52 protein-coding genes and 2 pseudogenes (1 of these 54 only partly in view) are annotated in these 55,002 nt (G+C 69.9%); 23 read left to right on the top strand and 31 right to left on the bottom strand.

What is annotated here, in order from left to right; genetic code table 11:
* From ABD357_RS27315 to ABD357_RS27355, 9 genes and pseudogenes are all read right to left on the bottom strand, one after another.
* A pseudogene (locus ABD357_RS27315) lies at nt 1–140 on the bottom strand (sulfate adenylyltransferase subunit CysD); the annotation flags it as partial.
* Nucleotides 137–721: an adenylyl-sulfate kinase gene (gene cysC, locus ABD357_RS27320; protein WP_344393665.1), complete on the bottom strand. Its 585-nt coding sequence runs from the start codon at nt 719–721 to the stop codon at nt 137–139. The pseudogene ABD357_RS27315 and the gene cysC, both read right to left, overlap by 4 nt.
* 2 nt (nt 722–723) lie before the next feature.
* A complete protein-coding gene (locus ABD357_RS27325) occupies nt 724–1,449 on the bottom strand; it encodes a phosphoadenylyl-sulfate reductase (protein WP_344393666.1) in 726 nt (241 codons plus the stop codon).
* On the bottom strand, nt 1,446–1,625 hold the full coding sequence (locus tag ABD357_RS27330; protein ID WP_344393667.1) for a hypothetical protein: 180 nt from the start codon (nt 1,623–1,625) through the stop codon (nt 1,446–1,448). Before ABD357_RS27330 ends, ABD357_RS27325 begins: the two co-directional genes overlap by 4 nt.
* Before the next feature lie 109 nt (nt 1,626–1,734).
* Nucleotides 1,735–3,432: a nitrite/sulfite reductase gene (locus tag ABD357_RS27335; RefSeq protein WP_344393668.1), complete on the bottom strand. Its 1,698-nt coding sequence runs from the start codon at nt 3,430–3,432 to the stop codon at nt 1,735–1,737.
* A gap of 156 nt (nt 3,433–3,588) precedes the next feature.
* Nucleotides 3,589–3,672, bottom strand: a complete 84-nt coding sequence (locus ABD357_RS27340; RefSeq protein WP_309486338.1) for a putative leader peptide — start codon at nt 3,670–3,672, stop codon at nt 3,589–3,591.
* A 137-nt stretch (nt 3,673–3,809) separates the two neighbouring features.
* On the bottom strand, nt 3,810–4,379 hold the full coding sequence (locus ABD357_RS27345) for a GNAT family N-acetyltransferase (protein ID WP_344393669.1): 570 nt from the start codon (nt 4,377–4,379) through the stop codon (nt 3,810–3,812).
* A 47-nt stretch (nt 4,380–4,426) separates the two neighbouring features.
* Entirely contained in the window at nt 4,427–5,872 is a 1,446-nt protein-coding gene (locus ABD357_RS27350; protein WP_344393670.1) for a hypothetical protein, read from the bottom strand.
* A 199-nt stretch (nt 5,873–6,071) separates the two neighbouring features.
* A complete protein-coding gene (locus ABD357_RS27355; RefSeq protein WP_344393671.1) occupies nt 6,072–7,706 on the bottom strand; it encodes an acyl-CoA dehydrogenase family protein in 1,635 nt (544 codons plus the stop codon).
* Between the two features lie 88 nt (nt 7,707–7,794).
* Here ABD357_RS27355 and ABD357_RS27360 point away from each other — a divergent pair, with 88 nt between their 5' ends.
* Entirely contained in the window at nt 7,795–8,940 is a 1,146-nt protein-coding gene (locus ABD357_RS27360; RefSeq protein WP_344393672.1) for a YihY/virulence factor BrkB family protein, read from the top strand.
* A 13-nt stretch (nt 8,941–8,953) separates the two neighbouring features.
* Here the strand turns inward: ABD357_RS27360 and ABD357_RS27365 are convergent, their stop codons facing one another.
* Nucleotides 8,954–9,790: an NmrA family NAD(P)-binding protein gene (locus tag ABD357_RS27365; protein ID WP_344393673.1), complete on the bottom strand. Its 837-nt coding sequence runs from the start codon at nt 9,788–9,790 to the stop codon at nt 8,954–8,956.
* An 81-nt stretch (nt 9,791–9,871) separates the two neighbouring features.
* Here ABD357_RS27365 and ABD357_RS27370 point away from each other — a divergent pair, with 81 nt between their 5' ends.
* Together ABD357_RS27370 and ABD357_RS27375 are read left to right on the top strand one after the other, a co-directional pair.
* A complete protein-coding gene (locus ABD357_RS27370) occupies nt 9,872–10,807 on the top strand; it encodes an AraC family transcriptional regulator (RefSeq protein ID WP_344393674.1) in 936 nt (311 codons plus the stop codon).
* Between the two features lie 10 nt (nt 10,808–10,817).
* A complete protein-coding gene (locus ABD357_RS27375) occupies nt 10,818–11,507 on the top strand; it encodes a helix-turn-helix domain-containing protein (RefSeq protein WP_344393675.1) in 690 nt (229 codons plus the stop codon).
* Here ABD357_RS27375 and ABD357_RS27380 read toward each other — a convergent pair.
* Nucleotides 11,487–11,891: a VOC family protein gene (locus tag ABD357_RS27380; RefSeq protein WP_344393676.1), complete on the bottom strand. Its 405-nt coding sequence runs from the start codon at nt 11,889–11,891 to the stop codon at nt 11,487–11,489. The genes ABD357_RS27375 and ABD357_RS27380 overlap by 21 nt on opposite strands.
* Nucleotides 11,892–12,343: 452 nt before the next feature.
* Here ABD357_RS27380 and ABD357_RS27385 point away from each other — a divergent pair, with 452 nt between their 5' ends.
* Nucleotides 12,344–12,805, top strand: coding sequence for a DUF5959 family protein (locus tag ABD357_RS27385; RefSeq protein WP_344393677.1), 462 nt, complete (start codon nt 12,344–12,346; stop codon nt 12,803–12,805).
* Between the two features lie 15 nt (nt 12,806–12,820).
* The gene (locus ABD357_RS27390; RefSeq protein ID WP_344393678.1) at nt 12,821–13,495 is read left to right on the top strand and encodes a ThuA domain-containing protein; all 675 of its coding nucleotides are present in this window, start codon (nt 12,821–12,823) and stop codon (nt 13,493–13,495) included.
* A 12-nt stretch (nt 13,496–13,507) separates the two neighbouring features.
* On the opposite strand, the gene ABD357_RS27395 is transcribed toward ABD357_RS27390, so the two are convergent.
* Both ABD357_RS27395 and ABD357_RS27400 read right to left on the bottom strand, forming a co-directional pair.
* A complete protein-coding gene (locus tag ABD357_RS27395) occupies nt 13,508–14,548 on the bottom strand; it encodes a LacI family DNA-binding transcriptional regulator (RefSeq protein WP_344393679.1) in 1,041 nt (346 codons plus the stop codon).
* 249 nt (nt 14,549–14,797) lie between these two features.
* Entirely contained in the window at nt 14,798–15,931 is a 1,134-nt protein-coding gene (locus tag ABD357_RS27400) for a protein kinase family protein (RefSeq protein ID WP_344393680.1), read from the bottom strand.
* 156 nt (nt 15,932–16,087) lie between these two features.
* On the opposite strand from ABD357_RS27400, the gene thrS reads away from it, so the two are divergent.
* The 3 genes from thrS (at nt 16,088) to ABD357_RS27415 (ending at nt 19,308) form a co-directional block, all read left to right on the top strand.
* Complete coding sequence (gene thrS / locus ABD357_RS27405) at nt 16,088–17,401, top strand: threonine--tRNA ligase (protein ID WP_344393681.1); 1,314 nt, start codon at nt 16,088–16,090, stop codon at nt 17,399–17,401.
* 120 nt (nt 17,402–17,521) lie between these two features.
* Nucleotides 17,522–18,493 (top strand): ATP-binding cassette domain-containing protein, encoded by a 972-nt coding sequence (locus ABD357_RS27410; protein ID WP_344393682.1) that lies wholly within the window; start codon nt 17,522–17,524, stop codon nt 18,491–18,493.
* Nucleotides 18,490–19,308, top strand: coding sequence for an ABC transporter permease (locus ABD357_RS27415; RefSeq protein WP_344393683.1), 819 nt, complete (start codon nt 18,490–18,492; stop codon nt 19,306–19,308). Before ABD357_RS27410 ends, ABD357_RS27415 begins: the two co-directional genes overlap by 4 nt.
* On the opposite strand, the gene ABD357_RS27420 is transcribed toward ABD357_RS27415, so the two are convergent.
* The gene (locus tag ABD357_RS27420) at nt 19,289–22,432 is read right to left on the bottom strand and encodes an ATP-binding protein (protein ID WP_344393684.1); all 3,144 of its coding nucleotides are present in this window, start codon (nt 22,430–22,432) and stop codon (nt 19,289–19,291) included. The genes ABD357_RS27415 and ABD357_RS27420 overlap by 20 nt on opposite strands.
* A gap of 553 nt (nt 22,433–22,985) precedes the next feature.
* A complete protein-coding gene (locus ABD357_RS27425; RefSeq protein ID WP_344393685.1) occupies nt 22,986–24,359 on the bottom strand; it encodes an amino acid permease in 1,374 nt (457 codons plus the stop codon).
* A 125-nt stretch (nt 24,360–24,484) separates the two neighbouring features.
* Here ABD357_RS27425 and mmuM point away from each other — a divergent pair, with 125 nt between their 5' ends.
* Nucleotides 24,485–25,420, top strand: coding sequence for a homocysteine S-methyltransferase (gene mmuM / locus ABD357_RS27430; RefSeq protein WP_344393686.1), 936 nt, complete (start codon nt 24,485–24,487; stop codon nt 25,418–25,420).
* A gap of 44 nt (nt 25,421–25,464) precedes the next feature.
* Here the strand turns inward: mmuM and ABD357_RS27435 are convergent, their stop codons facing one another.
* On the bottom strand, nt 25,465–25,848 hold the full coding sequence (locus ABD357_RS27435; protein ID WP_344393687.1) for a winged helix-turn-helix transcriptional regulator: 384 nt from the start codon (nt 25,846–25,848) through the stop codon (nt 25,465–25,467).
* Nucleotides 25,849–25,967: 119 nt separating this feature from the next.
* Here ABD357_RS27435 and ABD357_RS27440 point away from each other — a divergent pair, with 119 nt between their 5' ends.
* Nucleotides 25,968–26,375 (top strand): RidA family protein, encoded by a 408-nt coding sequence (locus ABD357_RS27440; RefSeq protein WP_344393688.1) that lies wholly within the window; start codon nt 25,968–25,970, stop codon nt 26,373–26,375.
* Nucleotides 26,376–26,387: 12 nt separating this feature from the next.
* Here ABD357_RS27440 and ABD357_RS27445 read toward each other — a convergent pair whose 3' ends face one another.
* The gene (locus ABD357_RS27445; RefSeq protein WP_344393689.1) at nt 26,388–27,215 is read right to left on the bottom strand and encodes an oxidoreductase; all 828 of its coding nucleotides are present in this window, start codon (nt 27,213–27,215) and stop codon (nt 26,388–26,390) included.
* Between the two features lie 91 nt (nt 27,216–27,306).
* On the opposite strand from ABD357_RS27445, the gene ABD357_RS27450 reads away from it, so the two are divergent.
* A complete protein-coding gene (locus ABD357_RS27450; RefSeq protein WP_344393690.1) occupies nt 27,307–28,206 on the top strand; it encodes a LysR family transcriptional regulator in 900 nt (299 codons plus the stop codon).
* A gap of 21 nt (nt 28,207–28,227) precedes the next feature.
* A pseudogene (locus ABD357_RS44840) lies at nt 28,228–28,362 on the top strand (RidA family protein); the annotation flags it as partial.
* A 96-nt stretch (nt 28,363–28,458) separates the two neighbouring features.
* On the opposite strand, the gene ABD357_RS27455 reads toward ABD357_RS44840, so the two are convergent.
* The gene (locus ABD357_RS27455) at nt 28,459–29,616 is read right to left on the bottom strand and encodes an FAD-dependent monooxygenase (RefSeq protein ID WP_344393691.1); all 1,158 of its coding nucleotides are present in this window, start codon (nt 29,614–29,616) and stop codon (nt 28,459–28,461) included.
* 90 nt (nt 29,617–29,706) lie between these two features.
* On the opposite strand from ABD357_RS27455, the gene ABD357_RS27460 reads away from it, so the two are divergent.
* The 3 genes from ABD357_RS27460 to ABD357_RS27470 all read left to right on the top strand — a co-directional run bounded on the left by ABD357_RS27460 (nt 29,707) and on the right by ABD357_RS27470 (nt 31,377).
* Entirely contained in the window at nt 29,707–30,264 is a 558-nt protein-coding gene (locus tag ABD357_RS27460; protein ID WP_344393692.1) for a TetR/AcrR family transcriptional regulator, read from the top strand.
* Nucleotides 30,265–30,696: 432 nt separating this feature from the next.
* Complete coding sequence (locus ABD357_RS27465) at nt 30,697–31,050, top strand: hypothetical protein (RefSeq protein WP_344393693.1); 354 nt, start codon at nt 30,697–30,699, stop codon at nt 31,048–31,050.
* 3 nt (nt 31,051–31,053) lie between these two features.
* A complete protein-coding gene (locus ABD357_RS27470; RefSeq protein ID WP_344393694.1) occupies nt 31,054–31,377 on the top strand; it encodes a hypothetical protein in 324 nt (107 codons plus the stop codon).
* Between the two features lie 295 nt (nt 31,378–31,672).
* On the opposite strand, the gene ABD357_RS27475 is transcribed toward ABD357_RS27470, so the two are convergent.
* The 5 genes from ABD357_RS27475 to ABD357_RS27495 form a co-directional block, all read right to left on the bottom strand.
* Nucleotides 31,673–32,326, bottom strand: coding sequence for a class I SAM-dependent methyltransferase (locus ABD357_RS27475; RefSeq protein ID WP_344393695.1), 654 nt, complete (start codon nt 32,324–32,326; stop codon nt 31,673–31,675).
* A gap of 222 nt (nt 32,327–32,548) precedes the next feature.
* On the bottom strand, nt 32,549–32,905 hold the full coding sequence (locus ABD357_RS27480) for an ASCH domain-containing protein (protein WP_344393696.1): 357 nt from the start codon (nt 32,903–32,905) through the stop codon (nt 32,549–32,551).
* Between the two features lie 8 nt (nt 32,906–32,913).
* Complete coding sequence (locus ABD357_RS27485) at nt 32,914–33,495, bottom strand: HD domain-containing protein (protein ID WP_344393697.1); 582 nt, start codon at nt 33,493–33,495, stop codon at nt 32,914–32,916.
* An 81-nt stretch (nt 33,496–33,576) separates the two neighbouring features.
* Nucleotides 33,577–34,128, bottom strand: coding sequence for a GNAT family N-acetyltransferase (locus tag ABD357_RS27490; RefSeq protein WP_344393698.1), 552 nt, complete (start codon nt 34,126–34,128; stop codon nt 33,577–33,579).
* A complete protein-coding gene (locus ABD357_RS27495; RefSeq protein ID WP_486389234.1) occupies nt 34,128–35,420 on the bottom strand; it encodes an NsdA family TPR-like regulatory protein in 1,293 nt (430 codons plus the stop codon). The genes ABD357_RS27490 and ABD357_RS27495 overlap by 1 nt, the downstream gene beginning before the upstream one ends.
* 306 nt (nt 35,421–35,726) lie before the next feature.
* Between ABD357_RS27495 and ABD357_RS27500 the strand changes: the two genes are divergently transcribed.
* Nucleotides 35,727–36,023, top strand: a complete 297-nt coding sequence (locus tag ABD357_RS27500) for an ATP-binding protein (protein ID WP_344393700.1) — start codon at nt 35,727–35,729, stop codon at nt 36,021–36,023.
* Nucleotides 36,024–36,387: 364 nt separating this feature from the next.
* On the opposite strand, the gene ABD357_RS27505 is transcribed toward ABD357_RS27500, so the two are convergent.
* Nucleotides 36,388–38,535 (bottom strand): autotransporter, encoded by a 2,148-nt coding sequence (locus ABD357_RS27505; protein WP_425585030.1) that lies wholly within the window; start codon nt 38,533–38,535, stop codon nt 36,388–36,390.
* A 199-nt stretch (nt 38,536–38,734) separates the two neighbouring features.
* Between ABD357_RS27505 and ABD357_RS27510 the strand changes: the two genes are divergently transcribed.
* Both ABD357_RS27510 and ABD357_RS27515 read left to right on the top strand, forming a co-directional pair.
* Nucleotides 38,735–39,823 (top strand): glycoside hydrolase family 43 protein, encoded by a 1,089-nt coding sequence (locus tag ABD357_RS27510; RefSeq protein WP_344393701.1) that lies wholly within the window; start codon nt 38,735–38,737, stop codon nt 39,821–39,823.
* Between the two features lie 119 nt (nt 39,824–39,942).
* Nucleotides 39,943–41,355, top strand: a complete 1,413-nt coding sequence (locus tag ABD357_RS27515) for an RICIN domain-containing protein (protein ID WP_344393702.1) — start codon at nt 39,943–39,945, stop codon at nt 41,353–41,355.
* 9 nt (nt 41,356–41,364) lie between these two features.
* Here ABD357_RS27515 and ABD357_RS27520 read toward each other — a convergent pair whose 3' ends face one another.
* Nucleotides 41,365–42,345, bottom strand: coding sequence for a polyprenyl synthetase family protein (locus ABD357_RS27520; protein ID WP_344393703.1), 981 nt, complete (start codon nt 42,343–42,345; stop codon nt 41,365–41,367).
* Nucleotides 42,346–42,543: 198 nt separating this feature from the next.
* Between ABD357_RS27520 and ABD357_RS27525 the strand changes: the two genes are divergently transcribed.
* From ABD357_RS27525 to ABD357_RS27540, 4 genes are all read left to right on the top strand, one after another.
* Nucleotides 42,544–43,614, top strand: a complete 1,071-nt coding sequence (locus tag ABD357_RS27525) for a rhamnogalacturonan acetylesterase (RefSeq protein WP_344393704.1) — start codon at nt 42,544–42,546, stop codon at nt 43,612–43,614.
* Nucleotides 43,615–43,844: 230 nt separating this feature from the next.
* Nucleotides 43,845–45,578 carry a DUF2264 domain-containing protein gene (locus tag ABD357_RS27530; RefSeq protein WP_344393705.1) on the top strand — a complete coding sequence of 578 codons (1,734 nt, stop codon included), beginning with the start codon at nt 43,845–43,847 and terminating at the stop codon, nt 45,576–45,578.
* A gap of 49 nt (nt 45,579–45,627) precedes the next feature.
* Nucleotides 45,628–46,401: an isocitrate lyase/PEP mutase family protein gene (locus tag ABD357_RS27535; protein WP_344393706.1), complete on the top strand. Its 774-nt coding sequence runs from the start codon at nt 45,628–45,630 to the stop codon at nt 46,399–46,401.
* A 61-nt stretch (nt 46,402–46,462) separates the two neighbouring features.
* Complete coding sequence (locus ABD357_RS27540) at nt 46,463–46,888, top strand: NUDIX hydrolase (protein ID WP_425585033.1); 426 nt, start codon at nt 46,463–46,465, stop codon at nt 46,886–46,888.
* Here the strand turns inward: ABD357_RS27540 and ABD357_RS27545 are convergent.
* The 6 genes from ABD357_RS27545 to ABD357_RS27570 all read right to left on the bottom strand — a co-directional run bounded on the left by ABD357_RS27545 (nt 46,878) and on the right by ABD357_RS27570 (nt 53,224).
* Nucleotides 46,878–47,600, bottom strand: coding sequence for a cupin domain-containing protein (locus ABD357_RS27545; protein ID WP_344393707.1), 723 nt, complete (start codon nt 47,598–47,600; stop codon nt 46,878–46,880). The two genes, ABD357_RS27540 and ABD357_RS27545, sit on opposite strands and share 11 nt — an antisense overlap.
* Nucleotides 47,601–47,646: 46 nt before the next feature.
* Entirely contained in the window at nt 47,647–49,035 is a 1,389-nt protein-coding gene (locus ABD357_RS27550; protein ID WP_344393708.1) for a hypothetical protein, read from the bottom strand.
* 60 nt (nt 49,036–49,095) lie between these two features.
* Entirely contained in the window at nt 49,096–49,923 is an 828-nt protein-coding gene (locus ABD357_RS27555; RefSeq protein WP_344393709.1) for an alpha/beta fold hydrolase, read from the bottom strand.
* Nucleotides 49,920–50,516 (bottom strand): TetR/AcrR family transcriptional regulator, encoded by a 597-nt coding sequence (locus ABD357_RS27560; RefSeq protein ID WP_344393710.1) that lies wholly within the window; start codon nt 50,514–50,516, stop codon nt 49,920–49,922. Before ABD357_RS27560 ends, ABD357_RS27555 begins: the two co-directional genes overlap by 4 nt.
* 109 nt (nt 50,517–50,625) lie before the next feature.
* Nucleotides 50,626–51,738 carry a serine hydrolase domain-containing protein gene (locus ABD357_RS27565; RefSeq protein WP_344393711.1) on the bottom strand — a complete coding sequence of 371 codons (1,113 nt, stop codon included), beginning with the start codon at nt 51,736–51,738 and terminating at the stop codon, nt 50,626–50,628.
* 121 nt (nt 51,739–51,859) lie between these two features.
* Nucleotides 51,860–53,224, bottom strand: a complete 1,365-nt coding sequence (locus ABD357_RS27570; RefSeq protein WP_344393712.1) for a jacalin-like lectin — start codon at nt 53,222–53,224, stop codon at nt 51,860–51,862.
* A gap of 254 nt (nt 53,225–53,478) precedes the next feature.
* Between ABD357_RS27570 and ABD357_RS27575 the strand changes: the two genes are divergently transcribed.
* A protein-coding gene (locus ABD357_RS27575) for a PHP domain-containing protein (RefSeq protein ID WP_344393713.1) crosses the window boundary here: on the top strand, nt 53,479–55,002 show its 5' portion. Its footprint extends 201 nt past the window's final position; the window shows 1,524 of its 1,725 coding nt (coding positions 1–1,524); the start codon lies at nt 53,479–53,481; its stop codon lies off the right edge, out of view.

Genomic DNA, 55,002 nt, shown 5'->3' on the forward strand with positions numbered 1-55,002 from the left:
CCGGAGAACAGAATCACCGGCCGCTCGAACTCGCCCGCCACCTCACGGAAGATGTGCACACCCTCCGACTCCAGGGCATCCAGGTGAGAGAGCGCGTACGGGCTGTCCGTCTCCTCAGGAACAGTGGCGACGGTCGTCATGCGAGACCCCTTTCGGTGAGCAGCGCGTGGACCGTGGCCGCGGACTCCTGCACGGTCTGGTTGTGCGACTCGATGCGCAGGTCGGGTGACTCGGGCTCCTCGTACGGGTCGTCGACCCCGGTGAGCCCGGAGATCTCGCCCGCCGCCTGCTTGGCGTACAGCCCTTTCACATCGCGCTCGGAGCACACCTCGACCGGCGTCGCGACATGCACCTCGACGTACGCGGTGCCGCCGGCCATGTGGCGCTTGCGCACCGCCTCACGGCTGTCCGCGTACGGCGCGATCACCGGAACGAGCGTCTTGACGCCGTTACGGGACAACAGGTCGGCGAGGTAGCCGATGCGCTGCACGTTGGTGTGCCGGTCCTCGCGGCTGAAGCCGAGGCCCGCTGTCAGGAACGTACGGATCTCGTCACCGTCGAGCACCTCGACGCGGTGGCCCTCCGCACGCAGCCGGTCGGCCAGCTCGTACGCGATCGTGGTCTTGCCGGCGCTCGGCAGACCCGTGAGCCAGATCGTGGCTCCGGTCACTTGGTTCTCCTGGTTCCTCGGAGTCGTCGAAATCGTCGAAGGCACTGCCATGGTCAGTCGTGCAGCCCGCACTCGGTCTTGGCGCGGCCCGCCCAGCGGCCGGCGCGCGCGTCCTCGCCCTCGAGTACGCGGCGGGTGCAGGGGGCGCAGCCCACGGAGGGGTAACCGTCCATGAGCAGCGGGTTGGTGAGGACGCCGTGCTCGGTGACGTACGCGTCCACGTCGTCCTGCGTCCAGCGGGCGATCGGCGAGATCTTGACCTTGCGGCGCTTCTCGTCCCAGCCGACGACCGGAGTGCTGGCCCGGGTCGGGGACTCGTCGCGGCGCAGGCCCGTGGCCCATGCGGTGTACTTCGTCAGCCCCTCTTCCAGGGGCTTGATCTTGCGCATGGCGCAGCACAGGTCGGGGTTGCGGTCGTGCAGCTTCGGCCCGTACTCGGCGTCCTGCTCGGCCACGGTCTGCCGCGGGGTGAGCGTGATGACGTTGACGTCCATCACGGCCTCGACCGCGTCGCGGGTGCCGATGGTCTCGGGGAAGTGGTAGCCGGTGTCGAGGAACACGACGTCCACGCCGGGCATGGCGCGGGCGGCGAGATGGGCGACGACCGCGTCCTCCATGGAGGAGGTCACGCAGAACTTCTTGCCGAAGGTCTTCGCGGCCCACTGAAGGATCTCGAGCGCGGAGGCGTCCTCGAGGTCACGGCCCGCCTGCTCGGCGAGCGCCTTCAGTTCCGCATCCGGATCCGTCTCGACATCAGGCTCTGCCTGAATCGTCGTCATATCTCTTCCCCTCCACCGTCAGTGCGCTGAAGCCCCCGGGACAGCAGCCCGAGGAACTTCAACTGGAAGGCTCGATTGCACGCTCCGCATTCCCAGGCGCCATGCCCCTGCTCGCTCGGACGCAGGTCCTCGTCGCCGCAGTAGGGGCAGTAGAAGGGCGCGGCTCGTTCGCTCACCGCTGCTGCCCTCCGTCCGCATCCATGCGTACGCGGCCCACGAGAGCGCCGATCACGGCGCCCGCGCCTGCGCACAGGAGTGCGCTCATGGCCACGACCACGAGGAGGCTCATGACAGCGACTCCTCAGAAGCGCGAGCCGCCCATGTGGCGAACCTCTCGCCCTCCTCGCGCTCCGCCTCGAAGCGCTTGAGGACCCGCTCGACGTAGTCCGGCAGCTCCTCCGAAGTGACCTTCAGGCCACGGACCTTGCGGCCGAAGCCGGCCTCCAGACCGAGCGCGCCGCCGAGGTGAACCTGGAAGCCCTCGACCTGGTTGCCCTCGTCGTCCAGGACCAGCTGGCCCTTGAGACCGATGTCCGCGACCTGGATACGGGCGCAGGCGTTCGGGCAGCCGTTGATGTTGATGGTGATCGGCTCGTCGAACTCGGGGATGCGGCGCTCGAGTTCATCGATCAGCGAGGCCCCGCGCGCCTTGGTCTCGACGATCGCCAGCTTGCAGTACTCGATGCCGGTACAGGCCATCGTGCCGCGCCGGAACGGCGACGGCTTGGTGGTGAGGTCGAGCGCCTCCAGGCCCTCGACGAGCGAGGCGACCTTCGACTCCTCCACATCGAGCACGATCATCTTCTGCTCGACGGTCGTACGCAGCCGGCCCGAGCCGTGTGCCTCGGCCAGTTCGGAGATCTTCGTGAGGGTCGTGCCGTCCACCCGGCCCACGCGCGGTGCGAAACCGACGTAGAAGCGGCCGTCCTTCTGCCGGTGCACCCCGACGTGGTCGCGCCAGCGCTCCACGGGCTGGTCGGGCGCCGGACCGTCGATCAGCTTCCGCTTCAGGTACTCGTCCTCGAGCACCTGACGGAACTTCTCCACGCCCCAGTCGGCGACCAGGAACTTCAGGCGGGCGCGGGTCCGAAGGCGCCGGTAGCCGTAGTCGCGGAAGATCGAGATGACGCCCTCGTACACATCCGCGACCTCGTCCAGCGGCACCCAAGTGCCAAGCCGCTGGCCGATCTTGGGGTTGGTGGACAGGCCGCCGCCGACCCAGAGGTCGAAGCCGGGGCCGTGCTCCGGGTGGTTCACACCGACGAAGGCGACGTCGTTGATCTCGTGCGCCACGTCGAGGAGCGGGGAGCCGGAGATCGCGGACTTGAACTTGCGGGGCAGGTTCGAGAAGTCCTTGTTGCCGATGATCCGGCGGTGGATCTCGTCGATGGCGGAGGTGCCGTCGATGATCTCGTCCTCGGCGATCCCGGCGACCGGCGAGCCGAGGATCACGCGGGGCGTGTCACCGCAGGCCTCGGTCGTAGACAGCCCGATGGCTTCCAGGCGTTCCCAGATCTCCGGGACGTCTTCGATACGGATCCAGTGGTACTGGACGTTCTGCCGGTCCGTGAGGTCGGCGGTGCCGCGCGCGAACTCCTGCGAGATCTCGCCGATCACCCGCAGCTGCTCGGTGGTGAGCCGACCGCCGTCGATCCGCACCCGCAGCATGAAGTACTCGTCGTCCAGCTCCTCGGGCTCCAGGATCGCGGTCTTGCCGCCGTCGATCCCGGGCTTGCGCTGGGTGTAGAGGCCCCACCAGCGCATCCGGCCACGCAGGTCGTTGGGGTCGATCGAGTCGAAGCCCCGCTTGGAGTAGATCGTCTCAATGCGTGTCCGCACATTGAGACCGTCGTCGTCCTTCTTGAACTGTTCGTTGCCGTTGAGCGGGGTGAAGTGACCCACGGCCCACTGGCCCTCGCCACGGTGACGGCTCACCTTGCGGCGGGGCGCGGCGGCAGCAGGCTTCTGTGGGGTGGCGGCCATGGTTACGTCCTTCGGGACAGGCGGGAAAGCGACTCGGAACCTGCGCATGGGGGCGCATGTGGGCATACGCGCGCGTCATTGCGCAAGGCGAGGCAAGGGGGAGAGGTGCGGCGGCGATGCTGCCCGGGACCGGAAGGCCCTGTCGGATGCAGCTGCTCAGCTCGCCGGACAGATGGCGCTGGACATGCGGCCGAGGTCGACGTGGCGCCGACTCACCAAGGCAATTCCAGTTCCAGACATGACGGAAGCGTGTCATGGCGATCTGGACAGAGTCCAGCTTCGTCCGCGATGCGGACACCCTTGTCCCGTATCGTGAGACAAGGGTGTTGTTGGTCACAAGCTCTGACACGAGGCTTGTGTTTCCCGGTCCGACCAGGTCAGACGGCCGACGCCCCGGGCCAGGGACCGGCGGAGGCGATGTCCGGCTCCTCGGCCACCTTGGTGTCGAAGAGCCTGAAGCCGCGCCGGAGGTAATTGTCCATCGCATGCTCCCCGTCCTTGCTGCATGTATGCAGCCAGACCCGCTTCGTCGGAGGCCTGCCCGGCCAGCGCTCGGCCAGGTCCCAGGCCCGCGCGACCCCGTACGACAGGAGGTGCCCGCCGATCCGCCGGCCCCGGAACGCCGGGATCAGCCCGAAGTGGACGATCTCCACGACGCCTTCCGCCTGCCCCTGAAGTTGTACGTATCCCGCGGGCGTCCCGCGCTCGTACGCGACCCAGGTCTCGACCCCCGGCCGCTCCAGGTCCTCCTGCCACTGGGCGTACGTCCAGCCCAGCCGGTCGGTCCAGTGGATGTCGCCGCCGACCGAGGTGTACAGGAAGCGGCTGAACTCCGGCGAAGGCACCTCGGAGCGGACGATCCGGATGTCGCCGGCCGGCTCGGCGGCGGGCAGCAGGTCGGCCGGAGAGGTCTGCTCCAGCGACCATGTGGTGACAGGGATGCTCATGCGGGTCAGCGATACCACGAAGGCGAGCCCGGCTTCAAAAAAACGGCTCACTCCAACGAGCGGTCCACCGAGGACAGCGGAACCGCGTACAACACGCGTTCGGACACGGTGCCCGGCTGCCACGCGGTGGCGCGGTCCGCAACCCGCTCCGGAAGCTCGTTCGCCCGGCCCGACGCGGTCGCCGCCCGCCCGGTCAGCGTCCACAGCTCGCCGGTCTCCTGCCAGTACGACAGCGACTCCGTGTCCCGTCCCCAGCAGGCGTACGACTCGTCCGCCCCGCACTTCGCGGCCTTGGCGGCGCTCTTGTTCTGCCGCCAGAGCGTGCCGTGCTCGCCGCGCGCGTCCGGTGCGTGCCCGGCGTACCAGTTCGGCTCGCTCGCGCCGTTCGGCCGGTGCGAGAGGACCCCCTGCAGGCCGACGGCATCGGTCTCGTACGCCTCGTCGGCGTGGACGCGTCCGCGGGTGTCGGTGGCGAGCAGGCCCGTGCGGTCGCCCGCGGTGCTGTAGTCGTAACGCCATACGCGGCCCGGCTCGCCGCTGTCCGGGCGGAACCACTCGTTGGCGACCAGGCTGTCCGGCGCGGAGGTGCGATCCAGGGAGACCGAGGCGAAGCAGGGGACGCGGTCGTTCGTGGTGGCGTCGCAGGCGCCGCCGGTGAGGCTGTACGAGCCCATGGCCGGCATCACATACCGGTAGCCGTGCGCCGACCAGCCGTCCTTCACCTTGCCGACGGCGCCGCTGATGACGTCGGCGCGCAGGATGCGGTCCATGTCGAAGACGAACAGGGCGTCGTTGCCTGCGGCGCCGTTCCGGGCGGTGACGATCAGCTTGTCCTGGTACCAGACCATGCCGCCGATACGGGAGCGGACGGCCTCGAAGTTCTTGCCGTCGTCCAGCGGGGCCACCAGCAGGACCCAGCGGTACTTCAGGTTCTCCGGGTCGTTCGCGTCGATGAAGGCGACCCGGGCGAGGCCCCGGTCCTCCTCCTGCGCGCCCGCCCCCTGACCGTCGTGCGTCCAGCCGGAGAGGATCACACGGTTGGAACCCCACCTGCCGTCCTCGTCGGAGTCCCCGGAGGTGGTCACCGACTGGGGCTGCCACTTCTGGGTCCGCGCATCGCTGTCCGCCCAGCAGTACGCGCGTGTGGCGGCCGGCTCGACGGGCAGCGCGGACTCCTCCGAGGCGCCGCAGTCCGCCCTGTTGCGCATCGTGTGGTTGGCGTTCTTCAGGACGCCGTCCACGCCGACGTTCCCGCCCATCCCGCTCTCGAGGGTGTCGAGGGTGTCCTGGCCGACGAGGTTCTCGTGCAGCTCGAGCTTGTCGGTCTCGGACGAGGAGCCGATCGCGGTGAGGGCGCCCGGGTTGTCGCTGCTCGCGGCCTGTGACGTGCTGATGAAGCCCGCGGCGACGGTGAGGGCGAGAGCGGTCCCGGCCAGGCTCGCGCGCAGCGCGCGCCCCTTCTTCCGGCGGCGGTGCTTGCCTCGATACGCCATGGTTCCTCCCGCGTCGTCGGCCAACTGCCCTTCCCGATCAGTGCGTTGAACACGGGCGCGACAGTGTGGGGGGCCGTGGGAGCGATGGTACGTCAGGTGTCGCCGGGCCTGGGCGAATACGCCGGAATAGGTGGTACGAGAGGGAGGCGCCGGTTCGACACCGCGCCCCCCTTGTGTCGTACGCCTGCCTACGCCCCGACTACGCGACGGGCCGCGCCCGCTCCACCACCGAGGCCAGGTCCAGGCTGTGCGGCAGCGTCCCGAACGCCGCCCCCCAGTCCCCGCCGAGACGCGACGCGCAGAACGCGTCGGCGACCTCCGGAGGGGCGTACTGGACGAGCAGCGCGCCCTGGAGTACCAGCGCGATCCGCTCGGCCAGGCGCCGGGCGCGGCCCTCGATGCCGTCCAGGTCGGCGAGTTCGGCCAGCAGGTTCTTGATCGCCCCGTCCAGCCGGTGGTCGGCGCCACGGGCCCGGCCGATCTCCTCCAGGTAGGCGTTCAGGGCGTGTGGCTCGCGCTGCATGGCCCGCAGGATGTCCAGCGCCTGGACGTTGCCCGCGCCCTCCCAGATGGAGTTGAGCGGCGACTCGCGCAGCAGCCGCGGCATCCCGGACTCCTCCACGTACCCGTTGCCGCCCAGGCACTCCGACGCCTCGACGACGAGCGGTGTGCAGCGCTTGGTCACCCAGTACTTCGCGGCCGGCACGGCGATCCGCAGGAACGCCCGCTCCTGCTCACTCCCGTCGTCGTACGCGGCGGCCAGCCGCAGCGACAGCGTCGTCGCCGCCTCGGACTCCAGCGCGAGATCGGCCAGTACGTTGCGCATCAGCGGCTTGTCGATCAGCCTGCCGCCGAAGGCCTCACGGTAGGTGCAGTGGTGTACGGCCTGCGCGACCGCCTGCCGCATCAGCGAGGCGGCACCGAGCGCGCAGTCCAGCCGGGTCACCGCGACCATCTCGATGATCGTGCGCACCCCGCGCCCCTCGTCCCCGACCCTGCGCGCCCAGGTCCCGTCGAACTCGATCTCGCTCGACGCGTTCGACCGGTTGCCCAGCTTGTCCTTCAGCCGCTGGATCAGGAACACATTGCGCGTACCGTCCTCCAGCACCCGCGGCACCAGGAAGCACGTGAGCCCGCCGGGCGCCTGCGCCAGCACCAGAAAGCCGTCCGACATCGGCGCCGAGCAGAACCATTTGTGGCCCGTCAGCTCGTACGTCCCGTCCTCGGCGAGGGGACGCGCCACCGTCGTGTTCGCCCGTACGTCGCTGCCGCCCTGCTTCTCCGTCATGCCCATGCCGAAGAGGACGCCCGCCTTCTGAGAGGCGCGCCGCAGCCCTTGGTCGTAGACGGTGGAGGTGAGCAGTGGCTCCCACTCGGCCGCGAGCTCCGGGTCCGTGCGCAGTGCGGGCACCGCCGCGTGCGTCATCGACAGCGGGCAGCCGTTGCCCGCCTCGACCTGCGTCCAGATCAGGAACCCGGCCGCCCGCCGCAGATGCCCGCCCGGCCGCGACCACGCCGCCGTCAGGCCCGCCGAGACGCCCTTGCCCAGCAGCCGGTGCCAGGACGGATGGAAGTCGACCTCGTCGATCCGGTGGCCGTAACGGTCATGCGTACGCAGCCTCGGCGGATTCTCGTTGGCCAGCACCCCCCACTCCTGGGCCTGCACGGAACCGGCGGTGCGGCCCAGCCGCGACAGCTCGTCGCGCGCCTCGTCGAGCAGCCCGGGATCGAGATGCCGCTCGACCGCTTCCGTCAGCACCCGGTCGGCGCCGAAGACGTCATAGCCGACAAGGGGCGGAACCTGGTTGGTCACTGTGTGGGTGCCGATTGCCATGTGAGGAAAACTACCCCTGGGTAGGGCGGCCGTCACCTACGAGTGCGGAGGGTGAAGAACGCACGTCGCGACCGCTACGGTTAGGAGCGTGCAGCCAGCAAGTGAAACACCAGAGAGCCCACCCGGCAGGCTTCACCGGGCACGTGCTCTCTACCGGAATGTCTCCAAGCGGAGGACCGCCTGGCTGCTGGTCAAGGACACCGTCAACTCCTGCATCGAGTACCGGATCCTGGGCCTCGCCGCGGAGGCCGCGTTCTTCACGCTGCTGTCCGTGCCGCCGCTGCTGCTGAGCATGCTGGGGCTGCTCGGCTACGTGGACTCCTGGACCGGCGCCGACACCATCGCCAGCGTGGAGACCAACCTGCTGGAGGCCTCGCGCACGATCCTCACGGACAAGGGCGTCTCGGAGATCGCCCAGCCGATCCTCCACGACGTGATGAAGGGCGGCAGACCCGACGTCATCTCCCTCGGCTTCCTCTTCGCCCTCTGGTCGGGCTCACGCGCCGTGAACGTCTTCATCGACACCATCACCGTCATGTACGGCCTCGACGGGGTCCGCGGCATCGTCAAGACCCGGCTGATGGCGTTCCTGCTGTTCCTCGTGGCGCTGCTGATCGGTTCTGTGGCGCTGCCGCTGATGGTCGCGGGCCCGGACGCCGTGGTGAACCTCGTGTCGTGGTCGACGACCGTCGTACAGATCCTGTACTGGCCCGTCGTCATAGTCCTGTCCATCATCTTCCTGACGACGCTCTACCACGTGTCCGTGCCGGTGCGCTCCCCCTGGATCGAAGACGTGCCCGGCGCCCTGGTCGCGCTCGGCATGTGGGTCCTCGGCAGCTTCCTGCTACGGATCTACCTGACCAACACCGTCGAAGGGCCCACGATCTACGGATCCTTGGCCGCCCCCGTCGCCGTACTGCTGTGGATCGGCGTCTCCGCCTTCGCCGTACTCGTCGGAGCGGCCGTCAACGCGGCCATCGACCGGGTCTGGCCGGCCGCCGCCACGGCCGCCGCACGCGCCGTCAACGAGCAGCTGCGCGCCGCGCAGGCCGCCGACCTCGTGGCCCGCGCGGCGGCAGCCCGCGCCGCCGCCGACCCCGACGACCCGGACATGCCCTCCGAGTTCCCGGAGCGCTGGTCCCGCTTCCTTCCCCCGGAGGACGTGACGTCACGGCTGCGGACGACCGCGAAGAACTCGCCCAAGAACGGCGACGAGCCGCCCGCGCAAGAATGACCTGACCGCCGGACTAGACCTTCCACACCCCCTGCGCCGCGTGCTCCCGCGCGAAGTCCGTGAAGTCGCGCGGGGCGCGGCCCAGGACCTGCTGGACATCGCCGGCGACCTCGCCGTCGCTGCCGTCGAGCAGCTCCTCGAAGACCTCCTCCGTGAACGCGACCTCCTCGGGCGACAGACCGAACCCGGCCAGGATCGCGCCGTACTCCTTCACCGACACCGGCACATACCGGATCTCCCGGCCCGCCGCGGTGGAGATCTCCGCCATGGCCTCGCGGAAGGACAGCAGCCGCGCCCCCGTGACCTCCAGGACCTGCCCCGCGTACGAGGAGTCCGTGAGCGCCATCACGACCACGTCCGCGATGTCCCGCGTGTCTACGAACGGCTGCCGCCCCTCGCCCGCCGGAAACACGAATTCGCCACTCCGTACGCCCTCCAGCAGCAGACCCTCGCTGAAGTTCTGCATGAACCAGTTCGCCCGCACGATGGTCCACAGCGCACCCGACTCACGCAGAGCCCGCTCGGCCGGCTCCGCCTGCCGCTCACCGATCGCCGACAGCAGCACCAGGCGGCGTACGCCGAGCTCCTGCGCCCGTCGCGCGAACCCGGCGATGCTCTCGTCCGCGCCCGGCGCACCCACGTCCGGCGAGTACGCCAGATACGCCGCGTCCGCACCGCGCAGCGCCGCGTCCCACGTCGAGGAGTCGTACCAGTCGAAGCGCACCTCACCACCGCGCGAAGCGGCCCGTACGCCGAACCCGGCGGCCTTCGCCGCATCCGCCACCTGACGCCCCGTCTTTCCCGACGCTCCCGTCACCAACACCGTCTCGTTCCGCGTGTTCTCTGTCATGAGATTCAGTGAACTGCCCTGCTCGGAAAGGGAACATCGCTGAAACTCTCGTTCCCATAAGAGCGCGTCTAATCTGGCCCTATGGACGCCCTTGCAGGCCTGCTGGAGGGCCCACGCGCACGTGGCGCCTTCATGATCCGAGCGTGTTTCGATCCACCGTGGTGCATCCGCGTCGAGGACCGCGCCCCGCTCACCGTGATGCTGCTGGTCCGTGGCGACGCCTGGATCACCCCGGACAAGGGGGAGCGCCTGCATCTGCGGGCCGGCGACCTCGCCATCGCGCGCGGCCCCGACCCGTACACCTGCGCCGACGACCCTTCCACCCCGCCGCAGGCGGTGATCCTGCCGGGCGCCGAGTGCTTCTACCCGGACGGGCGGTCCATGAAGGGCACGATGGACCTGGGGGTGCGCACCTGGGGAGCCAGGCTCGACGGCTCCATGGTGATGCTCATCGGGACGTACACGATGCACGGCGAGATCAACGGCCGGCTGCTCGACGCCCTGCCACCCCTGCTCAGCCTGACCTCCGACGAATGGGCCTGCCCGCTCACCCCGCTGCTCACCGAGGAGATCGTGCGCGACGAGCCCGGCCAGGAGGTCGTCCTGGACCGGCTGCTCGACCTGCTGGTCATCGCCGCGCTACGGGTCTGGTTCTCCCGCCCGGAAGCCGAGGCGCCCGCCTGGTACCAGGCTCTCGCGGACCCCGTCGTGGGCCGGGTGCTCAGGCTCCTCCAGGACGACCCGGCGCACCCCTGGACGGTTGCCTCGCTCGCCATGAAGGCGGGCGTCTCCCGGGCCGCGCTCGCCCGCCGCTTCAGCGAACTCGTGGGCGAGCCCCCGATGACGTATCTGACCGGCTGGCGCCTCGCCCTCGCCGCGGACCGGCTGCGCGACTCCGACGACACCATCGGCGCGATCGCCCGCCAGGTCGGCTACGGCAGCGCGTTCGCCCTGTCCAGCGCCTTCAAGCGGGTGTACGGGGTCAGCCCGCAGGAGCACCGGACCCGAAACGCGTAGCCTGGCGTACGTGTACGCGGAGCGGCCCTCCCGGCTGACGGGCGCCGTCGTCTGGACGAACACCCCGTCCGGCACCGGTGCCGGACGCGTCCTGCCCGACGGCTGCATGGACCTGCTGTGGAACGAGGGACGGCTGCTGGTCGCCGGGCCCGACACACACGCGTACGTCACCGAAGGCGCGCCGAGTTCCTGGGCGGGCGTCCGCTTCTATCCCGGCACCGCGCCCACACTCCTCGGGGTGCCCGCGCATGAACTGCGCGACCAGCGCGTGGAGTTGGCCGACCTCCGGCCCCGCTCCGAGGTACGGCGCCTCACCGCGCACGTGAACGCGGCCGACGACCCGGCGAGCGGCCTCGAAGAGGTGGCGCTGCGGTGGGCGTCCGGCGCCGCACCCCCCGACCCGCTGCTGAGACGGGTGGTGGCCGCCCTCCACGCGGGCCGCCCAGTCGCCGCCACCGCCGACGAACTCGGCGTCGGCACTCGCCAGTTGCACCGTCGTTCACTGGCCGCCTTCGGCTACGGCCCCAAGACCCTCGCCCGCGTACTACGGCTGCAGCGCGCCCTCGCCCTGGCCCGCGCCGGGGTGCCCTTCGCGGACACGGCGGCACGGACCGGGTTCGCCGACCAGGCCCATCTGGCCCGGGATGTACGGGAGTTGGCAGGCATGCCGTTGGGTGAGCTACTGGGTCGCACCGTGTAGCGGCGCGAACAGCCCGACGTCATTACCGTCCGGGTCGAGCAGGCTCGCGTACCGCTGCCCCCAGTCGGCGTCCCACGGCTTGAGCCCGCTGTCGTATCCGGCGCCGACCATCTCCTCGTACACGGAGTCGACCTCGGCCGGGCTGTCGCACAGCAACGCCAGCGAGATACGCCCGCCCCCGCTCGGCGGCTGCCACTCCGGCGCGAACTCGCGGATGCCCTCCTCGCTGTCGAGCATCAGGCGCAGCCCGCCCGGCAGTTGGGCCTCGGCGTGCGGCTGCTTCTCGGAGCCCTCGGGGAAGGCCAATCCGAGGCGGCGGTAGAAGGTGACTGAGGCGGCCATGTCGGAGGCCACCATGCCGATCGCATCGAATCGTGGAGTCATGGGGCCACGGTAAGCACGCAGTTGAAGCGTGGTCTTGTAGGAATCGGACACGTCCGGGCCCGACACCTTGCCCAGCCCGCCACCCGCCTGTACACGGGAAGAAAGGCCCGTATGCGGCGAAAGCGGGCGCGTCTGTTCCGGGCGCGGGCGTTCCCTTTGCCATGCTGGCGGCATTGGAAGACTCGCTCATGGTCCTGCGCCCGTGCGCCGTGCCTTCGCCTGCCGTCGACGCCTCGATCGGATAGGCGGGAGCCGGCATCCGGCCGGGTGTGCGGCATTCGCTACGGGTTCCGACGGCCCCCGGTCTGTTGGTGCCCTCGTCGTCGCAACGGGCAAGGCCGAGCTGGCCTCCCGCAGCGCAGTCACTGAACGCTGACGCCTGTTCACGGCTCCTGGTCATGGGCCTGCGATCGTTGGTGTTCGGCACCATGCGCGAGTCCGGAGGGGTAGTCATGGCTGAGGATCCGATCGACCTGATCCGCCTGGAGGGGGAGGGCAACAGTGTCATTCTGCGGATCGCGGGGGAGGTGGAGCGGAAGCGTCCCACCGAGTCCGAATCCGAATCCGAGGCCGAGGCCGGGGCCTGTTCCCTGGCCGGGGAGTTCCTGGTCGATACGCCCTTCGTCCGTGGGAGCCTCAAGACCTGGCTTTCGCCCGAGGACCTGCGGCAGTGGCAGCATGCCCTGGACTCGCTCGACGCGGGACAGGACATCGCCTGGTGTGAGGGGCAACGCATCCCGTGGCTGTACATCGAACTCGACGACGACGATGACCGGTGCCAGGTCACGATCAAGGACCACTCGATGTCCCTGACGACCGTTGCGGTCACCGTCCCACTGGTCGATGCCTGGTTCGACGACGCGTACCGCCGCCTCGATCTGGTCTGGAAGACCTGGCCCATGACCGAAGACTGAACGGAGTCGGACGCCATGACAGCAGCGCACCCCGACCCCCGCGTTCTCGTCTGCACCCGCACCACCGACTACCGTCACGACTCGATCCCGGACGGCATCGCGGCCGTACGCTCCCTCGGCGCCGCGCACGGCTTCACCGCTTACGCCACGGAGGACCCCGAGTTCTTCGACGCGCCCGTCGGTCCGTACGCGGCTGTCGTCTTCCTCTCCACCAGCGGTGACGTGCTGACGCCCGCGGGACGCGAGCACCTCGCCGCGTACGTCGAGGCGGGCGGCGGCTTCGTCGGGGTGCATGCGGCGGCCTGCACCGAGTACGACTGGCCGTACTACGGGGAGCTGCTCGGCGCCCGCTTCGCCCGCCACCCCGACTACCAGCCGGGCAAGCTCCTCGTCGAGGACCGGGAGCATCCGGCGACCCGACACCTGCCCAGCGCCTGGGAGTTCACGGACGAGTGGTACGACTTCCGGGCCAGTCCGCGCGGTTCGGTACGGGTCCTCGCCTCGGCCGACGAATCCTCGTACAACGGAGGCGGGATGGGTGACGACCATCCGCTGGTGTGGTGCCGGGAGCAGGGAGCGGGGCGGGTGTTCTACACCGGGCTCGGGCACGCAGCGGAGGCGTACGAGAACCCGGACTTCCGGGCGCATCTCCTCGGCGGCATCACGTGGGCGGCGCGACTTCAGCCGTAGGCCTTGCGGGCCTTACGCGGCCCCCGGCGCCGGCCCCGTACTCTCCCGCACCACCAGCCGGGTGGACAGCTCCGTCCGTGTGCCCTCCGGCCGTTCGCCCGCCATGATGCGGACCAGCAGGCGCAGCGCGGTCCCGGCCATCTCCGACAGGGGCTGGCGGATCGTGGTCAGCGAGGGTGTGGACCAGTGGGCCTCGGGCAGGTCGTCGAAGCCGACGATGCTCATGTCGTCGGGGACGGTCAACTTCCGTTCGGCCAGGGCCCGGTAGCAGCCGAGGGCCATCTTGTCCGAGCAGACGAAGACGGCCGTGGGCGGTTCGGGCAGGTCGAGGAGTTCCAGCATGCGGTGGTGGGCGCCGACCTCGTTGAAGCCGCCGTAACGGAGGTACTCGGGCCGGTGCAGGATGCCGGCCGCCGCGAGCGCCGAGCGGTAACCGGCGACGCGGGCGCTGCTGCACATCTTGCGGCGGTGGCCGGCGATGACGGCGATCCGTTCGTGACCGAGGGCGAGCAGATGCTCGGTGGCCGTGACGCCGCCCTGCCAGTTGGCGGCGCCGACCGAGACCACGCCGGGCGGCGGATCGATCACCGGGTCGATCAGGACGAACGGGATGCGGTGCTGGTCCAGCCAGGCGTACTGGGACTGGGTGAGCTCCGCCAGGTTGAACAGCACACCGGCGGAGCCGCGCGTGGAGAGCTTGTCCAGCCAGCCCCGTTCGGGGCGGCCGCCGCGTGTGCGGGTCAGGCCGGCCGAGACGACCACCTCCAGGCCCGCGTCGTGCGCGGCCTCCTCCACGCCGTGCAGCACCGCGCCCGACCAGGAGGAGTCCAGCGAGTGCACGACCAGATCGACCAGACCCGGAGACTTCGCGGCATCGAACCGCGGTCTGCGTACGTAGCCCAGCCGGTCGAGCGCCTCGGTGACCCGTCGGCGGGTCTCCGGCGCCACGTCCTCCCGGCCGTTGACCACCTTCGACGCCGTCGGCACGGAAACTCCGGCCTCACGGGCGACGACCGCCAGCGTCGGGCCGGCCTCGCTGCCGGTACGCACCATGGAAGCCCCACCTCTCCGCCCCGTCCCGAGGGCCGGCGAAAGTTTCGAATCACCACGGTCTGGCACGCGGGAGGGCGTCGACCGGTTAGAAAGCGCTTCCTACATTACGGCCGCGGGAAGTGTACGGGGAAGGGGGCGGGGTTCTACGGAATTCCCGCGAGCCGAAACTTTCGAAATGTCGAACAGGTGGGGCTGGGGAGGCTTCTGGACTCAGTGGTCCGGTTCAGTGGTCAGGTTCAGTGGTCCAGTTCAGTGCGGGAAGCCGAGTTCGGTCGCCAGCCCGCGCGCCTCCCGGGCCCAGTCCGCCAGGAAGGCCAGCACCACGCCGCGTTCGCGGTAGCGGTGCTCGGCTTCTACGGTGCGGCTGCCGCCGTAGTCGAGCTGCTGGGCGTCGCCCGCGCGGGACAGCATCAGTGCGGTGAGCCAGTCGTACTTCACCGAGGAGGCGCACACACCGAGCCGGACGAGCCGTTCGTCGCCCTGCCAGCCGCTGTCACGCAAGCCTCGTACGTAACCCTCGTACACGGCGGTCGCCAGCTCGGGCAGCCGGGCGGCGGGCAGGAACCCATCGAGGATCGTGTCGGGGATGTAGTTGCCGATGTCCTCGCCGAGGGCGCCGTCGCCCGCGAACGCCCAGTCGAACAGCACGCTTTGGCCGCTGTGCGGTGCGGTGAGGTTGGCCGGCCACTGGTCAAGGTGGCTGAAGACGCGGGGCAATGACTCCATGATCCGCAAGATCCATTCGCGTTCATGGTGCAGCCGCACCATCTCCTCGCGGAGGCCTTCGGGGAAGTGGTCGTGTACGAGCGGCTGTTGCCAGGCGGTGTCGTCGTCGAGCAGGTCCCGACCAGTCGTCTGGGCGGCGGTGTAGTCGCGCAGGAAGCGGCGGCTGAGCCAAGGGTGGTCGAGAGGTTCGGTCTGCTCCGCAAGTGCCCTGCCGTGGGCCGCGCCCAGGCGTCGGGCATGTCCGGCGTGCGCGGCTGTGGACCAGCCAGTGGCCGGTTCGCCGCGCACGTCCTCCAGCCACAACGCCACGTCGCCGTCGGGGCGTTCGACGGAGGCGAGCAGCTTGGGCGCCGTGATGCCCCACGGCTCCCAGGCCCGGGCAACGCCCTCCTCGTACACGTACGCCTCACGCCGCCAGAAGTTCCAGTGCCGCGGGTCCTCCGAGGCCGCCCAGATCTCGGTGGTTTGCTTGCCCCGGGTCAGGACCTTCAGCACGGCCGACCGCTCAGCGACGGTTACGCGCCATACTCCTGCGGTGACGCCGTTCTTCGGGTTGTGCGTGAGGGGCTCGAACACCGCGCGCTCGGGCGGGACTCGGAATAAATCCCGGACTTCGTCCCCGAGTTGGGGGGAGTGGGTGGTCGGTGCTTCGGACATGCGGCGATCTTAGGACGTCATCCCTGACGGGGCGTGCCCCCGGCCCAGCCACAGCGAAAAAGCCGGGGCGGGGAGGCTTGCTCCCTTGCTACCGTCCCCCTCATGAAGCGCGCCCACATGACGACGACGCCGGAGAGTGTCCCGGCGCGCTGACCGATGTCTGAGTCCGAAGCCCCGGGGCGAGTGCCCCGGGGCTTCGGCTTGTGCGGTCACTCGCTCGGAGCCGTCCGCGAGGAGACCGCCATGAACGATCACCGCAAACTCGGCCGTGAGCTCGGCCTGTTCGACACCGACCCGCTGATCGGGGCGGGGCTGCCGTACTGGTTGCCCGACGGCGCGGTCGTACGGCACGTGCTGGAGGAGTACATCCGTACCGCCGAGCGAGCGGCGGGCTATCGGCATGTGTACTCGCCGGTGCTCGGCAAGCGAGAGCTGTACGAGATCTCGGGGCACTGGTCGCACTACAGCGACGACATGTTCCCGCCGATGGAGCTGGGCGGGGAGCAGGTCGTGCTGCGGCCCAGCCTGTGTCCCCACCACGCGGTCATCTATCGCTCGCGCTCGCACAGCTACCGCGAACTGCCCCTGCGCATTGCCGAGTTGGGTGGCATGTACCGTTCCGAACTGTCCGGCGTACTCGGCGGGCTGACCCGCGTACGGGCCATCCAGCTCAACGACGCGCACATCTTCTGCACCCTGGACCAGGTGGCGGAGGAGGCACAGGCCGCCCTGGAGATGATCCGCCGGGCCTACGAGGCGCTCGGTATCAGCCCGGCACGCTACCGGCTGTCCCTACGCGGCCCCGGCGGAAAGTACGTCACCGCCCTGGAGTTGTGGCAGCGGTCCACCGCCCTCCTCACCGAGGTGCTGGACCGATCGGGTCTGCCGTACGAGGCTGCCGAGGGCGAGGCAGCGTTCTACGGGCCGAAGATCGATGTCCAGGTCGTCGACGGCGCGGGCCGGGAGTTCACCCTGTCCACCGTCCAGGTCGACTTCCACCAGCCGGAGCGGTTCGGCCTGCACTACATCGGTGCGGACGGCGCGAAACACCGGCCCGTAATGGTCCACCGCAGCGTCATCGGCAGTGTCGAGCGAGCCGTCGCGCATCTCATCGAGGAGCACGGTGGCGCCTTTCCGGCCTGGCTCGCGCCGACCCAGGTGGTGATCCTTCCCGTCTCCGCCGCCGAGCTGCCGAACGCCGTCGCGCTCGCCGCGGGTTGCGCCCGCCGCGGACTGCGGGCCGAGATCGCCGGACCGGAACGCGGAAGCCTGGGCGCCCGTGTCCGGGAGTCCCGCCTCGTGCCGTACCAGGCGGTGATCGGCGCCAAGGAGGCCGCCGGTGATCTGGTCGCGGTGCGCCTGCGCGACGGCCGTCGGCTCGATCCGCTGCCCGTGGAGGAAGTCCTCGCCCGGATCGCCGCCCTGGTCGGCGGCCACCGCGCCGACCTGTGGGACGGCGCGCCCCGCTGAGGCCGTGTCCGTGCACGGGCTCCGTGAACTCCTCGCGGAGGGCCGGCGTGCAGCCCGGTTTCGGGGTGCTGAAAGCATCCTGAAACCGCGCTGAATGCGCCCTGCCGCAACCTCTGCGGCATGACGACAACGACATCGCACTCACTCGCCATCGCGGCAAAGGGGCTGCGCAAGGCCTACGGGGACAAGACGGTCCTCGACGGCATCGACCTGGCGGTACCTGCCGGCACCGTCTTCTCCCTGCTGGGTCCGAACGGCGCGGGCAAGACCACCGCCGTCAAGATCCTCTCCACCCTCATCACCGCCGACGCCGGCGATCTGCACGTCGGCGGCCACGACCTGGCCACCGAACCGCACGCCGTGCGGGCCGCGATCGGCGTCACCGGCCAGTTCTCCGCCGTCGACGGCCTGATCACCGGCGAGGAGAACATGCTGCTCATGGCGGACCTGCACCTGCTCTCCCGCAGCGAGGGCCGCCGCACCGCCGCCGAACTCCTCGAGCGCTTCGACCTGGTGGAGGCCGCGAAGAAGCCCGTCTCCACCTACTCCGGCGGTATGAAGCGCCGCCTCGACATCGCCATGACGCTGGTCGGCAACCCGCGGATCATCTTCCTCGACGAGCCGACCACCGGCCTCGACCCGCGCAGCCGCCACAACATGTGGGGCATCATCCGCGAGCTGGTCTCCGACGGCGTCACCGTCTTCCTCACCACCCAGTACCTGGAGGAGGCCGATGAACTCGCCGACCGTATCGCGGTGCTGAACGACGGCAAGATCGCCGCCGAAGGGAGCGCCGCCGAACTGAAGCAGCTCATCCCGGGCGGTCACGTCCGGCTCCGCTTCACCGACCCGGCCGCCTACCAGTCCGCCGCCGTCGCCCTGCGCGAGGCCGGCAGGGACGACGAGGCGCTGGCGCTGCACATCCCCAGCGACGGCAGCCAGCGCGAGCTGCGCTCCATCCTCGACTGGCTGGACTCGGCCGGCATCGAGGCGGACGAGCTGACCGTGCACACCCCCGACCTCGACGACGTGTTCTTCGCCCTGACCGGCACAGCCAAGGTCCCCAACCAGCCCAAGGAGTCTGTCCGATGAGCACCCCCCTGGCTCCCGCCCGCCCGACCCGGATCTCCCTCGCCGTACGCAACTCGAACACGATGCTGCGCCGCAACCTCCTGCACGCCCGGCGCTACCCGTCCATGACCCTGAACCTGCTGCTCACGCCGATCATGCTGCTGCTGCTCTTCGTCTACATCTTCGGCGATGCGATGAGCGCGGGCATCGGAGGCGGCGGCGCGGACCGTTCCGACTACATCGCCTATCTCGTCCCGGGCCTGCTGCTGATGACCATCGGCAGCACCGTGATCGGGGCCGCGGTGTCCGTCTCCATGGACATGACCGAGGGCCTCATCGCCCGCTTCCGCACGATGGCGATCTACCGAGGCTCTCTGCTCATCGGACACGTCGTCGGCAGCGCGCTGCAGGTGCTCGCCAGTCTGGTCCTCGTCGGCGCCATCGCCGTGGCCATCGGCTTCCGCTCCACGGACGCCACGGCCCTGGAGTGGCTGGCGGCGTTCGGACTGATCGCGCTGTTCACCCTGGCGCTCACCTGGATCGCGGTCGGGATGGGCATGGCCAGCCCGAACCCCGAGGCGGCCAGCAACATGGCAACGCCGCTGATCCTCCTCCCGCTCATCTCGAGCGCCTTCGTCCCCATCGACGCGATCCCGGGCTGGTTCCAGCCGATCGCCGAGTATCAGCCGTTCACGCCGGCCATCGAGACCCTGCGCGGCCTGCTGCTCGGCACCGAGATCGGCAACAACGGGTGGATCGCGATCGCCTGGTGCGTCGGCCTGACCGCGCTCGGCTACCGCTGGTCGACCTCGCTGTTCAACCGCGACCCGAAGTAACCGCGATGACAGCGCGGGCTGCCTCCCGCAGCTCGTCCCGCTCCAGGGCGGCGTACTCCGACACCGCGTCGGCGTACGCCGCCCTGGCAGCGTCCCCGGCGGCCCCGACCGCCTTCCGGGCGCGGTCCGCCGACATCGTCGGCTGGAAATCGCGCAGCACCCGCAGCCGTTCGGCCAGCGCGATCATCCGTACGGCACCGGCGTCGCCGGACGCGAGCCCGGCCATGCCGAGCGCGTGCAGCACCGTCCCGAACACCGGGAGCTCCACGGGCGAGCCGGCCGGACCGGAGAGCAGCGTCCGCAGCCCCTGCCGCAGTCGGTCGATCGGCTCCGCGACGAGCTCGATACGGCCGGCGTGCGCGTGTGCCGTCACCGCCACCGACAGGACCTGGAGCACCCACCGATCGAAGAAGGGGTCGCCGCCATGCATCGAGTCAGCTGCGGGCAGCGGCTGCACGGCGCTGCGCCACAGGCCCAGCCCGACCTCCGTCAGTCCGCGGGCGAGCGCGATCTCGGCGCGCCCGAGGAGGTCCATGCCGTAGTCGTCCTGCGTGGTGCTGGCGCCCTCCGCCTGCCGCAGCCAGTACTCGGCCTCGTCGGGGTCGCCGCGCTGGAGGCAGGCGAGGACGAGGCCCCAGCGGACGCCGATGAGGTCGTGCTCGCCGCCGAGCGGCGGCAGCGCCTCGAGCGCCGCCTTGAGGTGCCCGTACGCTTCCTCGCCCTGCTCCGTCTGCAAGCACAGCTCGCTCAGCCGGGCGTGGCCCAAGACCCGCAGGAACGGGTTGTCGACCGGCGCCAGTGCGGCTGTGATCCGGCGAGCCGAGGCGAGCGCGCGGTCGATGTCGTGCTCATACTCCCAGACGTAGGTCGCGACTGACTCGGCGATGCCGGCGAGCAGCGGCTGCTCGCTGTCGCAGAGCCCCCGCAGCACGTCGTAGTCGGGAGGCAGCATTTCGGGGACCGCGCTCAGCACTGTCGCGATGGCCCGCAGCAGGGTGTCCGGCGGGGCCGTGGGCAGCCGCCGGAGGGTGACGAGCTGGCGTGCGGCGCTCGGGCCGTAGCCCATGAACAGGCTCGTCGTGCACAACACCGCGGCGGCGCGGGCGACTTCGACGTATTCGGGCTCGGGGTAGTAGTGCGACAGCGGCGGGCCGGTGTCCGCGGCGAGGGCGGTGAGGCGGGCGTAGCTGGAACCGATGGACCACAGGGCGGCGAGGACGGCGGTGAGGGCGGCGACGGTGGGGCCGTCCGTACGGGCCAGGGCGTGCCGCAGGGCCAGCACGAGGTTGTCCTGCTCGGCCCTGATCCGTTCCGAGGCGGCCAGCGGTTCCGAGCCGAAGAGCCAGTCGTGGTACGCGACCCCGAAGCCCCGCGCCCAGGCGAGGAACCGGCCGATGGCTTCGTCCTCCTCACCCGCCTCCGCGCGCCGGGCCGCGCTGAACTCCCGTACGGTCTCCAGCATCCTGAACCGCACGTCGACCGGGGTGTCGACGACGGTGAGCAGCGACTGATCGGCCAACTGCTCCAGCAGAGACAGTGCGTCCTCGCCCAGCACCTGATCTGCCGCTTCGCCCGAGAAACCGCCGGGGAAGACGGACAGCATGCGCAGCGCCGCCCTCGCGTCCTCGTCGAGGAGGTTCCAGCTCCAGTCCACGACCGCGTGCAGCGTGCGGTGGCGCTCCGGCGCGTCCCGCGCCCCGCCGCGCAGCAGCGCGAACCGGTCGCCGAGGCGACGGGCGATCTCCGGCACCGAAAGGACCCGCACCCGCGCCGCGGCCAACTCCACGGCGAGCGGCAGCCCGTCGAGGTGACGGCACAGTTCGGCCACCGCGTCCGACGGCAGCTCCACGCCGGGCCGGGCGGCCCGGGCCCGCTGTGTGAACAGCTCGACGGAGGTGCCGAGTTCGAGTTCCGGCAGCGCGTACACCGCCTCCGACGTCAGGCCCAGCGGGGCCCGGCTGGTGGCGAGCACCCGCAGGTCCTTCGAGGACGAGACCAGGGCCCGTACGAGGTCGGCGGTGCCCCGGACGACCTGCTCGCAGTTGTCCAGGACCAGCAGCGCGGGCCCGGAGCCGAGCACGCCGAGGATGCCGGGGACCGGGTCGGCCGAGGCGTGGCCGCTCATGGCGCCGTGTCTCCCCTCGCCCGCGCCGAGCGCGGAGGCCACCTCCGCGGCCACGTCCTCGTCCGCGGTGACGCCGGCGAGCGGCACGAAATACACCACGCGCTGCTCGGCCCGGCGGCTGACGGCGTGCGCGAGCCGGGTCTTGCCGAGGCCGCCGGGACCGCCGACGGTGACGGCGCGGGAGACGCGCAGCAGCCGCTCCACCGCCTCGATGTCCTCGTCCCGGCCAAGGAGCGGGTTCGGCTCGTGCGGCACGCCGTGCCGGACCGTGGGCGCCTCGCCCCGCAGCAACTCCTGCTGTACGACCTTGAGTTGAGCCCCCGGATCAGTGCCGAGCGTCTCGCGCAGCTCACGCCGGTACGCCTCGTACCGCATCAGCGCGGCGGACGGGCCCGCCGTCGCCGCCTCGCCGCGCAGCAGCTCGGCGAGCACCTCCTCGTCGCGCGGATACTCCGAGGCGGCCACTGCCAGCGGCCCGGCCGCCTCTGCGTGCCGCCCGAGCCGGGCGAGCGCGAGCGCCTGCGCGCGTACGAGCGCGGTGCGGACGGGGGCGCGTTCGGCGCGTAACGCGGCTACGGGGTCGTCGGTGTCGCCGCCCCCGTCAGGAGTGCCCTCCCACAGCGCGAGCCCGGCCTCGGCCGCGGCCAGCGATCCCGCGTGGTCCCCGGCCCTGGCCCGGTCCGCGCCGGCGGCGGCGTACAACAGCAGGGCGGAGCTGTCGACCTGGTCCTCGGCAAGGGTGAGCCGGTATCCGGTGGGCGTGCTGACGACGACGTCGGCGCCCAGCTGCGCCCGCGCCCGGGACACGAGGACCTGCAGCGCCTTTGCCGGCCGCTCCGGCAACTCGTCCGGCAGCCACAGCCCGTCCACGAGCCGGTCGATACTGCAGCCCGTACGCAACTCGCCCGCGAGCAGTGCGAGGAGGCCACGGAGCCGGGGCGCGGTCACCTCCTGCCCGCGGTAGGCGACACGCGGCAGAAGGGTCAGGTCGGTGGTCACCCGTGCAGATTAACCAGTGTGCGGGTTGCCTCCTGCGGTTGAGCGGGGCGCCTACCGGGGTGGTGGGTTCGGTTCGTGGGCGGGTGCGGGTGAGTTGTGGCTGGTCGCGCCCCGCGGCGGAGCCGCTGATGTCACAGCCCCGCGCCCCTGGGTGGGTGGTGGGTGCGGGGACGGGGCCGGTGCGTCAGCCCGTCGCAGGGTGGGCATACGGCCCGGTGTTGGTACACCGTGCGGGTGACCTGAGACAGAACCTACGCGACGGGCATACGACGCACCGGCCCACGTCCCCTCCCGCCGGTGGGAAAGTGCAGGTAGTTGGGGGTACGGGCTTTCCCGGGGTCCCGGGAGTCGCAGGCCTTTGCTTTTCAGTAGTCCGGTCGCCTGACGGCGACACCCAGTGATCTGGTAAATCGATGGCGACAGAGCCTTGTTGACCTTGGACGCCATATATTTACGATTCAGGGGCGCGGGGCTGTGACATATGCGGCTCCGCCGTGGGGCGCGAGCAACCACAACGGACCCGCAGCCGAAAACCGCACCCCCCAGCAGGAGCTCAGGCGTGTCGACCCCGAAGCCACACGTACACGGGAATCCCCGCGAACAGGAACAACACCCCCTGGTAGACCGCCGCGTATCCCGCCCCCGCGATCAGCCAGAAGGAGAAGGCGAAGGAGAGAAGGGCCACGATCAGATCGCGAGCCAGCCCCGCGGGACGTACACGCTCACGGGTGCCCTGGGCAAGCCAGTACAGCTGGGCCGCGGCCGACAGCAGGTACGGCACGCAGCCGGTGAAGGTGGTGATGAGGACCAGGACACGGAAGGTGGTGTCCGGCCCCGCCGTGTAGTTGAGGGCGATCAGCAGCGTGCCGAGGACCGCGCAGGCCAGCACGCCGAAGCCGGGGACACCGCCCTTGCCGACGCGCGCGAAGGGCGCGGGGAAGAGCCCGTCGCGCGCGGCGGCGTACGGCATCTGCGCGCTCATCAGGATCCAGCCGTTGAGGCAGCCGACCATCGAGGCGAGGGCGACGGCGGCTATGAGCGTGCCGCCCCAGTGGCCGCCGGCCATCGCGTCGACGGCGTCGGCGAACGGCGCCCCGGACTCGGCGAGTTCACCGTGCGGTACGAGGCCGAAGACCGCGACCATGCCGAGCAGATAGACGAGCGCGGAGCCGAGCGTGCCCAGGACGCTCGCGCGGCCCACCGTGCGCTCCGGGTCGCGGACCTCGCCCGCGCTCATCGCGGCCGACTCGACGCCGAGGAAGCTGTAGAGGAGCAGCGCGGCGGAGGCGGCGAGAGCGCCGGGCACGCTCTCGCCGGAGGCGTTGAAGGGGCCGAAGTTGTCGGTGTCCACGAAGAAGAGGCCGACGGTGGCGACGAGGAGCAGCGGTACGAACTTCAGGACGGTCGAGACGATCTGCACGCCGCCGACCCAGCGGGTGCCGGCGAAGTTCGCGGCGGCGGGCAGCCACAGCGCGGCCAGCGCCACCGCCGCCTGCAGCACCTTGTTGTCGCCCAGCGGCAGCAGCACGTCGGCGTATCCGACGGTAGCGACGGCGAGCGCGGCGATGCTGACCCAGGTCATCGTCCAGTACGACCAGGCCGACAGGAAGCCTGCGAACTCGCCGAACGCGTCGCGAGGGTACACGTACAGGCCGCCGGTGACGGGGCTGCGGCGCGCGAGCTTCCCGAAGAGCAGCGCGAGCAGCACCGCGCCCACGGACAGGACGAGGAAGGCGAGCAGGCTGACCGTGCCGTACGGGGCGACGGTGGCGGGGAGGGCGAAGATGCCGCCGCCGATGATGTTCCCCATGACGAGGGCGGTGGCGGCGGCGAGACCGAAGCCCTTGGGGCGTATGGACGCCGGGGTCTCGTCGGTCGGCGACGGGGGTACGGGCTCGGCGGCGTCGGTGGTGTCTGCGACAGGCATGGGGCGTCCGTGGGGGAGGGGAGGGGAGGGTCGTGATCGTATCTCCCGATCCCACATCGTGGTCGATCTGTTCATGTACTGGACACGCAGGGGGTGACGGCCCTCGCTTCGGTTAGCGTCGTGACATGACCAGCGACGCCCTCTTCTCCGCTCCTCTCCTCGCCGACGCACTCGCCGCGGGGACGCTCGTGCTCGACGGCGGCATGTCCAACCAGCTGGAGTCCGCCGGGCACGATCTGAGCGACGAACTCTGGTCGGCGCGACTGCTCGCGGAGCGGCCCGAGGCGATCACCGAGGCGCACCTCGCGTACTTCGAGGCGGGTGCGAACGTCGCGATCACCTCCAGCTACCAGGCCACCTTCGAGGGCTTCGCGAAGCGTGGGATCAAGCGGGAGCGGGCGACCGAACTCATGGCCCTGAGCATCGAGTTGGCCCTGGACGCGACCGAGGAGGCGCGCGCGAAGGGCGTCACGCGGCCGCTGTACGTGGCGGCCTCGGTCGGGCCGTACGGCGCGATGCTCGCGGACGGCTCCGAGTACCGCGGCCGGTACGGCCTGAGCGTGGCCGAACTCGAGGCCTTCCACCGGCCCCGCCTGGAGGCACTGGCATACGTCGGGCCGGACGCCCTGGCACTGGAGACGGTGCCGGACGCCGACGAGGCCGAGGCGCTGCTGCGGGCGGTACGCGGGCTGGGAGTGCCGGCCTGGCTGTCGTACAGCGTGGCAGGCGACCGCACCCGCGCCGGGCAGCCGCTGGAGGAGGCGTTCGCCCTGGCCGCCGACGTGGACGAAGTGATCGCGGTCGGCGTGAACTGCTGCGCCCCCGAGGACGTGGACGGCGCGATCGAGACCGCCGCCCGTGTCACCGGCAAGCCGGTCGTCGTCTACCCCAACAGCGGCGAGACCTGGGACGCCGAGGCCCGCACCTGGGCGGGCCGCTCCACCTTCGCGACCGAGGAGGTACGCGGCTGGCAGGAGGCCGGCGCCCGGCTGATCGGCGGGTGCTGCCGGGTGGGGCCGGAGGCGATCACGTCGATCTCGCAGGCGCTCAGGGCGAGTTGAGGGGCGGAGTCCGGCGGGCCTGAGTGACTGACCCTCAGGCGTCCCTACCTTGTGTCGAAGCGTCGGCGGGAGGCCTCGATGTGGGCGAGGTAGCGGTGGGTCCAGTCGCACATGCCGTCGATGGTCGCTCGTAGGCCTTGGCCGGCGTCGGTGAGTGTGTACTCGACCCGTGGCGGCACGGTGGGGTGCACGCACCGCTCGACCAGACCGTTGCGCTCCAGCATGCGCAGGTTCTGCGTGAGCATCTTGTGGCTGATGCCCTCGACCTCGTTGCGCAACTCGCTGAAGCGCAGGGTGCGGTCACCGATGAACTCGATGATCAGCAACGCCCACTTATTGGCGACGTCCGAGAAGATCTCCCGCGCCAGAGAGTCCGCGCGTGCCAGGTCCGCGTCCTCGGGAGAGCCCGTGAACTGCTTGGTCTCCATTTGGTTCCCCAGTCACTGAAAAGTGCGTTCTTCCATGTCAGCGGTCACTCTCCTACAGTTCCTGAGTAACTACAAGAGAGCACGAGATCTCGGGCTCTCACGACGAGGAGGCTGACAACATGGCCATCAAACTGCTGAACCCCAGCGGACTTCCGGAAATCCCCGTCTACCGGCAGGTGTCGATCGCGACCGGCTCGAAGCTGGTCTACATCGCCGGGCAGGTCGCCTGGGATGCCGACGGAGTCACGGTCGGCGAAGGTGACCTCGCCGCCCAGGTCGAGCGGGCCTACCTCAACGTCGGCACCGCCCTGGCCGAGGCCGGCGCGACCTTCGCCGACGTGGCCAAGCTGACCGTCTACGTCGTCGACTGGACCCCCGACAAGATGCCCCTGCTCCTGGAGGGGATCGACCGGGCCTCGGCAAAGCTCGGCGTCACCCCGGTGGCGCCGGCCACGCTGATCGGCGTTGCGGCACTGGACGTACCGGAGCATCTGGTCGAGGTGGAGGCCACCGCGGTCATCGCCTGAGCCCGTCAACCCTCACTCGCTGAACGCCGTAGCCCGAGTCACCTTCTCCCACGCCGCGATCTCCCCCCGTACCCCATCGAGATGTCCGACCACCGCATCCACGGCGTCGTCGCCCAGGGGAAGCCGCAGCGGAGTCTGCTCGGCGTTCAGCGCCGCGAGGATCGCAGCCGCCGCCTTCGCCGGATCGCCGGGCTGGCTGCCGTCACTGGAGGCGACCATCCGCCGCGTCGGCCCCACCGTCTCGGCGTACGCGTCGAGCTCCGCACTCGTGCTGATGTTGCCGAACAAACCCGTACGGAAGGCACCCGGCTCGACGATCAGCACCTTGATGCCGTACGGCCGCACCTCATCCGCCAGCGCCTCCGACATGCCCTCCAGCGCGAACTTCGTCCCGCTGTACGCGGAGAAACCGGCGAACGACAGCTGCCCGCCCATGCTGCTCAGCTGCACGACCGCCCCGGAGCGGCGGTCGCGCATGTGCGGCAGCACGGCGCGGACCAGGGCGGCGGGGCCGAAGACGTGCACGTCGAAGAGGTCCCGCAGCTCGGTGTCCGTGGTCTCCTCGAAAGCGCCGACGTGGCTGCGGCCCGCGTTGTTGACCAGCACGTCGATCCGCCCGTGCCGCTCCACCACGTCCCGCACGGTCGTCTCGATCCCCGCCGCGTCGGTCACGTCCAGGGCCACCGCCTCCACCTGGTCGGGATGCGCCGCGACCAGGTCGTCCAGCGTGGCCGGACGACGCGCCGTCGCCACCACGACATCACCCGCCGCGACCGCCGCCTCGGTGATCGCCCGCCCGAATCCGCTGTTCGCCCCGGTCACCAGCCATACCTTGCTCATCTCAAGCTCCTCGCTCGTCAACTCCCTGTGCCGACAAGCCTGTCCGCGCACCCGGTCGCCCGTCCAAGACCTGTCGTGATAACCGTTGGTTATGGACGTGCACGGCAGGGATCTGAGGTACTTCGTCGCGGTCGCGGAGGAACTGCACTTCACGCGGGCCGCCGAGCGGTTGTACGTCTCGCAGCCCGCCCTGAGCAAGCAAGTCAGGGTGCTGGAACGGAAGTTGGGAGCGCCGCTGTTCGAGCGGGACAGGACGGGAGTACGGCTGACGCCGGTGGGCGAGGCGCTGTTGCCGTACGCCCGTCGGGTCGTCGCCGACTGGGAGGAGGCCCGGGACGCGATCGAGCGGGCCAAGGCCGAGCAGGCCGCTGTCCTCGTCGTGGGCATGAGCACCAGCCCTGCGCGGGGCGGCCTGCTCCCGGCCATCCGCTCCCGGTTCACCGAAGCGCGCCCGGAAGCCACCGTGCGACTGCGGCAGATCGGCTGGGAGGACGCGACCGCCGGGCTCGCGGACGGCTCGGTCGACGTGGCGTACGTATGGCTGCCGGTCCCCGAGCCCGACCGTTATACGTACGTCGTGGTCGCCGAGGAGCCGCGCCTGGTGGCCCTGCCCCAGACGCACCCCCTCGCGGCGCGCGAGTCCGTCGACTTCGCCGATCTGCTGGACGAACCGTTCCTCGCCCTGCCGAAGAGCGCCGGTGTGCTGCGCGAGTACTGGCTCGCCCTCGATGAACGGCCCGGCCGCCCGCCGCGTATCGGAGCCGAGATCGCGAGCACGGACGAGACGTACGAGGCACTGGTGGACGGCCGTGGCGTCTGCCTGGTCGCGGCCGGGAACGCTCCCCTGATCAGTCTGGGCGGAATCGTCACCCGCCCGGTCCACGGCCTGTCACCCAGCAGACTCGCCCTCGCCGCCCGCGCAGACGACCACCGCCCATTGGTACTCGACTATCTGCGGGCGGCCCGGAGGGTGTCGAGCCTCGTTGGCTGAACGTCTGAGCGTTTACGTCCAGTCCTGGAGGGGCTCGACCGGGCCTCGGCAAAGCTCGGCGTCACCCCGATAGCGCCGGGCACGCTGATCGGCGTTGCGGTATTGGATGTTCCCGAGCCTCTGGTGGAGGTCGAAGCCACCGCGGTCGTCGACTGAAGCCCCTCGCGATGCACCGACGAAACGCTTTGCTTCGCAGGGCAGCGGTGATTCAGGGGTGCGGGTGCGCTGCGGCCTGGAGCGGGCCCGGGGCCGTCAGCCCAGGCCCGGCGGTGTCCAGTCGGCATGCCGCAGGATGGCATGGACAGTCGCGCGGGAGGGGGCCAGCCGGAGAGCGGTGTTGCGTGCGGCGACGGCCAGGGGGTGGGTGAGTTGCTGGCCCATCCGGCCAGCCTGGCGGGCGGCGCGGGCGACGGACTGGCTGCGCGGGCGGCGCTCGGCGTCGTAACGGGCCAGCGCCGATTCGACGGTGGGCTCGGTGGCGAGTGCGGCGGCCAGCACGACCGCATCCTCCAGTGCCTGGCAGGCGCCCTGGCCGAGGTTGGGGGTCATGGCGTGGGCCGCGTCACCGAGTAGAGCGATCCGGCCTGCGGTGAAGGCGGGCAAGGGTGTTGCCAGTTCGTGGATGTCGTGGTGCAGGACCGCTTCCGGTCGGGTCGCGTCCAGCAGCGCGGGGATCAGATCGTGCCAGGTGCCGAAGCGGCGGCGCATCGCGGCGAGGGCGTCCGTATGCCGCACCCCGAGCGACGAGTTGAGCACCGCGTGCCACTCGGCCCGGCCGTCGGCGAACGCGATGTGGCCGAACTCGGCGCCCTTGCCCCAGGTCAGTTCGAAGTCGGTGTCCAACTCGACCGGGCGCTCGGTGATGGCGCGCAATACGGTCGACCCGCTGTAGGCCGGGCCGGGGTGCTGGGGGAACAGCTGGGCGCGCAGCCGGCTGCCCGCTCCGTCGGCGGCCACGACCAGGTCCGCCTCCAGGACGGCGTCGTCGAGGGGTATCCGCATCCGGCTCGGGTCGAAGCGGTCGACGGACGTCACCTCGGCCCCGACCGCCAGGCACTCGGACGGCAGCGCCGCGCGCAGCAGGTGGTGCAGCATGGCTCGGGGGATACCGACGATCGGCGTGCCCAGCTCGCGCTCAAGAGCGGTCCCGTCCATCCGGGCCAGCCAGCCGCCACCGGGGACACGGGTGCCCCCGGTGTACTGAGGCCGTGCGGCCGCGCGCACCGCCTCGCCGACGCCAAGGGCGTCCAGGGCGCGGATGCCGTTGGCGTGCAGGGAGATACCCGCACCCGCATCGGTCAGGACGGGGGTGCGTTCGACAACCGTCACCTCCCAGCCGATCAGGCGTAGACCGATTGCGGCGGCCAGCCCGCCGATGCCTCCGCCCACCACCACCGCGCTGCCACCCATACCGCCGGCCTCCCTCGTCCGCCCCGCCGCAATCCTTCTACAGGTGTAGAAGGAGAGTACCCCGCTCCTCTACAGGTGTAGAAAAGGGGGATGCTCGCAGATCGACGTACCGTCCTCGCCGATGCGGCCATCGACGTGCTCGCCGAGACCGGAATCCGAGGGCTGACCCATCGCGCGGTGGACCGGGCAGCACATCTGCCACCCGGCACCACGTCCGCCTACTACCGCACCCGCCAGGCGCTGCTCGCCGCACTGGTCCGCCGCCTGGTCGCCCTTGACCAGGCAGAACTACAGGCGATCGGAGAGCAGACACCCGTGCCACGGGACGCCGAGGAACTGGCAGCCGGAATCGCCGCCTTCATCGAGCACCGGCTCACGGGAGACGGCCGTCGGCGCTCCCTCGCGCGCTACGCGTGCGCCCTCGAGAGCGTGCACCACCCCGAGCTGCGGGAGATCCTCGTGCCGCGCGAGAACGCAGGACGCCAAGTCGTACGCGACTTCCTGGCCGCACAAGGCGTCACGGACGCCGAGGACCGCACCGTCACGTTGCTGACCTGCGTGGACGGGCTGGTCTTCGACCGCCTGGTGGGGGGCGGAACCGTGTCGTCCCAGGAGATCCGCGGACTGGTGGCGGCGGCCCTGCGATAGCCCGCACCTGCCGACACCGGGCGGGCCCGAACGGCCAGATGCTCCTGGGAGCCCGTAGGCGGAGATGGCAGGAGCACGATGCCCTGCGCAGCGGGAAACGATCTACAACAGCGTGGGAACCGATCTCCGCTGTGAGTTGGACCGACCGAGGTCACAGAGTCCCGTCGGTGCCCCCTCGTCTTCACCCACCGAACGCCGTAGCCCAAGTCACCTTCTCCCATGATCCGTCGCAGCGAACCTTGAGCGTTCTCACTGCACTTCGGTCGATCAGTGTCTTTCGCAGCGAAGGCTCAGCGACCTGCCGTGGGACGCCGAGGCGCCAATGGTGTCGGACATGGGACGACGTTGGGTTGGTGCCAGTAAGGCCGTCACGGAAACTGGGACCGAGTAGTTGGCCACCGCGCATCACAGTCGGCCAGTAGGCTCGTATCCATGGGTGCGTTCTTACCGTTCCTGATCTTGACCTGCGGCCTCGCCGCCGTCCTGGGCTTCTTTGCTTGGCTGGCCGCGCGTATTCGTCGTCGAGGCCTTGCGGGCGGGGCCATGAGCGCAGCCTTGGCCTCCTACGAGGAGGCGTTCCGCATCACCGCTCACGAAGCTCACATCGAGATCCGAGCCCAAGCAGAACGCAAGGCTCCGATCCTGTCGCCGGACGATCACTGGGGGCGCAGCCCCGGCGAAGCCGGCCAGGTCGGCGCAGAGGACCGTCGATCACGTCAGCCGCGCCCCCGCCGCTCGCGTCGAGGCCTTGGCCGCTGGGTCGAACGCCTGAGGTCCGGTCGCTGATCCATGGGCACCGTGTTGCTGGTTGCAGGAGGAGTTGTTGCGCTGGGCGTCGCCGTGTTCCTGGCAGATCGTGTTCTGCTGGCGATGGAGGCTCGGGGCTGGATCTACTGGCGCAAAACCAAGGGCCTGTCATCGATCGGTGTCGACCTCCTCCAGGAGGGCGACCCCCGGGCCCAGGCCGTCAAACGGGCCATGGAACAGGAACGTGTACGCAAGAACGTCAAGCCGGCGGAGGAGCCGCCTTTCCAGATGAACTTGGACGTCGGCACGGTGCGTATCCGACGCACCGGAGGCGAACAGACCAAGGGGACTCCACCCAGCAACTGAGCACCTCAGCCACAGAAACTGCCACCTTCAGTGAGAACCCTGGAAGCAGGCGTCTCACCATCCTGACGAAGGCCAGGTCAAGAAGCACCGCCCTCGCCATGATCAACCAGACGCGCCCTCGGCGCTGTCGGCAGTTCTCCCAAGACGCCGTGTCTCCCCCTCCGCGAATCGCAGATCAACCTGTCACCCAGCAGGTCAGCAGCCCCACCTCCGCAAGATCTAATGAGACGGGACAGCGGTCTCAGGTGACGTGGTTCGTCTACGTGTTTGAAGCAGGCATCGCAGTTGCGGCTTCTTAGCCTGAGGTGGCCGGTGGTTCTGCAATGCCGATGAAGTTCCCGCCCATGGGACGGATGCGGACCGACCAGCCCAGCGCGGTGAGGTCATTCGTGAGAGTCCGGGCATCGTGGAAGACCTTCACGATGCGGTACTGGCTGCCGTCGTCGAGTCGGCGCAGCGCCGCGGGGGCCGGCTGGTTCGCGAGGACTTCCTCCTCTGCGGCTGCGGCGGGGCCGTCGTCGATGAAGATCGCTTTGCCGCCCGGCGCGAGCGTGGCGGCGACGGTGTTCCAGAAGTCGGGCAGCCGCGTCGGCGGGACGTGGGAGAGCCAGAAGGCGAAGAACACGGTGTCGTAGCGTCGTGGCGGCTGCCACTCGAACAGGTCGGCCTGAATGAATTGGACGGTGGGGGATGCGGTGCGCGCACGAGTGAGAGTCAACACTTCGGTTGCCGCGTCGACAGCCGTCACCGACTGCGCCCGCGCGGCGAGCCTCGGGGTCCACTGGCCCGTTCCGCAGGCCAGCTCCAGCACATCCCCAGAAATCGGGAGTTCATCGACGACAGCCAGCAATTTCTGCAGGTCTTCATACTCTGTGTAGGGCCGGTCGTACTCGGCCGCGCCAGCCCTGTAGTAGGCCATCTGCTCTGCCAGGAGAGCGTCGTCATCCATGCAGGTTCCTCTCGTCCGGGTTCGGTCGGAGCCAAGTGCGCTCAGCTCGCCGGCTTGGTCGCCACTGACACTGTCGGCCTTCACCTCTGGTCAAGGTCAAGTGTCTTGAGGGCGTGGGAACGTCCTTGCCGACCGGCGGGCGTCGCTCGTTGGGGTGACGTCTTCCGTGCCCGCGTCATGGGGCTCCGCGGGGTGTTCCACCCTCGAGCTCCACACTCGCGCTTACGGCGTGGCGCCTTCGATTTCGATAGCGAGAGCGCCGAGGGCTTCCTTCTCGGGCGGGTAGATGGCGCGGATGTTGGCGAGCTGTTGGTCGCGGGTGGCGGTCGGGTTGACGTTGACCGGTCCCTCGCCGTCGAGCAGGGTCTCGAAGTCGGGGTACTCGGTGACCCGCTTGACCTTGACCGCGCAGGTCTCGTCGGTGCCTTTGATGCGGAAGCGGATGACGTCGCCTGCGGCGAGGTCGGCGAGGTGCGGGTACTTCACCCGCACCTCGATGGTCTTGGTGCCCGCGGCGACGAGCTCGAAGTACTGGCGGTAGAGGTTGAGTTCGCGGACGCGGGCGGTGCTGTCGGTCATGGCGCAGGTCAGCTCTGCCTCTCACCGAGTGCGGTGCGGAGCCAGTCCAGGGACCCGGTCGTCAGCACCGCGTCGGCGAGTTCGTTGGCCGACTTCGTGGTGAGTCGGCCGCGGCTGTTGTCGATCCACCGCTGTGCGTTCTCGTAGCCCTGGGCCTTGTACTCGATGCCCTGGATCATGCATTCCAGTTTGTCGGCGTCCCGGGCGCAGATCGCCTCGGCGGATTCCTTCGCCTCGTACTCGGCGACGAGTTCCCGTACGGCCGAGGCCAGGATCTCGGGCATGTCGGCGACCTGGTCGGCGGTGACCGCCTGTGGGTCTGCCTCGGTGGCGTACTTCTTTCCGAGGTGGTTCACGTCACCGGTCCGCGTCTCCTGGGAGTCGTGCCACACCGCGAGGAACGCGGCCCGCGCGGGGTCGGCGCCTTCGAGCTTCGCGATGATCGTCGCAAGCAGAGCGGTACGCCAGGAGTGCTCTGCCACCGACTCCGGGTCGCGTACGCCGGCCATCCACCAGCCGGTGCGCTTGGTCTGCTTCAGCGTCCCCGCCTCGTACAGGAAGCGCGCCACCGCGGACAGGTCTTCAGCCACCGCTGGGCTCCTCTCACGCCTCGGAGATGGGGGTACCGCCCACGCCCTTAAGGCAGTGGGGGAGGATTGCAGCACGCTACCTCAGCGCAGCTCGCGGATCATGCAGTCGTACAGCGGCGCCTCATCCCATGGATGGGACACGCCGATCTTCCGGTACCCCCATGCCGCGTAGGCGGACTGAGCCGGCGCGGCCTCCGGCTCGGGCCGCATCGTCAGAGTGACCCGCTCTACGTCCAGGCCCTCGAGGAGCTGCGCGTGCAGCGCGCCTGCGATACCACGCCGTCGCCACGGCTTCCGCACAGCCAGCTCGATGATGACGAACGTGCGCCGGCCGTCCTCGCGCGTGAAGTCCTCCGGCAGTTGCACGTCCTGGAGGTTCTTCCACCAGCGGGTGTCAGGGGCGAGGTGGTAGCCGTAGGTGAAGCCAACGGTTTCGTCCCCTTCGCGGGCCAGGACGAGACGGAAGCCGGGCCGCTGGGCGTGGACCTGGTAGTGGTCGATGAACTCGGCGACGTCGCGCGGTCCCTCGCGGTACGGCGGTTCGGCGTACACCTCCTCGTAGGCGGGGAGGAAGGCGTCGAGCCTGCGGACGCCATCCGGGCCCTCGTACCGCTCATACGTCACTTCGGCCATCACACCGCTCCCTTCAGTTCGGTGTATTCGGTCAGCTCATCGACGGCGTCGCGGACGCACCCGGCGTCCACGCTGCGAAGCAGGTCGCGGACCTCGGTCACCCGTCGGTTCACGCGGCCGGACTCCACCTCTTCGAGATGGGTGAGACTGGCGACCGCCTCGGCCGCTCCCTCGTCCACCTCGCCGGCCTGGATGAGGCTGCGTGCGAGGGTCATCCGGTACAGGGCCCGGTTACGGCCGTACGACCGGTCTTGGTGGGCGAGCGCTGCGCGCAGGAACGGCACCGCGGCCTTGTGGTGCCCGGTGTCGGAGTACAGCAGGCCCTGGGCGTAGTCGAGTTCGGCGTGCCCGTGGAAGGCTGCCCAGTCCGGGGCGGGGCGCCCGCTGTCGGAGCGGTCCACCATGCGCATGGAGTCGGCGAGCCTCTTGCGAGCGGTGTTCTGATCCTTCATGAGGGCCAGGGCGCGGGCCTCGCGAGCGGCGATCAGGGAGAGCAACACGGAAGAGCCGAAGGGGACTGCGAGCGAATGGGCTGCGCGTGCGAGGTCGTAGCCGTCGCGCGGCCGATCCTCGTAGCTGGCCTGCATGCTCAGCGAGACGAGTACCAGGACCTGAAGGCCGGCGTCGTGCAGCATGGTCGCGGTGGTCAGGGCCTCGCCCCAGTAGCGGCGGGCGGTGTCCTGCTGGTCGGCGTCGTAGTACAGCCAGGCGCAGTGCTCGGCGGTCTCGCCGGCGAGGAGCTGGAGTTGGCGGCCGATGGTGTCCGGGTAGCTGCTGGTGTTGATGATCCGGCGCACACGCCGGACGTGGCGGACGGCGAGAGATCGGACGTCGCCGCCTCCGTAGGCGTCATCGAGCGTGTACAACGACCGCAGACCCTCGCGGAGTTCGAGGAGGTGAGCGACGCCGACGGCGTCCGGGATCCCGGTGGCCTCCCGAGGCCCCACGGCCAGGCCGGCGGCGACGCCGATCGAGTCGGCGACGAAAGTCCTGCGGTCCACGTTCTCCTCATGCGGCGCCACTTGAAGGGCGTACACCGTCGTGCTCGGTCCTGGTCCCGGGAAGCCGAGGTCAGGGGGGCTCATGCCGAACATCGCGTGCAGCACTCGCCAGGCCGGGGGGTGCGGCCTCGGTGGACTCGGCTGTCGCCACCTCCGGAACTGACGGTCGGTGACGGTCACCTCTTCCCCGACTAATTCGGCGGTCGCCTCGAAGGCTGGGATGAACGACGACGGCTTGGCCCATCCGCGCTCGATGCAGGCGCGTGCGAACGGCGTCAGCGTTACATCCACTCTGACCTCCCCGAAGGTCTTCTGCTCTCGTCGACCGTAGCCGCTGTGCTGGACCCGAAAAGTCCGGTGGCTGAGAAAAAGTCCGACGAAGGTCCGCGCAGAGGTCCGATGGCGCTCCGTGATCGGCGGTTATCTCGACGTGACAGCAGAGGCGCTGTTGACGTCGAACACGGGCACCATCGAGGGACGCGACGATGACCATGACGGCCGTACCGCTAGGACCGCAGCGCTATCAGGGGCGCTATCCGGCGACATTGGAGGCCGCCACACAGGCGCGACGGGACATAACGCTGGCAGACCTGGGGTTTGTCCCTGCTCGTCGATGTCGCCGAGCAGGTGGTCACAGAGCTGGTGGCCAACGCCGTCAAGCACACGGACACCGGGATGGTCGGCGCGTCCATCACCCGTACCGGCGAAGAGTCCGCTCGGATCGTCGTCACCGACACCTCGCGCACCAGACCCACCCTCGGCACACCGTCCTCGGACGACGAGACCGGCCGCGGCCTGCTTCTCGTCGAGGCCCTCGCCCACGACTGGGGCAGCGAGCTGGTCCACGGCGGGAAGCGGGTGTGGGCCGAGCTGCGCGCGGAGGGCGAGCGGTGAGCGCCACCACGGCCAGGCTGCCGCGTGTTGACCAGCTCAAACCCGCGGCAGCAGATGGCCATCGACTGCGCGCGCTGCAGCCGGCGGTTGGGGATGGTAGGCCCCGCTGGGGCGGGGCGGGCCGCAAGACCCCGCCGACACCGCTCTGTGCCGGGAGCTGAGCGGGGGCCGACTCAGTTAGCGGTGCCGGCCGCGTTCCACTGGCCAATCGCGGTGGCCGGGCTGTGGAAGACCGCACACGGACCGTTCTGGACGCCGTGCTCGGCGTCCTGCGGAACGGGTGCGGACAGGATGACCGGGCGACCAAGGAAACCGCAGGTCAAAGGGCATGATCAAAGATCAGGCCTTCTTGGTCCACGATGGCTCACGCCGCATGTCGCCCACCCCTTCGTCCCGTACGCGTACGCCTCCGCCTGCTCACCGGCACGATCAGCGCCGCCAGGCCTCCCAGCACCGCCGCTGCCACCCACCAAGCGAGCGGTATGGAACTCTCGTCGCTCGCGTTCTCGGTGGTGGCGGACTTGGGGGCGGCGCCGGAGGGCTGGGGAGTGGAGCGGGAGGTCGCTGAGGGGCTCGGGGTGTTATTGCCGGAGGTCAGGACGACGTCGTTGCCGTCGCCGCCGCGGTAGCTGATCTTGTACTCGGTCTTGCCCACCTTGACCTTGGCGCCCTCCTTCAGGCCCTTGAAGGTTCCGGTGGTCTTCGACTTGCCGGTGTGGTCGATGATGGTGACTGTCTTGACCGGCTTGACCGTCTTCGAAGAACTCGTGGACGGCGGGTCGACGACGAGCTTCCCGCCCAGCCGCAGCGCGCCCCCGACCTTCAACGCCCGGTCCTTCACGGTCAGTTGCCCGCCCGCGCCCTGCGTGTAGTCCCCGGTCACCGTCACCCCGCCGGCGACCTTCCCCGTACCCGTATTCGTCACCGTTCCGACGACCTTGCCCTTGCCGGCCAGGGACGAGCTCAGGTTCAGCGCCCCTCCGGACGCCCTGCGCACATCCAGCCGCGCACTCGGTGAAGTGAGCCGGATCCCCTTGCTCCGCTCCAGGCTCGCCCCATCCAGCGCGAGCGTGCCCTTCGTGACGGTCGTCGTGCCTGAGTACGTCACGCCACTGGTCAGCGTTGTCGTGGCGGCACCGGACTGGGTGACGGAGCCGCTGCCGCTGATCTTGGACAGGGAGAGCGGCTTGGCTGTGTTGCGGAGTACCAGCGAACCGTTGTTGACGAGCTTGTAGAGGTCACCCTTCGTGTACAGGCCGCTGTCGCCGCCGGACTTGCCGCTGCCGAGCCGCAGCACGGCGCCCTTCTCGATGGTCGTCGAGCCGTTGTAGTACTGGACGGCGGCGAAGGTGACGTCGTTGCCCTGCGTCCCCTTGATGACGATGTCGCCGGCGCCGGGCGCCGACAGGGTGTCGTGGAAGACGCCGCCGCCGATCGGCGCGCCGAGTGTCACCGGGCCGTTGTAGTTGAAGGTGAGCAGCGAACGGGAGCGGGCCGCCAGCAGGTTGATGTATACGGTCTCGGCGGTGCCCGGCATGAAGATCTTGTTCGTGGTGCCGTCGCCCCACTGGACGTTGGCGCCCTTGATGTTGGTGCCGCGCTTGTTGATGTTCTTGCGCGCGGGCGTCCAGTTGAGGGCGGGGTCGCTGAGTGAGGGGTTGGTGTCGCCGCCCTGGTTCGACCAGCTGTACTGTCCGGTCAGGACGACCTTGCTGCCCGGCCGGGACTGGACGTTGATGTCGCTGCCGTACTCGCGCTGGTAGAAGTCCATGCGCTGGGTGACGGTCTGGCCCAGCGGGGTGTCGACGGTCCAGGTGCCCTGGTTGAGGACCTTGCGCACGTTGGGCAGCGACGTCGCGTACTCCGGTCGTCCGGCGTTCGCCTGTGTGCCGTTGTCGATCACTCCGGAGAAGGGGTGGGTGCCCGAGATGTCCCAGGTGCCCCAGAGGAACCTCGGCTGGGTGATCAGCCCGGAGCCGCTGATGGTGCCCAGGTTGTAGGCGCTCGTCAGGGAGAGCCGCAGAGTGCCGTCGACCCGGATGTTGTCCTGGTTGAGCCGGAACGCCGGGGTGTTGTACGGGAAGTGGCCGATCAGCCCGGTGGTGCCGCCGTTGCCGTACTGCAGGGTCGCGCCGCGCTCGACCGTGATCGCGGGCGGGTCCGGGTTGGTCGTGGTGACGTACGGGTGGTTGCCGCCCTGCGTCCTCACCGCTTGCCGCTGCCGTGACTTCGGCAGCGTGAAGTCGCTGTCCTTGGTCAGGATCAGGGTGCCGGAGCCGCGCACGGTGAGCGTGCCCTCGCCCCGGAACACCCCGTTGTACGTGGTCTTCCCGGCCGGGACCGTCACCACCGTGTCGCCGTCGAGCGTCACATCGCGGCCCGCGAGTACCGCCGCGGTGACGTCGTCGGCTGCGGCGGGTGCCGCCGTCGCGCTCGGCGTGATGATCCCTGTCGCGAGCACGGCCAGCGCCGCGCCTGTTCCTGCTGCCCGTACACGGATGTTCTTGTTCACGCCTGTGGAGACGGGAGCAGGGCGGGGGCGATAACAAAAACTTGGGTGCGACTTCGGGTGCGACTCCACGGCCCCGCAACGCCCGACTTTTTCTAAGCTCCCGACCCGTTGACCTCCTCGTAACACACCCTTACCGTTTCGGCGTTCGGAATGGCAGATGCCGTTCGGAATTTCGAATAGTCCAGTGTGAGGGAACTGCATGAGCCGCCTTGACGAGAGCCCCGACATTCCCAGCCGCAGACTCGTCCTGAAGGGTGCCCTCGCCGCGGGCGCGCTCACCGCCGTGCCCGGAATGGCCCAGGCCGCCACCGGCGGGAGCTCCTCGTACGTCAACCCGCTCGTCCGCAACCGCGCCGACCCGCACATCCACCGTCACACCGACCACCGCTACTACTTCACGGCCACGTCCCCGGAGTACGACCGCATCATCCTGCGCCGCTCCCGCACCCTGCGGGGCATCGCGACCGCCGACGAGGCCGTCATCTGGCGCAAGCACGCCACCGGTGTCATGGGCGCACACATCTGGGCCCCGGAGATCCATCACATCGACGGCAAGTGGTACATCTACTTCGCCTCCGCTCCCGCCGAGGACATCTGGGCGATCCGCATCTGGGTCCTGGAGAACTCCCACCGGGACCCGTTCAAGGGCACTTGGGTGGAGCGCGGCCAGCTGAAGACGGCCTGGGAGACCTTCTCCCTGGACGCCACCACCTTCACGCACCGCGGCAGCCGCTACCTGGCCTGGGCGCAGCACGAGCCCGGCATGGACAACAACACCGCGATCTGGCTGTCGAAGATGTCCGACCCGCTGACCCTGACGGGTCCTCAAGTGCGGCTCACCACACCGGAGTACGACTGGGAGACCATCGGTTTCAAGGTCAACGAGGGCGCGTCGTTCATCAAGCGCAACGGCCGCATCTTCATGTCGTACTCGGCCAGCGCGACCGACCACAACTACTGCATGGGCCTGCTCACGGTGGACGCCGACGCCGACCTCATGAACCCGGCGAACTGGTCGAAGTCCCCGACCCCGGTGTTCACCAGCAACGACACCACCAAGCAGTACGGGCCGGGCCACAACTGCTTCACGGTCGCCGAGGACGGCCGCACCGACGTCCTCGTCTACCACGCCCGCCAGTACAAGGAGATCGTCGGCGACCCGCTGAACGACCCCAACCGCCACACCCGCATCCAGAAGCTGGGCTGGAAGCCGGACGGCACACCGGACTTCGGCATCCCCGTGGCCGACACCCCCGCCCGGGGGACGAGGGCGACCTCCCCCAACTGACCGGCTTCGCACGTCACTTCACCGTTCTGAAGGAGAGTGTCCAGATGCCACATGCTGGGATAAGACGTGCCACAACAAGACGTGCCACGACAAGAGGTGGTGGAGCAGGACGTGCTGCGATGGGACGTCTGTGCGCGATCCTCGTCGCCCTCGCTCTCGCGGTCGCCGGAGCGCTCGTGACCGCGGGCCCGGCGCAGGCGGCGCCCCAGACCATCACCAACGGCACCCAGTTCACCGACACTTCGGGCAATCCGCTGCACGCGCACGGCGGCGGGGTCCTCAAGGTCGGCTCGTACTACTACTGGTTCGGCGAGAACCGGAACTCCGACAACACCTTCCGGTACGTGTCGGCCTACCGCTCCACCGACCTGAAGAACTGGGAGTTCCGCAACCACGTCCTGACCGAGGCCACCGACCCGGAGCTGGCGACCGCCAACATCGAGCGGCCGAAGGTCATGTACAACGCCGCCACCGGCAAGTACGTGATGTGGATGCACAAGGAGAACGGCGTCGACTACAGCGAGGCCCGCGCAGCCGTCGCCGTCTCGGACACCGTCGACGGCGACTACGAGTGGCAGGGCAGCTTCCGGCCGCTGGGTCAGCACATGTCCCGTGACATCACCGTCTTCACCGACACCGACGGCACGGGCTACATGGTGTCCGCCGCCCGTGAGAACTACGACCTGCACATCTACCGGCTGACCAGCGACTTCACCGGAATCGTCGCCCTGGTCGCCGACCCCTGGCACGGCGGCCACCGCGAGGCGCCGGCCCTCTTCAAGCGCAACGGCGTCTATTTCATGCTGACTTCGGGATCCACGGGCTGGAACCCCAACCAGCAGCAGTACGCGACGGCCACCTCGCTCGTCGGTCCCTGGACGGCGATGCGGAACATCGGCGACTCGACGACGTACGGCTCGCAGACCGCGTACGTCCTTCCCGTGCAGGGCAGTTCGGGCACCTCCTACCTCTACATGGGCGACCGGTGGGGCAACTCCATCGGCGGGACGGTCAACGACTCGCGGTACGTCTGGCTGCCGCTGACCTTCTCGAACTCCACCACGATGTCCATGTCCTGGTATCCGGAGGTCACCATCGACACGGCCGCCGGGACGATCACCGGTCGGGGCGGCCCGTACGAGACGCTGGCCGCCCGGCACAGCGGCAAGTGCGCCGACGTCCCCGACCAGTCGATCCTCGCGGGCGCCCAGATCAAGCAGTGGACCTGCAACGGCGGCGGCAACCAGCGGTTCTGGTTCAAGGACCTCGGCAACGGATACGTCCAGCTGATGGCCCGTCACAGCTCGCTGTGCCTGCGGGAGAACGCCTCCAGTGTCACGCAGGAGGCCTGCTCCACCTCGGTCACCACGCAGCAGTGGTCGGTCGCCACGTCCGGCGGCTACGTCACGCTGAGGTCCCGCGCCAGCGGCGAGTGCCTCGACGTGAACGGCGCGTCGACCGCCGACTCCGCGGCGATCATCACGTACGCCTGCAATGGAGCGACCAATCAGCAGTGGACGCGGGCCAGTTGACGCTCACGCTCACTCCGTCCGGTGGAGGAGGAGTTGGGCCGACTCCTCCACCAGGCGGTGCAGCACCGGCATGTGGTTTCCTTCGCCACCCAGTTCGGTCAGGAGGCGCTGGGCTTCGTCGCGGAACCTGCGCAGGTCTGCTTCGTACTGCTGAAGACCGGTGGGCGCGAGAAGGAGATCTGTGAGCTCCGACCTTGCTTCCTCGGAACTTTTCGCGGCGGTGTGCAGGTCCAGGAGGCGGTTCCCGGACCGAGGTGACGCGTCTTCGAGGGCGCAGGCGAAGAGATGGGTGATGGTGCCGTTCCGCAGGTCTTCATTGCGGCCGGAGAGGATGTCCTGCTGGTCGTTGAACAGTTGCCACAGGATGCCGAAGACATCGCCGAAATCACGCCACATCCGTATTCGTTCGTGTTCCGCGCCGGCCAATATCGCACCCATTGCCGTGATCATGCCGAAGGGTGCCCCGGATTTACCTCGGTACGTCGTGAGCACCGAGTCCCGCGTGGCGTCGCCGGCATCTCGGCGCAGATCGCTCAGCTGGCCCTCGGTGCCGACGATTGCGCAGGTCACGAGCTCGGCTGTCAGGGCGCTGCGCACCGAGTCGGGAACGGGTTGCGACTGGATGATGTGCAGGGGGAGGGCGTTACCGCAGATGATCGATGCGAGCAGTGCCTCGTTCTCGCCGATTTCCCGCGAAACGCTCGCGGCTTCCCCGTCCGCCAAATCGTCGAGATAGCACGCGGAAGTCCACCACAGCACATGGATCGCGGACAGTGGAACGGCCGGTCCGGGATCTCCCGTCTCGGCTCCGTGCACCAGGAGCGGCAGTACCTGAAGGGGGTACCTGAAGGTCTGGTGCTGAAGCAGTCGGGTGACCGCGTCCTTGACCGCGGCCGCGGAGGGGCCGAGTCGTTCGATGCCGGCTTTCGTCTCCGCGTCGATATCCGAGGAGAACTGCCGGTACAGGTCCAGATATGAGGTTGGATTCACTGTGACTTCCTTTTTGTCGCCTCGCTTATCGTCCCGATTCGATCACTCCGAAACGTGGGCCAGCCAGGGCGCCTTCCAGCCACGGCCGGTTTCTTTCCGGTGGTACGGAATCGAGATGCCGCGCGCCCCTAGAAAGCGCTTGCCATCGCGGGGTACGGTCCAGCGACCAGGAGAAGTCGCCCTGTTGGAGGAGCCGCGTTGAGACGCACCCTGATCGCCGTGCTGGCCACGCTGACCGCAGCCACGGCTCTGTCGGCCACCCCGGCGTCGTCCGCCACCCCGGCTTCGTCCGCGACTCCGGCGCAGGCGGGCGCCCGCGGAGCGGGCCTGGAGAACTGCACCGCGACGGCCTGTCACTTCGACGTCGCGCCCGGCACGTACGACGTACACGTCCTGCTCGGCGGCGAGGCTGAGGCGAGTACCGGCATCACCGGCGAGACCCGCCGCACCCTCCTCCCCGAGACGGCCACGGCAGCGGGCGAGCGCGTGGCCCGCAGCTTCACCGTGAACGTCCGCACCCCTGAAGGTGAACCCACCGGCCCCGACGGCACTCCCGGCCTCGACCTCGTCCTCGGCGGCTCGGCCCCCGCGCTGGCCGGCATCCGCGTCACCCCGGCCCGGCACCACACCCGCCAGATCTTCCTCGTCGGCGACTCCACCTCCTGCGACCAGCCCGGCGCCCCGTACTCCGGCTGGGGCCAGCAGCTGCCCCAATACCTCCGCAAGGGCCTGTCGGTCGCCAACTACGCGGATTCCGGGGAGAGTACGGTCAGCTACCTCGACAACCCCGCGCTCTTCGCGACCGTCCAGCCGCTGATCCGCAAGGGCGACCTGGTCCTCATCCAGCTCGCCCACAACGACAAGCAGACCGACGAGGCGACGTATCGCGCGAACCTCGAAACGCTCGTCGCCGGTGTACGCGACCGGGGCGGCCGGCCCGTACTGCTCACGCCCATCGTCCGCCGTTGGTTCAACGCGGACGGCACCCTCAACAACGGCACGGCGCTGCTGGTGAACGGCCTCGGCGTCGACCACCCCGCCGTCACCCGCTCGGTGGCCGCCGCGCACGACGTACCGCTCATCGACATGACCGCCAAGACCAAGGCCCTGGTGGAGTCGCTCGGCGTGGAGGCCTCCAAGGCGCTCTATCTCTACAACGAGAAGCGGGACAACACACACACCTCCGCGCACGGCGCGACCGTCTATGCGGACCTCGTCCGCTTCGAGCTGGTCGCGCAGCGCCTGGTCCCCAGGGGCCTGGTGAGGTGACCCAAGACCCTGGGGCGTCCCGACCGGAACCGGGGCGCCCCAGGAACCAAGCGCTCCGCTGGATGCGCAGTGATGAAACCGCGGGCCCGGTGGGGGCTGGTCGCGCCCGCGCGGCGGAGCCGCAAATTGATACAGCCCCGCGCCCCTATTGGGAGGGCCTGCGGCCCCCAATAGGGGCGCGATACTGGACCGGAACTCACCAAGGCCGCCCTAGACAGGAAGCACGACCCATGATCTCAGGCGTTCCCGAGGGCGACCGCAGCCTCAGCCCGTACACCGGCTACACGCGCGCCCATTGGGAGGCGGCGGCCGACTCCCTGCTCGCGGCCGTGGAGCCCTACGCCTCCGAGGACCGCGCCCTCTACCACCTGCCCGGCGAGCGCGAGAGCTGGTCGGGCCGCCTGTCGGACGGCCTGGAGGGATACGCCCGTACGCTCCTGCTGGCGGCCTTCCGCCGTGACGAGAAGGCCCTCGCGCGGTACGCCGACGGGCTCGCCGCCGGAACCGCCGGCGTCTGGCCGCGCATCGAGGACCGCAGCCAGCCCCTCGTCGAGGCCGCCTCGATCGCCCTCGCCCTGCGCCTGACCCGTCCCCTCCTGTGGGACCGCCTCGACGACGGTGTACGGCAGCGGGCGGCGGCCTGGCTCGGCGACGCGCTGACCGCCGAAGCCTGGCCCTGCAACTGGGAGTTGTTCCCGGTGACGGTCGGCGGCTTCCTGGCGGAGATCGGGTACGAGGCCGAGTCGTCGCGGGCGGCGATCGACCGCGGCCTCGACCGCATCGAGCAGTGGTACGTCGGCGACGGCTGGTACACCGACGGCGACGGCCGCAAGTTCGACTACTACAACGGCTGGGCGATGCACCTGTACCCGGTGCTGCACGCCTGGCTCGCGGACGACACGCGCCTGCTCGACCTGTACGGCGGCCGGCTGTCGGCCCATCTCGCCGACTACGCCCGCCTGTTCGGCGCCGACGGTGCCCCGATGCGCCAGGGCCGCTCCCTCACGTACCGCTTCGCGACGACCGCACCGCTGTGGCTGGGCGCCCTGACGGGTCGTACGCCGCTGCCGCCGGGCGAGACGCGACGGCTGGCCTCCGGCGCGCTGAAGTACTTCCTCGACCGGGGAGCCGTGGACGACCGCGGCTTGCTGACCCTGGGCTGGCACGGCCCCGATCCGGCTGTTCTGCAGGGCTATTCGGGCCCGGCGTCCCCGTACTGGGCGAGCAAGGGCTTCCTCGGTCTGCTCCTCCCCGCCGACCACGAGGTGTGGACAGCCGCCGAAGAACCCGGCCGGGCGGAGCGCTCGGACGCGGTCACCTCCGTCGCCGCCCCCAACTGGCTTCTGCAGTCCACCTCTTCCGACGGCCTGGTCCGTCTCCACAACCACGGCAGCGAGGACGTCCGCTACGACCCGTACTACACGCGGCTCGCGTACTCGACGGCGACGGCGCCTTCGGAGGCGTACGACAACAGCGTGCTCGTCGGCGAGGACCCGGGCCGTACGGGCATCGAACCGCTGGGAACGGGTGAGGGCTGGGTGGCCTCCCGGCACGAGGCCGGGGGCGGGGCCAGGGTGACCAACCTGGTCGTGGCCCGGGGAGCGGTGGAGGTGCGCGCCCATCTGGTGGCGGGCGCGCCTCCCGGAACCCCGGTGCGGGTCACCGGCTGGTCGGCGGAGGAGGGGGTACGGGCCGAACTCCTCCCGGTTTTGGGTCCGTTGGGTACGACTGCCCTGACGGGCGTCACGGGAGACGGGGGCACCTTGTTCGTCGCCCTGGCCCGCCTCACCGCCGAACCGGACCCGGTCCCGCTCCAGGAGTTGGTGTCCGTGGAGGTGGAGGTGAAGGCGGAGCAGACGTACGAGGTGTGTGTGCGCTGGGTCGACGGGCTCGAGAGCCGGTTCCGGTTCAAGGCTCCGGACGGGCGCTCCGTGGAGTCTTCGTGGTCGGTGACGCCCGCCTGACCGGGACGCTTCGGCCCGTACCGAAGCGTCCCGCTTCTAGCCTTGCGGGATGACCCTCTTTGCCGACCTCCATCACCGGGACACGCCTCTGCTTCTGCCCAACGCCTGGGATCACGCCTCGGCGGCGGCCCTGGCCGCCCAGGGCTTCGAGGCGGTCGGCACGACCAGCCTGGGAGTGGCCGCGGCCGCCGGGCTGCCAGATGGGGCGGGGGTCACCCGGGACGCGACGCTGAGTCTGGCCCTGGCGCTCGGCAGCGGCCCGTTCCTCCTGTCGGTCGATGCCGAGGGCGGCTTCGGCGACGACCCGGACGAGGTCGCCGAGGTCGCCTGCGAACTCGCCGCCGCCGGAGCCGCCGGCATCAATCTGGAGGACGGCCTCGGCTCCGTGTCACGGCACGCCGCGAAGATCGCGGCGGTGAAGGCGGCCGTACCGGGGCTCTTCGTGAACGCCCGCACGGACACGTACTGGCTGGGAGACGGCGACGAGTCGGACACGTACCGTCGCCTCGACGCCTACCAGCAGGCGGGCGCCGACGGTGTCTTCGTTCCTGGTCTGGTCGACGAGAAACGCATCGTCACCCTCGTGAAGAGCCTCGACGTCCCGCTCAACATCCTCTACTCCCCGTCAGGCCCCACCGTCACCCGACTGGGGGACCTCGGCGTGCGCAGGGTCAGCCTTGGCTCTCTGCTCTACCGTCGAGCGCTGGGTGCGGCTCTGGAGACGGCCGCCGACATCCGGGCCGGCCGGAGGCCGCGGGGCACCGCCGCGGCGTACGACGAGGTGGAGGCGCTGAGCCAGCCGTCTGAGGTGAGTTCCTGGTAGAGTTGGAGCTTTCGTGGGTACGTAACCCTTTGGACTCCGACCGGCAAGGGACCGAGGAACCATGGACATGGATGTCCCCGGCGACAAGCGACTGGCCGCCGCCGTTGTGATGCACAAAGGGCGTGTGCTGCTGGTGCGCCGTAGTGAGACCGAGCGGTTTCTGCCCCGGGTGTGGGGCGTGCCCTGCGGAAAGCTCGAACCGGGGGAGAGTGCCCAAGACGGGGTGCTGCGGGAGCTGAAGGAAGAGACCGGGCTCCTCGGCGAAGTCGTCCGCAAGGTCGGCGAATCGTCGTTCGTGAGTGAGTACCAAGGGCACGAGGTCAAGAACTGGCAGGACAACTTCCTGGTCAGGCCCCTCTCCCGGCACATCACGCTGCCCGAGCCCGACCAGGCGTACGCCTGGCTGAGCCCGGCCGAGCTGAGCAGCGTCGACATCGACGAGTACAACCTCGACATCGTGCGACAGGCTCTCACCACTAGGCCCTGAGCAACTCCGCCAGCGCGTCGAGCTCGCCCAGGTACTCCTCCACCTCCAGCGGCACCTTCGGCACCGAGCCCGGATGCGGTCCCGTCGCCGTGAACACATCGGTGTGACGCCGCCGCCCGCTCCCCGTCTCCAGGAAGAGCGTCACCGTCGGCTCCGTCGTGTCGGTCCACGCACGGTGCAGGGTGTTGGCGGGGAGGGCGTATGTGCTGCCCGCCGCGTACTCCGCCACCTGTGTCAGATGCAGCCGGGACGGGCCCGCCGGTTCCAGGAGCCAGTCGGCGGAGGCGTCCGCCAGGGACTCCTGGTAGCGGTCCGCTACGACTCCGCCGTCGGGCACGGGTGCGTACAACTCCATGGCCAGATGCCCGCGTACGACGTAAGAGGCAAGCGGGGAGCGGTGGTTGTGGATGTCCTCCTTGCCGGCCGCGCCTCGACCGGCGTGCCACATATGGGCGCGCAGCATGTGGTGCGGGCCGCCGTCGATGAGCAGGAGCTTGTCGAAGCCGAGGACATGGCGGTACGAGAGCCGGGCGCAGCCCTCCGGGTCGCCCTCGCCGGAGGCGAGTTCGGCGGTGAGCTCCAGCAGCCGGTCGGGTGAGCCGAGTTCGGCTATGACGGCACGCGCCGCCAACACCCGTTCGTGCTCGGCCAGTTCGCCGTCGAGTGCCTCGGCCAGCAGCCGTCGTGCCGCCAGGACCTGCCGACCGCCCATGCACGCTCCCTCCGTCTCAGCCATGCCACCGGCGCATCCGTCCGCCTCAGCCATGCGGCTGGTACATCCATACGGCATGAGCGCGCAGCGCCGAAAGGCCTTGATAGGTCATCCACATGGGACGGCGCAGCTCGTTGGTGTCCTCGCGGGGCCAGGTCCAGATGCCGTCCGACTGTGCCGCCCACACGGCGGTGGCCGCGCCGTTCAGCCTCTCCCGCCACTCCTCCTCCATGCCGTCCTCGCGCGCGATGTCGTGGGCGCCCGGAGTGAGCAGGGCGCGGACGACCCAGGATGCGGTGAAGTGCCGTACGTTCAGGACCTCGCGGCGTGACGGATCGTCGGGGCGCGGTCGGCGCACCTCCTCGCGGAGGCTGGACAGATCCAGGCAGGAGTCGTGCAGGGTGCCTGGGCAGGCCAGCAGCCAGCGGACGCCGTCCTCGCGCGCCGCGCGGGCGTTGGCGCTCTCGCCGCCGAGGACGCGGGCCGTGCGGTCCAGGGCGACCACGGCCTGGGCGGTGTGCAGCGCGGACGGCGGGCCGTGGAGGGGCGCAAGGCGATAGCTCCAGCAGCGGCGGTGCTGGCGGCGCGGGTCGGTGACGGCGCCGTCGACGAGGGCTTCCCGCAGCACCGGCAGCACGTCCGAGCGGGGTGCGGCGCGCAGCAGCCCGCGCAGCACGGTCGTCACGACGTGAGTCAACTCCCGCCCGGCCCGGTCGAGTTCGAGGGTGAAACCCGACTCGCAGTGCGTCACCTCCCTGGCCAGCCGTGCCGGGTCGGCGCCTGCCCTGGCCAGTACGCCGAGGACCAGCGCGGTCACCTCGGGCCGGGCCACGGTCCCCTGTGAGCGCGCCGACCAGCCGCCGTCGGGCAGGCGCAGCCGCCACAGTGTCTCGACGAGGTCGCCCGTGCTCAGCCGCCCGTCGGGGACGCCGAGGTCGAGCGCGATGTGCAGCCCGTACGCCGTACCCACCGAGGTCGGCCTGCTCTGCGCGCTCTCGCCCAGCGAGTGCGGCCAGCCGGTGAGCCGCCCGCAGACCGGATCGTCGACGACTGAGACATGCCCGGCGAGAGTGTCGTACGCCGACGAGAACAGCTGGGGGAGCGGTCCTGGCCCCGACAGCGGCTGCGGGCCGACGGTCAACGTGCCTGTTCCGGCCGGGGTGTTGTTCCCGGACCGGGCGCGCAGCAGTGCCGCTGCCAGCCAGGCCGCGACAGCGGTACCGAGACCGGCCACCACGGCGATCGCGTACCGCGCGGCCTGCCCGTCGATGGTGTCCGGCAGCACGCCGACCAGTGACTGGAACACCGCGTAACCGGCGGCCGCGCAGCCGAAGCCGCCCAGCCACCGCACGAACCGCGGAGGCCGCGGGCCGTTCCGCACGGGCGGCACGGGATCCGTCCTCAACGGCCCGCGTCCCAGCTGCTGTTGAGACAAGGCGCGCTCCCTCCCCCCGGGGCGGCACGTGGATATTGGCGAAGCTTCCAGTCTAAGTGGTCAGCGAGACACCTGGGACGGGACCGGAAGCAGTCTCTCCGCGAGACGCTCCGCGAACTCGACGGGATGCGTGACCGCGCCGATGTGGCCGCCGGGAAACTCCACGAAGTCGCTGCCGCTTCGTTGGGCGAGCATGCGCGCGGCGCGGTGGGGGAGTTGGGTGCGCGATTCGTGTCCACCGGCGAGGGTGAGCCGGGCGGCAAGGGGATGGAGAGTGGCGAAGTCCGGTTCGTACGCGGTGAATTGACGCAGGACGTGGGCGATGAAGACGGCCATCGGCTTGTCGGGGACGGGCGGCGGTGAGGCGATGTGGGAGGTGCCGACGGGGGGCGGAGGCGGAGCCTCCCACATCCGGTCCTCAAGACCGGCGTTGAGCCGGACTGACGCGGCCTGGAGACCCGCCGCGCGATACGTCTCGTACACATCCTCGAACATCTTGCGGTGCTGCGCGGCATCTGGCAGCACCGTCACGCCCGGCGGCTCGTGGGCGACGGCGTGCCGTACCCGGTCCGGGTGGCTGGTGAGCAGGTCGAGCGCGGCGATGCCGCCCGAGCTGCTGCCGAAGACGTACGCGGACTCGCCGCCCGGAAGCAGCGAGTCGAGCACCTGACGCGCGCCGTCGCTCCACGCCTCCACCCGCTGGTCCTCCACGGGTTCGCCGAGCCGGCCGTGCGCGAGACCCATCGGGTCGTACGTCACCACGGTGAACCGGCCGGCGAGCCGCTCCACGAGTCCGTCGAGGCCCATGGGATGCCCGGCCCCACCGGGGATGACCAGCAGCACGGGCCCGCTGCCGCGCACCTCATGATGCGCAGTGGTCTCAGTCATGCTTCTTCTCCCCCATGTTTCTTCTCCTCCCGGGGCCAGTGGTCCAGGGCGATGTGCAGGGCATCGACGGCCTTGTCCCAGGACGTCCGTACGTCGCGGGGGTGGCCGAATCCGCCGCTCGCTTCGAGGTGGCAGTAGCCGTGGAAGGTGCTGCGCAGCAGTCGTACGGCGTCGGTGAGGTCGGGCTCTTCGAGGCCGTAGGCGCGCAGCATGCCGTACGTGACCTCGGCGGTGCGCCGGAACACGGCCGAGTCGGCGACGAGGGCCGGGTCGACCTGGATCTGTGTCGCCGCGTACCGGCCGGGGTGCTCCAGCGCGTACTCCCGGTAGGCGCCGGCGAACGCGACCAGCGCGTCCTTGCCCGCCCGTCCGGCCACGGCGACGCCGATCCGGTCGATCATCTCGCCGCCCGCCAGCAGCGCGAGCCGCGTCCGCAGCTCCTGCACGCTCTTGACGTGCGAGTACAGACTCGCGTCCTTCACCCCGAACCGCCGCGCCAGCGCGGACACCGTGACGTTCTCGAACCCGACCTCGTCCGCGAGCTCGGCGGCGGCCTCGACCAGGCGGGCGGTCGTGAGCCCGGCTCGGGCCATGGGGGTCACCTCCAGCGAAACCTAGTAGGTCTAGGTTGCTGGCTAATATACATAAGTCATGCTCCGGCCAGGCACGCTCCGGCCAGGCACTGCCATGACACCGGCCGGGTCAGCCGTCGTGCACCACCGTGAGGTCGTCGCCCAGGGCGGCCGCGATCTCGGCGGCGCGGGAGTGGTCGTCGAGCCGGTGTGTCAGGTAGGCGCAGGCGTGTCCGTGCCGGAGTGACCACCAGGCCGCCGAGCCGCCTATGCCGCCCTTGGCGATCTTGCCCTTGTCGCGCAGGAAACCCAGCGTCCAGGTGAGGCGGGTGCCGCTGCCGAATACCTCGTCGTAGCCGGTGACTTGGGACGAGATGTACTCGGTGTGCAGCTCGGGTCCCAGGAGTTCGCGTAACGGGCCGTCCGTGCTGGTGAGGTGGGAGAAGAACTCCGCCACGCTGCTCGCGCTCGCGTGCAGGTTGACCCCGCCGAAGACCGACTGCCGCCAGGCCGTGGAGTTCATCCGCTCCACGTCGAGGGCGCCGGCCGGGATCTGTAACCAGGGCGCCGCGGGAAGCTGGACGGGCCAGTCGGGATGGGCGTACTCGAGGTCGGCGACGCGGGGGAGTGCGTGCGTCGGCACTCCGAACCAGGCGTCGAGATCCAGTGCGGGCCGCACCACCTCGTTGAACACCTCCCCGAGCGACGTGCCGGCACCCGCGCGCAGGATGCCGTCGATCAGGTGGCCGTAGGTCAGCGCGTGCTCGCCAAGGCCCGTACCGGGGGCGTACTCCGGTGCCGCATCCGCCAGGCTCTTCCGGAGCCCGGCCTCGTCCAGCAGGTCGAGGCCCGCGGCCGACTCGGGGAAGCGGGGCTGGCCCGCCTGATGGGTCAGTACGTGACGCAGGGTGGTGCGGTCCTTGCCGTGACGTCCGTACTCGCTCCAGTAGGTGGCGATGGGCTCGTCGAGCCCCGGTGCGCCCCTGCGCACGGCCGCCAGGGCCGCGAGCGCGGCGAACGCTTTCGACAGCGAGTACGGCATGACCAGGGTGTCGCTCTGCCAGGGGTGACGCCGTTCGGCGTCGGTCCACCCTCCGTTGAGCCGGACGACCTCGCGTCCGTCCCGCCAGACCGACAGGCCCGCTCCCGTCTCCCGGCCGTCGGCCAGCAGCTTCTCGAAGACCCGGCGTACCGCGTCGTACCCGTCTGCCGCGTACCCCTCGATCCATGCCATGTGCGCCATGTCCGTCTCCCCTCGTCCGGTGGTCCGGTGTCGAGTGCCCCCGCGCGTGCACCCGGAGGGCACTCGCCGGATCATACCCTAGGGGGGTATGATCCGGGGAGGAGTGTGACGGTACGTCAGGTCAGCCGATCGGCGCGTACAGCACCCCCAGCTTGTCGATCTCGGCGCCCGCGCGGCCCGTGAAGCCGACGATCTGCCAGCCGGCCGGGGCCGTGTACGTCATGGTGCTCGAGGTGGGTGAACCGGACGTCAGCGTGCGGGACTTGTCCGTCGTGAAGGCCGCCGAGAAGATGCGCGTGTGGCCGTCCTTCTGGGCGCTGGTGAGCTTCACCGAGGTGAGGTGTTCGTCGGCGGCCAGGGTGAGGGACGTGGCCGTGCCGCCCGTACCGCCGTGGGTGAGGGACGTACCGCCGTCGTGGGTCAGGGATACGGCGTCCAGGCGGGCGTTGCCGCGCAGGGTGAGCGTGCGGGGTGCGGGCGTGGCCGGGAGGTCGTCCGCGTCGTTGAAGGCGGTGCCGTGCGGGCCGCCGAAGACGTCGCTGGCGCGGAGGTTCGCGGGCAGGGTCCAGGAGAAGTCGACCGTGTGCGGGAAGTGGTCGGAGAGGTTGCCGCCGGCCTCGTCCAGGAACTTCGACCAGTCGTTGTTGTAGCGGGTGGCGTCGAGGTTCACCAGGTTGCTGCCGCGGTAGAGGACCTTGTCCACCACCTCGCAGTCGTTCGTCGGCGCCGTCTGAGGGCAGACGAGCGCTTCGCTGCCCTGCGCGGGGGCGTTGCCGCCGCGGACCAGGTCGACCCACGGGTCGCTCAGGCCGTTCTCGTTCACGAGCGTGCGGATGTTGTCGCCCGCGCGCGTGTAGCGGGTGTTGGTGTCGCCCATGACGATGACCGCGTTGCCCGCCGAGTTCGCCTTGATGAAGTCGGAGAGCTGGGAGATGTTGGCGCGGCGGGCGGCCAGCGCGTCGTCGGTCGAGTCCGCGTTCGTGTGGACGTTGTAGAGGTCGACGAAGACGCCCTCCGCGAGCCGGACCCGGGCCAGCGAAAAGCCCTTCGGAGTCAGGCAGTTGGTGCCGGTGCACTTGTTCCACTTCACCCGCTGGAAGTCGTCGAAGGCGTAGTCCGAGAGGGTGTTGAGGCCGTCGCCGAACGGGACCCCGCCGCTGGTCGCGGTGCGGTGCGGATGGTCGTCTCCCGCGTACAGCGCCGCGTGGTAGTTGAAGTCCTCCTGCACATTGACGATGTCGTACGCCCCCAGTCGCGGGGAGATCAGCGGGGTGTTCTTCGCCGGGTTGCCGGAGCTCAGCCCCTCCGGGAGGCCCGCGACGTTGTACGCGAGGACGTTGAAGGTGCCCGACGAGGGAGCGGCAGGGGCGGCGGCCGTCGCGGATCCCGTAGTCGTGGTGGCGGCGGGTGCGCTGGCCGTGGCTGTGGTGGCGAGCCCGGCCAGGGCCAGCGCGCCCGCCACGAACGTTCCGATGAGCCTTCTCATGGGGGGTGTCTCCTGGGGACGGAGGAACGGGAGAGGGAGATCAACGGTGCTCAGGGTCGAGGCCAACTCGGTTGCTGTACAGAGGTAGTTGGGAGAATGCTGCGAGAATTGTGAAGCGTGGGAAGAGTTGATGCGACCAAGTCACCTGCGAATCACGATGTGGTTGAGCATTGTTCATGTTTCGCGCCGAGTCTCGCACCCGCGCGGTCATACCGACAGCGCGAAGGCGAAGAAGGCACAGAAGGCAGGCCGACATGGGTCACGGGCACGGGCACGGTCACGCGCATGGACATGGGCATCACCATCACGAGCACGACCACCAGGGCGCCGATCTCCCGGCCGCCTTCGACACCTCCGTACCCGACGAGGCCCTGACCCCCGAGCAGCACTCGCGCCGCTCCATGCTGCGGCGCGCGGGCCTGCTCGGTGCGGGTCTGACGGCGGCCGGAGTGCTCGGCGGGACGGCCGCCGCGCAGGTGTCGACTTCCGGGCAGGCCTCCACGAGCCGCCGGAAGGGCAAGGGCTTCCTCTGGCTGGCCGGCGACCACCACATCCACACCCAGTACAGCAACGACGGCAAGTACCGCGTCTCCGACCAGGTCCGCCAGGGCGCCAAGCACGGCATGGACTGGATGGTCATCACCGACCACGGCAACGAGACGCACGCCAAGATCGGTGTGGAGAAGGTCAACCCGGACATCAGGGAGGCCCGCGACGCATACGAGGACACCCTCGTCTTCCAGGGCCTGGAGTGGAACATCCCGGCCGCCGAGCACGGCACCGTCTTCGTCCACCCCGGCAAGAACGAGGTCTCCGTCCTCAAGCAGTTCGAGACCGACTACGACGGCGGCGTGAAGAAGGCGACGGACTCGACACCCGCCAACGAGGCCCTCGCCATCGCGGGCCTCAACTTCCTTGCGGAGCAGGTCCAGCGGCGCAAGGTCAAGGACATCCTGATGCTCGCGAACCACCCGGCGCGCAAGGGCATCGACTCGCCGCACGAGATACGCGCCTGGCGCGACGCCACGTCCGCGCGCCACCAGATCGCGGTCGGCATGGAGGGCGCGCCCGGCCACCAGGCCGGTGGTATCGCCAAGCCGCTCGGCATGGGCCGCGCCCGCGGTATCTACGACGGCAGCCCGAGCGCCAACTCCTTCGCCGGTTACCCCCTGGAGAGCTACCGCACCTGGGGCGGCTTCGACTGGATGACCGCCACCGTAGGCGGCCTGTGGGACAGCCTTCTCGCCGAGGGCAAGCCCTGGTGGATCACCGCCAACTCCGACTCCCACAACGTCTACACGGACACCGCCAAGCGCGGCGGCCCCGACAGCGACTACCTCGCCAACGGCAAGCACACCGACCCCGTCTACAGCGGCAAGATCGACCTCACCGAGGGCGACTACTGGCCCGGACAGTACAGCCGCACCCACGTCGGCGCCGACGGCTTCAACTACGCCGCCGTCATGGACGGCATCCGCGCGGGCCGCGTCTGGGTCGACCACGGTCAGTTGATCAGTGGCCTGGATGTACGAGTGGCCGGCGGCAGCCGCTGGGCCACGCTGGGCGGCGCGCTGCACGTCAAGAAGGGCACGCGCGTGACCCTGACGGTCGAGGTCGCGCTCGCCAGCGGTGCCAACTGGGCCGGTTTCGTACCGGAGTTGGCCCGAGTCGACGTCATCCAGGGTGATGTCACGGGTGCGGTGAAGGACAAGGACACCTTCACCGCACCGACCGCGAAGGTCGTCAAGTCATACGAGGTCGGAAAGTCCTCCGGCAGG

This window comes from Streptomyces vastus, assembly GCF_039532825.1.
Classification (GTDB): domain Bacteria; phylum Actinomycetota; class Actinomycetes; order Streptomycetales; family Streptomycetaceae; genus Streptomyces; species Streptomyces vastus.

What these genes read in the sequence shown, in the direction of transcription:
- ABD357_RS27535 (WP_344393706.1), top strand. Translation starts at nt 45,628, where the DNA reads ATGACCCTCTTTGCCGACCTCCATCACCGGGACACGCCTCTGCTTCTG.
- ABD357_RS27455 (WP_344393691.1), bottom strand. Translation starts at nt 29,616, where the DNA reads ATGGGTGGCAGCGCGGTGGTGGTGGGCGGAGGCATCGGCGGGCTGGCC.
- ABD357_RS27350 (WP_344393670.1), bottom strand. Translation starts at nt 5,872, where the DNA reads ATGGCGTATCGAGGCAAGCACCGCCGCCGGAAGAAGGGGCGCGCGCTG.
- mmuM (WP_344393686.1), top strand. Translation starts at nt 24,485, where the DNA reads ATGACCAGCGACGCCCTCTTCTCCGCTCCTCTCCTCGCCGACGCACTC.
- ABD357_RS27445 (WP_344393689.1), bottom strand. Translation starts at nt 27,215, where the DNA reads ATGAGCAAGGTATGGCTGGTGACCGGGGCGAACAGCGGATTCGGGCGG.
- ABD357_RS27390 (WP_344393678.1), top strand. Translation starts at nt 12,821, where the DNA reads ATGACAGCAGCGCACCCCGACCCCCGCGTTCTCGTCTGCACCCGCACC.
- ABD357_RS27355 (WP_344393671.1), bottom strand. Translation starts at nt 7,706, where the DNA reads ATGGCAATCGGCACCCACACAGTGACCAACCAGGTTCCGCCCCTTGTC.
- ABD357_RS27530 (WP_344393705.1), top strand. Translation starts at nt 43,845, where the DNA reads ATGATCTCAGGCGTTCCCGAGGGCGACCGCAGCCTCAGCCCGTACACC.
- ABD357_RS27345 (WP_344393669.1), bottom strand. Translation starts at nt 4,379, where the DNA reads ATGAGCATCCCTGTCACCACATGGTCGCTGGAGCAGACCTCTCCGGCC.
- ABD357_RS27340 (WP_309486338.1), bottom strand. Translation starts at nt 3,672, where the DNA reads ATGTCTGGAACTGGAATTGCCTTGGTGAGTCGGCGCCACGTCGACCTC.
- ABD357_RS27490 (WP_344393698.1), bottom strand. Translation starts at nt 34,128, where the DNA reads ATGGCCGAAGTGACGTATGAGCGGTACGAGGGCCCGGATGGCGTCCGC.
- ABD357_RS27545 (WP_344393707.1), bottom strand. Translation starts at nt 47,600, where the DNA reads ATGGGCGGTCGGCAGGTCCTGGCGGCACGACGGCTGCTGGCCGAGGCA.
- ABD357_RS27415 (WP_344393683.1), top strand. Translation starts at nt 18,490, where the DNA reads ATGAGCACCCCCCTGGCTCCCGCCCGCCCGACCCGGATCTCCCTCGCC.
- ABD357_RS27440 (WP_344393688.1), top strand. Translation starts at nt 25,968, where the DNA reads ATGGCCATCAAACTGCTGAACCCCAGCGGACTTCCGGAAATCCCCGTC.
- cysC (WP_344393665.1), bottom strand. Translation starts at nt 721, where the DNA reads ATGGCAGTGCCTTCGACGATTTCGACGACTCCGAGGAACCAGGAGAAC.
- ABD357_RS27395 (WP_344393679.1), bottom strand. Translation starts at nt 14,548, where the DNA reads ATGGTGCGTACCGGCAGCGAGGCCGGCCCGACGCTGGCGGTCGTCGCC.
- ABD357_RS27370 (WP_344393674.1), top strand. Translation starts at nt 9,872, where the DNA reads ATGGACGCCCTTGCAGGCCTGCTGGAGGGCCCACGCGCACGTGGCGCC.
- ABD357_RS27540 (WP_425585033.1), top strand. Translation starts at nt 46,463, where the DNA reads ATGGACATGGATGTCCCCGGCGACAAGCGACTGGCCGCCGCCGTTGTG.
- ABD357_RS27570 (WP_344393712.1), bottom strand. Translation starts at nt 53,224, where the DNA reads ATGAGAAGGCTCATCGGAACGTTCGTGGCGGGCGCGCTGGCCCTGGCC.
- ABD357_RS27510 (WP_344393701.1), top strand. Translation starts at nt 38,735, where the DNA reads ATGAGCCGCCTTGACGAGAGCCCCGACATTCCCAGCCGCAGACTCGTC.
- ABD357_RS27380 (WP_344393676.1), bottom strand. Translation starts at nt 11,891, where the DNA reads ATGACTCCACGATTCGATGCGATCGGCATGGTGGCCTCCGACATGGCC.
- ABD357_RS27470 (WP_344393694.1), top strand. Translation starts at nt 31,054, where the DNA reads ATGGGCACCGTGTTGCTGGTTGCAGGAGGAGTTGTTGCGCTGGGCGTC.
- ABD357_RS27465 (WP_344393693.1), top strand. Translation starts at nt 30,697, where the DNA reads ATGGGTGCGTTCTTACCGTTCCTGATCTTGACCTGCGGCCTCGCCGCC.
- ABD357_RS27410 (WP_344393682.1), top strand. Translation starts at nt 17,522, where the DNA reads ATGACGACAACGACATCGCACTCACTCGCCATCGCGGCAAAGGGGCTG.
- ABD357_RS27555 (WP_344393709.1), bottom strand. Translation starts at nt 49,923, where the DNA reads ATGACTGAGACCACTGCGCATCATGAGGTGCGCGGCAGCGGGCCCGTG.
- thrS (WP_344393681.1), top strand. Translation starts at nt 16,088, where the DNA reads ATGTCTGAGTCCGAAGCCCCGGGGCGAGTGCCCCGGGGCTTCGGCTTG.
- ABD357_RS27560 (WP_344393710.1), bottom strand. Translation starts at nt 50,516, where the DNA reads ATGGCCCGAGCCGGGCTCACGACCGCCCGCCTGGTCGAGGCCGCCGCC.
- ABD357_RS27460 (WP_344393692.1), top strand. Translation starts at nt 29,707, where the DNA reads ATGCTCGCAGATCGACGTACCGTCCTCGCCGATGCGGCCATCGACGTG.
- ABD357_RS27335 (WP_344393668.1), bottom strand. Translation starts at nt 3,432, where the DNA reads ATGGCCGCCACCCCACAGAAGCCTGCTGCCGCCGCGCCCCGCCGCAAG.
- ABD357_RS27450 (WP_344393690.1), top strand. Translation starts at nt 27,307, where the DNA reads ATGGACGTGCACGGCAGGGATCTGAGGTACTTCGTCGCGGTCGCGGAG.
- ABD357_RS27425 (WP_344393685.1), bottom strand. Translation starts at nt 24,359, where the DNA reads ATGCCTGTCGCAGACACCACCGACGCCGCCGAGCCCGTACCCCCGTCG.
- ABD357_RS27325 (WP_344393666.1), bottom strand. Translation starts at nt 1,449, where the DNA reads ATGACGACGATTCAGGCAGAGCCTGATGTCGAGACGGATCCGGATGCG.
- ABD357_RS27475 (WP_344393695.1), bottom strand. Translation starts at nt 32,326, where the DNA reads ATGGATGACGACGCTCTCCTGGCAGAGCAGATGGCCTACTACAGGGCT.
- ABD357_RS27480 (WP_344393696.1), bottom strand. Translation starts at nt 32,905, where the DNA reads ATGACCGACAGCACCGCCCGCGTCCGCGAACTCAACCTCTACCGCCAG.
- ABD357_RS27365 (WP_344393673.1), bottom strand. Translation starts at nt 9,790, where the DNA reads ATGACAGAGAACACGCGGAACGAGACGGTGTTGGTGACGGGAGCGTCG.
- ABD357_RS27435 (WP_344393687.1), bottom strand. Translation starts at nt 25,848, where the DNA reads ATGGAGACCAAGCAGTTCACGGGCTCTCCCGAGGACGCGGACCTGGCA.
- ABD357_RS27515 (WP_344393702.1), top strand. Translation starts at nt 39,943, where the DNA reads ATGGGACGTCTGTGCGCGATCCTCGTCGCCCTCGCTCTCGCGGTCGCC.
- ABD357_RS27400 (WP_344393680.1), bottom strand. Translation starts at nt 15,931, where the DNA reads ATGTCCGAAGCACCGACCACCCACTCCCCCCAACTCGGGGACGAAGTC.
- ABD357_RS27565 (WP_344393711.1), bottom strand. Translation starts at nt 51,738, where the DNA reads ATGGCGCACATGGCATGGATCGAGGGGTACGCGGCAGACGGGTACGAC.
- ABD357_RS27385 (WP_344393677.1), top strand. Translation starts at nt 12,344, where the DNA reads ATGGCTGAGGATCCGATCGACCTGATCCGCCTGGAGGGGGAGGGCAAC.